Annotated in this window: 52 protein-coding genes and 4 pseudogenes (1 of these 56 running past the window's edge); 9 read left to right on the forward strand and 47 right to left on the reverse strand. The window is 40.7% G+C overall.

The genetic code is table 11. The features are described 5' to 3' along the window. The first annotated feature begins 690 nt into the window (after positions 1 to 690). Complete coding sequence (locus ACOT8F_RS14165) at positions 691 to 870, forward strand: DUF4368 domain-containing protein (RefSeq protein WP_421652586.1); 180 nt, start codon at positions 691 to 693, stop codon at positions 868 to 870. Between the two features lie 324 nt (positions 871 to 1194). Here ACOT8F_RS14165 and ACOT8F_RS14170 read toward each other — a convergent pair whose 3' ends face one another. From ACOT8F_RS14170 to ACOT8F_RS14185, 4 genes are all read right to left on the reverse strand, one after another. Continuing rightward, positions 1195 to 1632, reverse strand: coding sequence for a BrxA/BrxB family bacilliredoxin (locus ACOT8F_RS14170; RefSeq protein ID WP_421652587.1), 438 nt, complete (start codon positions 1630 to 1632; stop codon positions 1195 to 1197). Positions 1633 to 1722: 90 nt separating this feature from the next. Then, positions 1723 to 2736: a methylmalonyl Co-A mutase-associated GTPase MeaB gene (gene meaB / locus ACOT8F_RS14175; RefSeq protein WP_421652588.1), complete on the reverse strand. Its 1014-nt coding sequence runs from the start codon at positions 2734 to 2736 to the stop codon at positions 1723 to 1725. Then, a complete protein-coding gene (gene scpA, locus ACOT8F_RS14180) occupies positions 2733 to 4895 on the reverse strand; it encodes a methylmalonyl-CoA mutase (protein ID WP_421652589.1) in 2163 nt (720 codons plus the stop codon). The genes meaB and scpA overlap by 4 nt, the downstream gene beginning before the upstream one ends. After that, the gene (locus tag ACOT8F_RS14185; protein ID WP_421652590.1) at positions 4892 to 6802 is read right to left on the reverse strand and encodes a methylmalonyl-CoA mutase family protein; all 1911 of its coding nucleotides are present in this window, start codon (positions 6800 to 6802) and stop codon (positions 4892 to 4894) included. The genes scpA and ACOT8F_RS14185 overlap by 4 nt, the downstream gene beginning before the upstream one ends. A gap of 363 nt (positions 6803 to 7165) precedes the next feature. Between ACOT8F_RS14185 and ACOT8F_RS14190 the strand changes: the two genes are divergently transcribed. Further along, positions 7166 to 8062 (forward strand): diacylglycerol/lipid kinase family protein, encoded by an 897-nt coding sequence (locus ACOT8F_RS14190; protein ID WP_421652591.1) that lies wholly within the window; start codon positions 7166 to 7168, stop codon positions 8060 to 8062. 225 nt (positions 8063 to 8287) lie between these two features. On the opposite strand, the gene ACOT8F_RS14195 is transcribed toward ACOT8F_RS14190, so the two are convergent. The 8 genes and pseudogenes from ACOT8F_RS14195 to ACOT8F_RS14230 form a co-directional block, all read right to left on the reverse strand. After that, a complete protein-coding gene (locus ACOT8F_RS14195) occupies positions 8288 to 9595 on the reverse strand; it encodes a dihydrolipoamide acetyltransferase family protein (protein WP_421652592.1) in 1308 nt (435 codons plus the stop codon). 25 nt (positions 9596 to 9620) lie between these two features. Further along, positions 9621 to 10604: an alpha-ketoacid dehydrogenase subunit beta gene (locus ACOT8F_RS14200; protein ID WP_421652593.1), complete on the reverse strand. Its 984-nt coding sequence runs from the start codon at positions 10602 to 10604 to the stop codon at positions 9621 to 9623. 12 nt (positions 10605 to 10616) lie between these two features. After that, a complete protein-coding gene (locus ACOT8F_RS14205; RefSeq protein WP_421652594.1) occupies positions 10617 to 11609 on the reverse strand; it encodes a thiamine pyrophosphate-dependent dehydrogenase E1 component subunit alpha in 993 nt (330 codons plus the stop codon). An 81-nt stretch (positions 11610 to 11690) separates the two neighbouring features. After that, complete coding sequence (gene lpdA, locus ACOT8F_RS14210) at positions 11691 to 13112, reverse strand: dihydrolipoyl dehydrogenase (RefSeq protein ID WP_421652595.1); 1422 nt, start codon at positions 13110 to 13112, stop codon at positions 11691 to 11693. Positions 13113 to 13130: 18 nt separating this feature from the next. Next, the gene (gene buk / locus ACOT8F_RS14215) at positions 13131 to 14237 is read right to left on the reverse strand and encodes a butyrate kinase (RefSeq protein ID WP_421652596.1); all 1107 of its coding nucleotides are present in this window, start codon (positions 14235 to 14237) and stop codon (positions 13131 to 13133) included. A gap of 81 nt (positions 14238 to 14318) precedes the next feature. Further along, positions 14319 to 15419 carry a branched-chain amino acid dehydrogenase gene (bcd, locus tag ACOT8F_RS14220; RefSeq protein WP_421652723.1) on the reverse strand — a complete coding sequence of 367 codons (1101 nt, stop codon included), beginning with the start codon at positions 15417 to 15419 and terminating at the stop codon, positions 14319 to 14321. Positions 15420 to 15440: 21 nt separating this feature from the next. Next, positions 15441 to 15697: pseudogene (locus tag ACOT8F_RS14225) on the reverse strand (phosphate acyltransferase); the annotation flags it as partial. A 300-nt stretch (positions 15698 to 15997) separates the two neighbouring features. After that, positions 15998 to 18064 (reverse strand): sigma 54-interacting transcriptional regulator, encoded by a 2067-nt coding sequence (locus ACOT8F_RS14230; protein WP_421652597.1) that lies wholly within the window; start codon positions 18062 to 18064, stop codon positions 15998 to 16000. Positions 18065 to 18241: 177 nt separating this feature from the next. On the opposite strand from ACOT8F_RS14230, the gene ACOT8F_RS14235 reads away from it, so the two are divergent. Then, a complete protein-coding gene (locus ACOT8F_RS14235) occupies positions 18242 to 18499 on the forward strand; it encodes a DUF2627 domain-containing protein (RefSeq protein WP_421652598.1) in 258 nt (85 codons plus the stop codon). Between the two features lie 138 nt (positions 18500 to 18637). On the opposite strand, the gene ACOT8F_RS14240 is transcribed toward ACOT8F_RS14235, so the two are convergent. Together ACOT8F_RS14240 and ACOT8F_RS14245 are read right to left on the reverse strand one after the other, a co-directional pair. After that, entirely contained in the window at positions 18638 to 19381 is a 744-nt protein-coding gene (locus tag ACOT8F_RS14240; protein ID WP_421652599.1) for a glycerophosphodiester phosphodiesterase, read from the reverse strand. Positions 19382 to 19497: 116 nt separating this feature from the next. Continuing rightward, entirely contained in the window at positions 19498 to 22071 is a 2574-nt protein-coding gene (locus tag ACOT8F_RS14245; protein WP_489672230.1) for a bifunctional 2',3'-cyclic-nucleotide 2'-phosphodiesterase/3'-nucleotidase, read from the reverse strand. Positions 22072 to 22504: 433 nt separating this feature from the next. Here ACOT8F_RS14245 and ACOT8F_RS14250 point away from each other — a divergent pair. Further along, positions 22505 to 22759, forward strand: a pseudogene (locus tag ACOT8F_RS14250) (transposase); the annotation flags it as partial. 312 nt (positions 22760 to 23071) lie between these two features. Here the strand turns inward: ACOT8F_RS14250 and ACOT8F_RS14255 are convergent. Continuing rightward, the gene (locus ACOT8F_RS14255; protein ID WP_421652600.1) at positions 23072 to 23617 is read right to left on the reverse strand and encodes a DUF6241 domain-containing protein; all 546 of its coding nucleotides are present in this window, start codon (positions 23615 to 23617) and stop codon (positions 23072 to 23074) included. A gap of 134 nt (positions 23618 to 23751) precedes the next feature. On the opposite strand from ACOT8F_RS14255, the gene ACOT8F_RS14260 reads away from it, so the two are divergent. Beyond that, complete coding sequence (locus ACOT8F_RS14260) at positions 23752 to 23922, forward strand: hypothetical protein (protein WP_421652601.1); 171 nt, start codon at positions 23752 to 23754, stop codon at positions 23920 to 23922. A 111-nt stretch (positions 23923 to 24033) separates the two neighbouring features. Here ACOT8F_RS14260 and spo0A read toward each other — a convergent pair whose 3' ends face one another. The 27 genes from spo0A to ACOT8F_RS14395 form a co-directional block, all read right to left on the reverse strand. Beyond that, positions 24034 to 24825: a sporulation transcription factor Spo0A gene (gene spo0A, locus ACOT8F_RS14265; RefSeq protein ID WP_421652725.1), complete on the reverse strand. Its 792-nt coding sequence runs from the start codon at positions 24823 to 24825 to the stop codon at positions 24034 to 24036. Between the two features lie 352 nt (positions 24826 to 25177). After that, a complete protein-coding gene (gene spoIVB, locus ACOT8F_RS14270) occupies positions 25178 to 26464 on the reverse strand; it encodes a SpoIVB peptidase (protein ID WP_421652602.1) in 1287 nt (428 codons plus the stop codon). Between the two features lie 264 nt (positions 26465 to 26728). Then, positions 26729 to 28453: a DNA repair protein RecN gene (gene recN, locus ACOT8F_RS14275; protein ID WP_421652603.1), complete on the reverse strand. Its 1725-nt coding sequence runs from the start codon at positions 28451 to 28453 to the stop codon at positions 26729 to 26731. Between the two features lie 96 nt (positions 28454 to 28549). Continuing rightward, positions 28550 to 28999: a transcriptional regulator AhrC/ArgR gene (gene ahrC / locus ACOT8F_RS14280; protein WP_421652604.1), complete on the reverse strand. Its 450-nt coding sequence runs from the start codon at positions 28997 to 28999 to the stop codon at positions 28550 to 28552. Between the two features lie 664 nt (positions 29000 to 29663). Further along, the gene (locus ACOT8F_RS14285; RefSeq protein WP_421652605.1) at positions 29664 to 30509 is read right to left on the reverse strand and encodes a TlyA family RNA methyltransferase; all 846 of its coding nucleotides are present in this window, start codon (positions 30507 to 30509) and stop codon (positions 29664 to 29666) included. Between the two features lie 2 nt (positions 30510 to 30511). After that, positions 30512 to 32404 (reverse strand): 1-deoxy-D-xylulose-5-phosphate synthase, encoded by a 1893-nt coding sequence (dxs, locus tag ACOT8F_RS14290; protein WP_421652606.1) that lies wholly within the window; start codon positions 32402 to 32404, stop codon positions 30512 to 30514. 638 nt (positions 32405 to 33042) lie between these two features. Continuing rightward, positions 33043 to 33933 carry a polyprenyl synthetase family protein gene (locus ACOT8F_RS14295; protein WP_421652607.1) on the reverse strand — a complete coding sequence of 297 codons (891 nt, stop codon included), beginning with the start codon at positions 33931 to 33933 and terminating at the stop codon, positions 33043 to 33045. A gap of 1 nt (position 33934) precedes the next feature. Further along, complete coding sequence (locus tag ACOT8F_RS14300; RefSeq protein ID WP_421652608.1) at positions 33935 to 34174, reverse strand: exodeoxyribonuclease VII small subunit; 240 nt, start codon at positions 34172 to 34174, stop codon at positions 33935 to 33937. Further along, positions 34167 to 35516 carry an exodeoxyribonuclease VII large subunit gene (xseA, locus tag ACOT8F_RS14305; RefSeq protein WP_421652609.1) on the reverse strand — a complete coding sequence of 450 codons (1350 nt, stop codon included), beginning with the start codon at positions 35514 to 35516 and terminating at the stop codon, positions 34167 to 34169. The genes ACOT8F_RS14300 and xseA overlap by 8 nt, the downstream gene beginning before the upstream one ends. A gap of 21 nt (positions 35517 to 35537) precedes the next feature. After that, the gene (gene folD, locus ACOT8F_RS14310; protein ID WP_421652610.1) at positions 35538 to 36398 is read right to left on the reverse strand and encodes a bifunctional methylenetetrahydrofolate dehydrogenase/methenyltetrahydrofolate cyclohydrolase FolD; all 861 of its coding nucleotides are present in this window, start codon (positions 36396 to 36398) and stop codon (positions 35538 to 35540) included. A 20-nt stretch (positions 36399 to 36418) separates the two neighbouring features. Next, complete coding sequence (gene nusB, locus ACOT8F_RS14315) at positions 36419 to 36811, reverse strand: transcription antitermination factor NusB (protein WP_421652611.1); 393 nt, start codon at positions 36809 to 36811, stop codon at positions 36419 to 36421. Positions 36812 to 37271: 460 nt separating this feature from the next. Next, positions 37272 to 37679 carry an Asp23/Gls24 family envelope stress response protein gene (locus ACOT8F_RS14320; RefSeq protein ID WP_421652612.1) on the reverse strand — a complete coding sequence of 136 codons (408 nt, stop codon included), beginning with the start codon at positions 37677 to 37679 and terminating at the stop codon, positions 37272 to 37274. Positions 37680 to 37702: 23 nt separating this feature from the next. Further along, the gene (gene accC, locus ACOT8F_RS14325) at positions 37703 to 39055 is read right to left on the reverse strand and encodes an acetyl-CoA carboxylase biotin carboxylase subunit (RefSeq protein ID WP_421652613.1); all 1353 of its coding nucleotides are present in this window, start codon (positions 39053 to 39055) and stop codon (positions 37703 to 37705) included. Between the two features lie 12 nt (positions 39056 to 39067). Continuing rightward, the gene (gene accB, locus ACOT8F_RS14330; protein WP_421652614.1) at positions 39068 to 39565 is read right to left on the reverse strand and encodes an acetyl-CoA carboxylase biotin carboxyl carrier protein; all 498 of its coding nucleotides are present in this window, start codon (positions 39563 to 39565) and stop codon (positions 39068 to 39070) included. Positions 39566 to 39849: 284 nt separating this feature from the next. Further along, positions 39850 to 40446, reverse strand: a complete 597-nt coding sequence (locus ACOT8F_RS14335; protein ID WP_421652615.1) for a SpoIIIAH-like family protein — start codon at positions 40444 to 40446, stop codon at positions 39850 to 39852. 1 nt (position 40447) lies between these two features. Then, a complete protein-coding gene (gene spoIIIAG, locus ACOT8F_RS14340; protein ID WP_421652616.1) occupies positions 40448 to 41107 on the reverse strand; it encodes a stage III sporulation protein AG in 660 nt (219 codons plus the stop codon). After that, positions 41100 to 41735, reverse strand: a complete 636-nt coding sequence (gene spoIIIAF, locus ACOT8F_RS14345; protein ID WP_421652617.1) for a stage III sporulation protein AF — start codon at positions 41733 to 41735, stop codon at positions 41100 to 41102. The genes spoIIIAG and spoIIIAF overlap by 8 nt, the downstream gene beginning before the upstream one ends. 13 nt (positions 41736 to 41748) lie before the next feature. Continuing rightward, complete coding sequence (gene spoIIIAE / locus ACOT8F_RS14350; RefSeq protein WP_421652618.1) at positions 41749 to 42924, reverse strand: stage III sporulation protein AE; 1176 nt, start codon at positions 42922 to 42924, stop codon at positions 41749 to 41751. A 24-nt stretch (positions 42925 to 42948) separates the two neighbouring features. After that, positions 42949 to 43341 (reverse strand): stage III sporulation protein AD, encoded by a 393-nt coding sequence (gene spoIIIAD / locus ACOT8F_RS14355; RefSeq protein ID WP_421652726.1) that lies wholly within the window; start codon positions 43339 to 43341, stop codon positions 42949 to 42951. Between the two features lie 14 nt (positions 43342 to 43355). Continuing rightward, positions 43356 to 43562, reverse strand: coding sequence for a stage III sporulation protein AC (spoIIIAC, locus tag ACOT8F_RS14360; RefSeq protein WP_421652619.1), 207 nt, complete (start codon positions 43560 to 43562; stop codon positions 43356 to 43358). 110 nt (positions 43563 to 43672) lie between these two features. Continuing rightward, complete coding sequence (gene spoIIIAB / locus ACOT8F_RS14365; protein WP_421652620.1) at positions 43673 to 44188, reverse strand: stage III sporulation protein SpoIIIAB; 516 nt, start codon at positions 44186 to 44188, stop codon at positions 43673 to 43675. Then, positions 44185 to 45105 (reverse strand): stage III sporulation protein AA, encoded by a 921-nt coding sequence (spoIIIAA, locus tag ACOT8F_RS14370; RefSeq protein WP_421652621.1) that lies wholly within the window; start codon positions 45103 to 45105, stop codon positions 44185 to 44187. Before spoIIIAA ends, spoIIIAB begins: the two co-directional genes overlap by 4 nt. Before the next feature lie 67 nt (positions 45106 to 45172). Further along, positions 45173 to 45454 (reverse strand): YqhV family protein, encoded by a 282-nt coding sequence (locus ACOT8F_RS14375; RefSeq protein ID WP_421652622.1) that lies wholly within the window; start codon positions 45452 to 45454, stop codon positions 45173 to 45175. 495 nt (positions 45455 to 45949) lie between these two features. Then, entirely contained in the window at positions 45950 to 46507 is a 558-nt protein-coding gene (efp, locus tag ACOT8F_RS14380; protein ID WP_421652623.1) for an elongation factor P, read from the reverse strand. 133 nt (positions 46508 to 46640) lie between these two features. After that, a complete protein-coding gene (locus ACOT8F_RS14385) occupies positions 46641 to 47702 on the reverse strand; it encodes a M24 family metallopeptidase (RefSeq protein ID WP_421652624.1) in 1062 nt (353 codons plus the stop codon). After that, positions 47677 to 48144 carry a type II 3-dehydroquinate dehydratase gene (gene aroQ / locus ACOT8F_RS14390; RefSeq protein ID WP_421652625.1) on the reverse strand — a complete coding sequence of 156 codons (468 nt, stop codon included), beginning with the start codon at positions 48142 to 48144 and terminating at the stop codon, positions 47677 to 47679. The genes ACOT8F_RS14385 and aroQ overlap by 26 nt, the downstream gene beginning before the upstream one ends. A 296-nt stretch (positions 48145 to 48440) precedes the next feature. Then, the gene (locus tag ACOT8F_RS14395) at positions 48441 to 48992 is read right to left on the reverse strand and encodes a YqhR family membrane protein (protein ID WP_421652626.1); all 552 of its coding nucleotides are present in this window, start codon (positions 48990 to 48992) and stop codon (positions 48441 to 48443) included. Between the two features lie 358 nt (positions 48993 to 49350). Here ACOT8F_RS14395 and ACOT8F_RS14400 point away from each other — a divergent pair, with 358 nt between their 5' ends. Both ACOT8F_RS14400 and ACOT8F_RS14405 read left to right on the forward strand, forming a co-directional pair. Continuing rightward, entirely contained in the window at positions 49351 to 50292 is a 942-nt protein-coding gene (locus ACOT8F_RS14400; RefSeq protein ID WP_421652627.1) for a DUF1385 domain-containing protein, read from the forward strand. Between the two features lie 32 nt (positions 50293 to 50324). After that, positions 50325 to 50702 carry an SA1362 family protein gene (locus ACOT8F_RS14405; RefSeq protein ID WP_421652628.1) on the forward strand — a complete coding sequence of 126 codons (378 nt, stop codon included), beginning with the start codon at positions 50325 to 50327 and terminating at the stop codon, positions 50700 to 50702. 387 nt (positions 50703 to 51089) lie between these two features. Here the strand turns inward: ACOT8F_RS14405 and mntR are convergent, their stop codons facing one another. Further along, complete coding sequence (gene mntR, locus ACOT8F_RS14410) at positions 51090 to 51521, reverse strand: transcriptional regulator MntR (protein ID WP_421652629.1); 432 nt, start codon at positions 51519 to 51521, stop codon at positions 51090 to 51092. Between the two features lie 623 nt (positions 51522 to 52144). Between mntR and ACOT8F_RS14415 the strand changes: the two genes are divergently transcribed. After that, positions 52145 to 52630: a DUF2975 domain-containing protein gene (locus ACOT8F_RS14415; RefSeq protein WP_421652630.1), complete on the forward strand. Its 486-nt coding sequence runs from the start codon at positions 52145 to 52147 to the stop codon at positions 52628 to 52630. Between the two features lie 10 nt (positions 52631 to 52640). Next, a complete protein-coding gene (locus tag ACOT8F_RS14420; RefSeq protein ID WP_004434885.1) occupies positions 52641 to 52859 on the forward strand; it encodes a helix-turn-helix domain-containing protein in 219 nt (72 codons plus the stop codon). Between the two features lie 245 nt (positions 52860 to 53104). Here the strand turns inward: ACOT8F_RS14420 and ACOT8F_RS14425 are convergent. The 4 genes and pseudogenes from ACOT8F_RS14425 to ACOT8F_RS14440 all read right to left on the reverse strand — a co-directional run. After that, positions 53105 to 54877, reverse strand: a pseudogene (locus ACOT8F_RS14425) (vitamin B12-dependent ribonucleotide reductase); the annotation flags it as partial. Positions 54878 to 54949: 72 nt separating this feature from the next. Continuing rightward, positions 54950 to 55822: a helix-turn-helix domain-containing protein gene (locus ACOT8F_RS14430; RefSeq protein ID WP_421652631.1), complete on the reverse strand. Its 873-nt coding sequence runs from the start codon at positions 55820 to 55822 to the stop codon at positions 54950 to 54952. 224 nt (positions 55823 to 56046) lie between these two features. Further along, positions 56047 to 56835: pseudogene (locus ACOT8F_RS14435) on the reverse strand (ribonucleotide reductase N-terminal alpha domain-containing protein); the annotation flags it as partial. 450 nt (positions 56836 to 57285) lie between these two features. Further along, a protein-coding gene (locus tag ACOT8F_RS14440; RefSeq protein ID WP_421652632.1) for a lipoate--protein ligase family protein crosses the window boundary here: on the reverse strand, positions 57286 to 57671 show its 3' end. It continues 451 nt past the right edge of the window; only the last 386 of its 837 coding nucleotides appear in the window; its start codon lies beyond the right edge, outside the window — the gene reads right to left on this strand; it ends in the stop codon at positions 57286 to 57288.

A 57671-nucleotide genomic window follows, 5' to 3' on the forward strand; every position in this document is an offset into this window, starting at 1 on the left:
CAACATTGAGAGGTCTCAAAAAATTGTCCATGCAAGCGATGCTTACTTTTGCTGCCATGAACTTAAAGAAGATGGCAACTTGGACTTGGGAATCTGGAAAAATGGCATAAAAGTATCCAAGGAAGAGTTTGTAAAGCATTAAATTACTTAAAAATGAACAAAAAGGCATCCGGATAGAGACATCCGGATGCCTTTTGTCTACAAACTGAAAGAAACTGCAAATAGCAGTGCTTTTAATATTATTTTATAGGATTAAATTAGACGAAGCTTTCTTAAGCAATCGCATCCTTTAGCACAATAAAAAGCGAGCTTCTATTTTGCTGGTTTAGTTTAATAACAAATTCTAATAATTGAAAAGGTCTTTATCCAACTGGCAACCTCGCAAAAAAGCCTGTACAAATCAGGGTTATTAAAGAGAAAGAATTAACCAGCATAGTATTGAAAGAATTACAAGAGTTGTCCTTCTCAATAAACAAAGGTCAGTACCAAAAACAGCTAGAAAGTAAACTTAAGGCTACTTTGAAAAGTGATGAGAAAAAATTACTTTGAAGGAAATTGCTGATCTAGCTTCAAAAAAAGTTAGTTTAATTAACCTTCTTGCTGATGGACTGATCAATAAGGAAGAATACCAGGTAGTCACAACTGCTTATAATAAGAAAGCTGAAAGAACTTCAAAGAAGAAATATTGAGATGAAGCTTAATCAGAGTGAATCAGTAGGACACCTACAGAAATTAACGATTGAACTCAAAAAATTTGCGAGTTTTGAAGAACTCACTCCTGAAATGCTCCATCGCTTAATTAAAAGAATTGAAATTAGTGCAGAAGGTAGAGTAAAAATCTTTTATAGATTTTCACTCCCCGCTGCATAATTTTTTTAATTAGGCTGTTTTCGAAAAGATTGTTGCTATTCGTATAGTCTTAGAACACGCATAAAGATTAGCTTCGTGACATCTTTTCTTAAAATTCGCAAGTGTATCAATGCTCATTAATCACTTAAATGGATGAAAAAACAACAAAGTTTAAGAAAAGAGCCTTTAATTTTACGAGGAATAAAGTAATCCTGCAAATCAGTGATTTCGATGAAAGTTTTTTATACAAATATTTTCTCTCTGTTAGTTAACTCAGGATTGGAGGACCGATTTTTAAAAAGACACTTAAAAAACCCTCCATAAAGGAGGGCCTGCCATTATCCATTAAACTTCACTGCAGTTTTCTTCAAATGCATTCTGAAGATTCGTCACAACTGCGATCGGCTCGTGGCCTTCAATTTCATGACGCTCAACCATTTTAACAAGCTTACCGTCCTTCAATAAAGCAAAGGAAGGGGATGATGGCGGAAATCCAGTGAAATATTCTCTTGCTTTTGCAGTAGCTTCCTTGTCTTGCCCTGCAAAAACGGTTACAAGCTGGTCTGGACGCTTATCGTAATGAATGGCGTGGGCAGCAGCTGGCCTTGCTATTCCTCCAGCACATCCGCAAACGGAATTCACCATTACTAAAGTTGTACCTGGTTTATTTAAAGCTGCGTCAACATCATCAGCTGTTGTCAGCTCTGTATAGCCTGCTGCAGTTATTTCGCTGCGTGCCTGTCTTACCACATCATTCATAAAAAGGTTGAAATCTATATTCATGAAAACACCTCTCCTCTTTTCTTATCCTTCTATCTTACCAAGAGTTTACGCTATTGGGCAAACGGAGTGACTTTACAAAAATGATTACACTCAATTTTTTGAAAAAAACTCGTCTAAAAGCGATTGCACGTTAGCTGCCACGGCCACTTTTTCTTTTTTTAAATCCTCTTCAAAAGCACGAATCTTTTCCTTTATTCCTTTGCTGTTAAAAAAACGGAACATGAGCTGCTCCTTGATGCTTTCATAAAACCAGTCTTTCTGCTGTTCCATTCTTCTTTCTTCAAATCCGCCGCTTCCCAGTGTAATCTCTTTAAATTTTTCAATAATTCCCCAAATCTCTGAGATACCTTGTTCTTTTAAAGCAGAGGCTGTGACCGCTTCTGTCGTCCAGCCCTCTGTATAGGGCTTCAGAAAATGGAGGATCGTATTGTATTCCTGCATGGCTTTTTTGGCTTGCGCCACATTCTCTCCATCTGCTTTATTAACCACAACGAGATCAGGAAGCTCCATGATGCCCTTTTTCATCGTTTGCAGTTCATCACCCGCTCCTGTCAGGACAAGAAGAAGAAAAAAATCGACCATTCCCCTTACCATAAATTCTCCCTGGCCGACACCGACCGTTTCAACAAGAATAATATCGTAGCCTGCAGCCTCGCATAATAAAATCGTTTCTCTTGTTTTCCGGTTAACTCCACCAAGCACCCCGCTTGAAGGGGAGGGCCTGACAAACCCTCTTGGATTCCTTGCCATGCGCTCCATTCTCGTCTTGTCTCCAAGTATGCTCCCTTTAGAAACCTGACTGCTTGGATCTACCGCAAGAATAGCTACCTTATGTCCTTTATCACATAAAAGCGAGCCAAAAGCATCGATAAACGTGCTCTTTCCCGCACCAGGCACTCCGGTTATCCCAATTCGTAAAGACGGTTTTCTTTCAGGAGTAATCTTCTGAATAAGCGATTGAGCTGCATCAAAGTGCTGTGGGGCATTACTTTCAATCAGTGTAATTGCTTTAGACAGCATGACTCTGTTCCCTTCAAGTACTCCCTCGGCATATTCTTCCGGCGAAGGCCCGTCAAAACCAGCCTTTCTCTTTTTTCGGATCATTGATCCTGCACATCCTCATATCCAAGACGGTCATAAATCTTTTCAATCACTTTTGCTGCTGCAACAGGTATGACGGTGCCTGGCCCGAAAATCTCAGCAGCTCCACTTGAGAAAAGAAACTCATAGTCTTCAGGAGGAATCACGCCGCCGGCAATGACGAGAATATCTTCTCTGCCGTTTTTTTTCAATTCTTCAACAAGCTGAGGCAGAAGTGTCCTATGTCCTGCAGCAAGTGAACTCATCCCAATAACATGCACATCATTTTCTATTGCCTGCTGGGCAGTCTCAGAAGGTGTTTGAAACAGCGGTCCGATATCTACATCAAATCCTAAATCCGCAAAGGCTGTTGCAATTACCTTCGCTCCTCTGTCATGCCCATCCTGACCAAGCTTCGCAATGAGAATACGCGGTCTTCTTCCCTCATGCTCCTGAAATTCATCAGCCAGCTTGCGGACAGAGGAAATTTCCTGTTCATTTGTAAACTCAGAGCTGTAAACTCCGCTGATCGATCGAATGACAGCCTGATGTCTTTTGCTCACCTTTTCAATGGCAGAGGAAATCTCTCCAAGAGTAGCCCTGTTTCTCGCAGCATCAACTGCAAGCTCAAGGAGATTGCCTTTTCCGGTAGCTGCGCTTTCTGTCAGAGCGTCAAGCGAGCGTATGACGGCTTCCTGATCTCTGTTTTTTTTCAGTTCTTCCAGTCTTTTTATCTGCTTTCTTCTTACTTCGGTGTTATCAATATTTAAGACATCTAGAGCATCTTCCTTTGAAAGCCTGAACTTATTCACACCGATGATGCTCTCTGCCCCGGAATCAATTCTTGCCTGCCTTCTGGCTGCTGCTTCCTCAATCTTCATTTTAGGAAGCCCAGTTTCAATGGCCTTTGCCATTCCGCCGAGGCTCTCTACTTCATCAATCAGCTTTTTGGCGCGATCAATGAGTTCTTTTGTGAGCGTTTCAACGTAATAGGAGCCGCCCCATGGATCAATGACATTGGTAATACCTGTTTCAGCCTGAAGATGGAGCTGGGTATTACGGGCAATTCTTGCCGAAAAATCCGTAGGAAGGGCAATCGCTTCATCCAAAGCATTTGTGTGAAGCGACTGGGTGTGTCCCATCGCTGCCGCATGGGCTTCCATGCATGTTCTGATCACATTATTAAATGGATCCTGTGCTGTCAGGCTCCAGCCTGATGTTTGGGAATGGGTTCTAAGGGCAAGCGATTTCGGATTCTGCGGGTTAAACGGCCGGATCATTTCCGCCCACATGTAGCGTGCTGCTCTCATTTTCGCCACTTCCATAAAATAATTCATTCCAATTGCCCAAAAGAAAGACAGCCTTGGAGCAAACGAATCGATGTTCAGTCCTGCTTTCAAACCCGTTCGGACATATTCAAGCCCGTCTGCCAGCGTATAGGCAAGTTCAATATCAGCTGGCGCTCCTGCTTCCTGCATATGGTAGCCTGAAATACTGATGCTGTTAAACTTAGGCATGTTATTGGCAGTGTATTCAAAGATATCCCCGATGATCCGCATAGACATTTCCGGAGGGTAAATATAAGTGTTCCGAACCATATATTCTTTTAAAATATCATTCTGAATGGTTCCTGCGAGCTTTTCAGGCGGTACTCCCTGCTCTTCCGCTGTTACGATATAAAATGCCATAATCGGAAGAACTGCGCCGTTCATTGTCATCGATACACTCATTTCATCAAGCGGTATTCCGTCAAAAAGGATTTTCATATCAAGGATCGAGTCGATTGCTACTCCAGCCTTTCCTACATCTCCAATAACACGCTCGTGATCAGAATCATAGCCTCGGTGCGTGGGCAAATCAAAAGCCACAGAAAGTCCCTTCTGTCCCATTGCAAGATTTCTCCGATAGAAGGCATTACTCTCTTCAGCTGTAGAAAAACCGGCATACTGGCGGATGGTCCATGGCCTGTTCACATACATGGTTGCATACGGTCCTCTTAAATAATTCGGAAGCCCCGGAAAGGAGTTCAAAAAATCAGCTTGATCAAGATTAGATTCATTGTAAATATTTTTAATGAAAATACGTTCATTTGTTTCATATCCTAAAGAAGCATCAGCCTCTGTGTGCTCATTTATGTTACTCCCATTTACTAGAGAGGTTTGCGAAAGGTCGATTCTTGTCATTCTGTAACCCCCAATCGGTTATGAAGCTCCAAAAGAAATTCATAGATATTCATTCCATTGTAAAGAGTGCCTGCAACAGGATATTGTTCAAGAAATTCCGAGTTTTGGCGCCCTGCAATCCAGATGCTTCCTGATTTTCCAATGGCATGAAACAGCTGGTCATCAAGCTTTAAGTAGGCATCATTTGTTCCGCATAAAATAATCTGGGAAAATTCTCCAATTCCGTCAAGGTTCTCTGAAGAAAAAGCCGTCCAATCAAGCCCCCCCGATGAAAGGATGCCTGTTACATAGTCCTGTCTTGCTTTGTATTCTTTTAAAAGGCCGAAAGTGACCAAAGCAACCTTTGGGAAAGAACCGGTTCTTTCTTTAAAGGCTAGAGCATTCAGACGAAGTCCCTCAAACGTCTCTGATAGCCTGACTGGCTTCAGAGGCTTAATGCCCGATTGGATGTTTTCTCTCTTTTCAATAAGGGCAGTTTCACCTTTTTTATGAAGTGTCAGCTGCTCATGAAAGGGAGAAGATGGATGGAGCCTGCTCCTTGAAAAGGTGCTGTCCGCTTGAAGGAGCCGGTCTTCTTTATTGGCATACACGTTCGTTCCAATCATCTCAGTTTTCCGCGTATGGAAGTCTTCCACCCTTTTTTCAAGCACTGCTGATATGTCATCCTGGATATACCCTGATAGCATAGCTTCTTTAAAGCCGCCGAGCTCCTCAAGCTTTTGGATTTCCTTCCAGGCTTTTTGAGCAAGCTCCTCTGTAAGTGCTTCTATATACCAGGAGCCCCCGGCAGGATCGGTTACTTTGGATAAAAGGCTTTCATCACTCAGCAAATAATGCGTATTTCGTGCAATGCGATCAGATAAGGGATCATAAGTACCGTCAATTTCGTTAAACGGTGAGATATGTAAGCTGTCTGTACCTCCTGCAATGGCAGAAAATGCTTCAGTTGTTGACCGCAGCAAATTAACATGAAAATCAAGCTTTGATTTATTTAAACGCGAGGTTTCACTGTGGAGCGTAATCTTTTGCGCTTCCCTGTCTCCTCCAAAAGCCGAAGCAATGGTGCTCCATAAACGCCGTGCTGCTCTCAGCTTGGCTATCTCAGTAAAAAATTGTGCATCGGTATTGAAGCTGAAAGCCATTTTTTTCATATACTGATTCGCTGCATAGCCCTTTTCCTGCACTGTATTTAGCCATTCAATACTTTTAGAGAACGTATAGGCAAGCTCCTGAACGGCATTTGCGCCGGCTTCATGAAAATGCTCGCCTTTGAAATAAGCCGTTTTGACGAAGGGTGCCTTCCCTGCACTCCAGTCTGTATAGTCAAGAAGCCACTCGATTTCCTCTTCCGCTCCGCTTAACGTTTGCTCCCCATAAAGAACGCCTTCAAATGGATCAAACCCAGCTATCCCTTCAAGGGATACAGTCTCAGCTTCCTTTAACACGTCAAGGAATGCAGCAAAGACAGCTGACTTCGCTGGATCTGAACTAAAATCAAAGACGGCATGAAAGGATTCTGAGCACAAGCTTGCGTTAAAAGCTTCCTTCCAGTCCTCCACACTTTCAAGTGATGAGAACTCCTTCAGGAGCAGCGAGTTTTGTCCTCTTTTAAAGGCTTCATCAAGCTTTCGCTTTAAAGCATGAGGAGATTCACCACCATCTACACATTGACTGATTCTCCATCCAGCACTTTTTTTTGTTCCTCTCACATAAGGGAATTCACCGGGCAAAGCTTGATGCTCCGAATCCCCCTCTGAGTAAAGCGGTTTCAAAATAATTTTTTCGATGCTTTCCGTAAATAATGAATCAAAGGGTTTTGTTTTTAATGCCTTTTCTGCTTCCAATTGCCAATCTTTTTCTGTTATCCCTGTAAAAGAATTTCCTGCATTCTGATTTGTTTTCATCATTGCTTCCTAAACGGAAGCCCACCCCCTAAGAATACGTTTTCAGTAAACAGTAAGCCAAAAATTCAGAATTATTTATAACTAATTTTATTTTAGTACAAGAATCTATTTCCATCAATCAAATGAAAGAGCGTTTTTATTCCGTATTCATGTGGTATAAGTAGATAACGACTCATGACATTGAAGCTTTTAGAACCGGAAGCTAGATAAACTGGAATTTCATTTTTGCCTTGCTCATTGCTGCTTTACATATAGCTAGTTAAAAAAGGAATCAATTGATCCAATAAGAGTACCCTATTATCCATACCGCAATATTTACTAAATGATGCAAAAAAAGCTTAAACAGCCATTAAAAGGAGATATAGGATGGAAGATTTGAGGAAATCCTTATTAATTGTTAACGGAAAAGCTGGTCAAAAGGATTTAATGAAGTCGCTTGGAATGGTGGTTCCCATTTTGGCTGATGCTCATCCGAATCTTCATATTTTGCAGACAAGCAAACCGACAGATGCAAAGCAATTCTGCCAAATTCACGGTGAAGAGGCCGATGTCATTTATATACTCGGCGGAGACGGAACCGTTCATGAATGCATTAATGGCATTTCCCCGCTTTCCAGGCAGCCGAAGATCGGGATTTTGCCTGTAGGGACTTGCAATGATTTTGCCAGATCACTTCAGATTCCCTTGAATTTAAAAGGAGCTGCGGAAGCGTTAGTAAATGGAAAAGAATTAAAAACGGATGTCGTATCATTGAATGAAGATTATTTTTTGAATTTCTGGGGAATTGGCCTGATTACTGAAACTTCTAATAACATTGATGGGGCTCAAAAAGCTATTCTCGGGAAGATCAGTTATTTTTTGAGTGCTTTTCGCTCCATTCAGCAGATAGACCCCTTCTCCTTTAAACTTTCAATAGACGGAGAAGAAATGGAGGATAAAGCCGTTATGATTCTTGTGGCAAACGGAAAGTTTATCGGAACGAACGAACTCCCTTATCCAGGGATCAGCGTTCAAGATGGCAAGGCTGATGTGTTTATTTTAAAAACAACCAGCCTCTCCGTTATGAAGGATTTGCTGAATATGAAAGGTTCCTATAAATGGGATAATACAGAGAAAGATCTCCTTCACTTTCAAGGGAGCCAAATATCCATCACCACAGATTTACCAATGGAGGCTGATACGGACGGTGAAGTTTACAGCCAAACCCCTGCAGCCATTTCTGTTAAGAAAAATCATTTGCGAATGCTTGTCCCACAAAAATGAACTAAATTCAAAAGGCTCTTTTCTTAAACTTTATTATTCATGACCCAATATTTAGTATTCAAAACCATTTGTTTGGCAAGAACTTTAAGAAAAGATGCCACGAAGCTAGGCTAAATACGAGATACAAACTTGTACAAAATCAAACTTCCGTGCGAAAATAGGCTTTCAAAAAAGGTGCAGCAAGCGTTTTTCAACGCTGTCTGCACCCCTTTTTTATCTTTTCCATCAATAAACAGACGTATTTTCTTTTGAAATGTTCTCTAAAATTTCTTTTACCCTCGCCAGGAATCTTCCGCATACCAATCCGTCAAGAACTCTGTGATCCAATGATAGACATAGGTTCACCATATCCCTTACAGCGATCATGCCATTGTTCATGACAACGGGACGTTTGACGATCGATTCAACTTGAAGAATCGCTGCCTGAGGATAGTTGATAATGCCCATAGATTGAACAGAACCGAAGGATCCAGTGTTATTTACGGTAAATGTACCGCCCTTCATATCGTCTGAGCTCAATTTTCCTGAACGGACTTTGCCGGCTAGCTCCGTAATGTCGCGTCCAATTCCTTTAATTGTTTTTTCATCTGCATTTTTAATGACAGGGACATAAAGTGCATCTTCTGTCGCAACAGCGATTGAGATGTTAATGTCTTTTTTCTGAATGATTTTGTCGCCTGCCCACATGGAATTCATCTCTGGAAACTCCTTTAATGCTTGAGAAACGGCTTTTACAAAGAAAGCGAAGAAGGTAAGATTAAAGCCTTCTTTTTTCTTAAAATCATTTTTAATGGAATTGCGGTATTCAACAAGATTTGTCACATCCACCTCAACCATTGTCCAGGCGTGAGGCGCTTCATGCTTGCTTCTCAGCATATTGGCTGCAATGGCTTTTCGAATACCTGTAAGCGGAATTTCAATATCTCCAGGTGCAGCAGAAACAGCTGTTTCAGGCTGCTGTTTTTTAGGAGCTTGAACTTCTGGGGCTTGCGGAGCAGCTGTTTTTTCAGGCTCTTTCGAATTTACTGCTTCATCAGTTTTTGCTGGCTTTTGTCCGGCCTGCGGTGCATTTCCGCTCTCAATCAGCAATGTCAGATCTTTTCTGGTGATTCTGCCGCCTGCACCAGATCCCTTAACCTGATCCAGATCAATATTATTTTCCTGTGAGAGCCTAAGCACTGCAGGAGAGTAGCGTTTTTTATTGGATTGATCGCCCGTTTCTTTCGCTTCTTCTGAGGAAGTGCCAATTGGATCCTCCTTGGCAGGAGCTGCTTCAGCAGGTTCCGGAGCACCTTCAAGCTCCACCTTGCAAATGACTTCTCCTACTGCAAGCGTGTCGCCTTCTTCTGCTGTCAATTCTTTTATAACACCAGTATAGGATGACGGAACCTCTGCATTTACTTTATCTGTCATCACTTCTGCTATCGGATCATATTTGTTCACTTTGTCACCAGGGCTGACGAGCCATTTGCTGATCGTCCCTTCTGTAACACTTTCACCAAGCTTTGGCATGGTAATCTGTTCTACAGCCATTCTATTACCTCCTTATGAAACTTGATTAGTATTCAGCAAGCTTTCTCATGGCTTCTTCTACTTTATCCGGATTAATCATAAAATGCTTTTCCATCGTCGGAGCATATGGCATTGCAGGAACGTCAGGACCTGAGAGCCTCACGATTGGTGCATCAAGATCAAAAAGGCAGTTTTCTGCAATAATAGCAGACACTTCACCCATAATGCTTCCTTCTTTATTGTCTTCTGTTACCAGGAGGACTTTTCCCGTTTTAGATGCGGCTTCTATAATGGCTTCTTTGTCAAGCGGGTAAACGGTTCTCAAATCCAGGATATGAGCAGAAATACCATCCTGGGCAAGGCGTTCTGCTGCCTGAAGGGCAAAATGCACACTCAAGCCGTATGTAATAACCGTAATGTCTTCCCCTTCGCGTTTTACATCTGCTTTCCCGATAGGAAGAACATAATCGTCTGCCGGTACTTCTCCCTTAATTAATCGATAAGCCCGCTTGTGTTCAAAGAAAAGAACGGGATCGTTGTCTCTTATTGCTGCTTTCAAAAGTCCTTTTACATCATAAGGAGTTGAAGGCATAACAATTTTCAATCCAGGCGTATTAGCAAAAACAGCTTCTATTGACTGCGAGTGATAAAGAGCACCGTGAACTCCGCCGCCGTAAGGAGCACGAATGACGATCGGACAATTCCAGTCATTGTTGGAACGGTATCTTATTTTTGCTGCTTCAGAAAGAATCTGATTCACCGCTGGCATGATAAAGTCGGCAAATTGCATCTCTGCGATCGGTCTCATTCCGTACATCGCAGCTCCGATTCCAACACCTGCTATAGCCGATTCAGCAAGAGGCGTATCGATCACCCGCTCTTCTCCAAACTGGTCATATAAACCAACCGTTGCTTTAAATACTCCGCCTTTTTTTCCTACATCTTCTCCTAATATAAATACACGCTCATCGCGTTCCATTTCTTCACGAATTGCCATTGTTACTGCATCAATATAAGAAATAACAGCCATTATTCTTCCCCCTTACTCCGCATATACGTGCTTCATAGCTGATTCTGGCTCAGCATATGGAGCATTTTCTGCATAGTCAGTCGCTTCGTTGACTGTTTTCAAGATGTCATCAATTATCTCTTTTTCCTGATCTTCTGTCATAACGCCTGTTTCTTTCAAATAAGCGGAAAAGGTTGCGATTGGATCATTTTTTCTTGCCTCAGCAACTTCATCCTGTCCGCGGTAGCTTCGGTCATCATCATCGCTTGAATGAGGAGTCAGCCTGTAGGAAATCGTTTCAACGAGTGTCGGGCCTTCTCCTCTTCTTCCTCTGTCAGCTGCTTCTTTTACAACCTGATAGACTTCAAGAGGATCATTTCCGTCTACTGTATAACCAGGCATTCCGTATCCAATGGCACGGTCGGAAATTTTTTCGCACGCCACTTGTTTTTCATATGGCACGGAAATAGCATACTTATTGTTTTCACACATAAAAATGACTGGCAGCTTATGTACACCTGCAAAGTTTGCCCCTTCATGAAAATCTCCCTGATTCGAGGAGCCTTCACCAAACGTAACGAATGTCACAAGGTCCTTTTTCTCCATTCTTCCTGCAAGTGCAATCCCTACAGCATGGGGAACCTGAGTTGTAACAGGTGAAGATCCGGTAACGATCCGGTTCTTTTTCTGGCCGAAATGTCCAGGCATCTGGCGGCCGCCTGAATTCGGGTCTTCCGCTTTTGCAAATCCGGAAAGCATTAAATCTTTTGCCGTCATTCCAAATGCGAGCACAACGCCCATATCTCTGTAATAAGGAAGAACGTAATCTTTTTCCCTGTTGAGGGCGAAAGCAGCACCAACCTGTGCGGCCTCTTGCCCCTGGCAGGAAATAACAAACGGGATTTTCCCGGATCGGTTCAAGAGCCACATCCGTTCATCGATTTTTCGGGCCATAACCATTGTTTTGTACATTTCAAGTACGTCTCTGTCTTTTAGCCCTAATGCTTCATGACGATTTTCAGCCATAGCAAACCCTCCTGTACGAATTAGTCTTTCTGGATGAAGGCAAATATGAAGTGATTGGCCTCCATCACCAATATTGTAGAATTATGAGTGGATCGCATTGCCATCAACAGCAAGTGCCGCTTCTCCAATAGCTTCTGCCAGGGTAGGATGCGGATGAATGGTATGGGCAATCTCCCAAGGGGTTGCATCAAGAACCTTTGCAAGACCTGCCTCAGAGATCATATCCGTAACATGCGGCCCGATCATATGAACACCAAGCAAATCATCTGTATCGGCATCGGCAATAATTTTAACAAAACCATCTGATTCACCGAAAACAAGGGCTTTGCCGATTGCGCGGAAAGAAAATTTCCCTTTTTTTACATTAAATCCTTTTTCCTCTGCTTCTTTCTCTGTGAGCCCCACACTCGCTACCTCTGGCGTAGAATAAACACATTTGGAAATTTGAGTATAATCGATTGGCGCTGGATTTAAATTAGCTGCATGCTCGACTGCTTTAATCCCTTCGTGTGAAGCAACATGGGCCAGCTGGAGACCGCCATTAACATCACCAATAGCGTAAATATGGGATTCTTTCGTCTGGTATTGCTTGTTTACAGCAATAAACCCTTTTTCCAGCTGAATATCTGTGTTTTCAAGTCCAATTCCTTCAACATTTGCCTGACGTCCAACAGAAACGAGCATTTTTTCAGCAGTATAAGATTGATTCTCACCATTTTTTTCAGCGGAAATCGTGACTCCTTCTGTTTTATCAAGGCTTTCAGCCAGAACCTTTGCTCCAGTTATAATGCTGATTCCTTTCTTTTTAAGAAGTCTTTCCATCTCTTTCGAAATTTCATGATCTTCCGTCGGCAAAATTCGATCAGCATATTCTAAAACGGTTACCTGAACTCCAAAATCAGACAGCATTGAAGCCCATTCGATGCCAATAACTCCGCCGCCCACAATCAAGATGGAAGCTGGCAGTTCAGTCATTTTCAATGCTTCTTCAGAGGACATAACACATTCCCCGTCTATTTCAAGACCAGGAAGAGTACGAGGTCTTGATCCTGTAGCTATGATGACATTTTTAGGAATGAGCATCTCATTTTCGGTTCCGTCATTCATTTCTACAGAAATAGTTCCGGGCATCGGCGAAAAGATGGAAGGTCCAAGGATTCTTCCCGTTCCTTCATAGACACTGATTTTCCCCTGTTTCATCAGATGCTGCACACCTTTATGCAGCTGATCCACAATTTCCTGTTTCCGTTCTTGTACTTTTGTAAAGTTAAGCGTCACATCAGATGCCAAAACCCCATATTCCTCGGATTTTTTTGTCTGTGCAAAAACTTCAGCGCTCCTGAGCAAGGCTTTACTTGGAATACATCCTGCATGCAGGCACGTTCCTCCAAGCTTCCCTTTCTCAACGATGGCCGTTTTTAACCCGAGCTGAGAAGCTCTGATTGCGGCCACATACCCTCCGGTACCGCCGCCTAAAATAACCAGATCATATTCGGTAGCCATTTTTTAAGCTCCTTTCTACTAAAACACTTCGGTATTAATCTTTTTGTCTGGATATACCTTCGCCATTTCTTCTCCTCTTAGTACGCGCAGAGCCCCTTCTGTTAAAGCAAGAAGTTCGTCTTCTCCAGGAAAAACAATGATATCTGCGATCCAGTCCACATAGGATGAAATTTCTTTAACAAAATCTTTTCCGTGTGCTAAACCGCCGGTCAAAACAATCGCATCTACTTTTCCTTTAAGCACAGCACTTGCTGCTCCAATTTCTTTCCCAATTTGATAAGCCATAGCCTGGAGAACAAGACGCGCTTTTTCATCCCCTGAATCAGCCATTTGCTGAGCAGCCTGAGCGTTATTCGTGCCGAGATATCCGACAAGCCCTCCCTGTCCGGCAAGCTTTCTCATGACTTCTTCACGGAAATAGTCACCCGAAAAGCACATGGCAGCAAGATCTCCGCAAGGTACAGTTCCTGCACGCTCGGGACTGAACGGACCATCACCGTGCAGACCATTATTGACGTCAATGACTCTTCCTTTATGATGTACACCTACTGTAATGCCCCCGCCCATGTGGGTGATGATCAGATTCATTTCCTTGTAGGATTTTCCATGCTGTGCTGCTACTTTTCTGGCAGCCGCCTTTTGGTTCAGGGCATGAAAGATGCTTTTTCTTTCTATTGAAGGGATCCCTGAGATTCTCGCAATGGGCTCCATTTCATCAACAACTACAGGATCAACAATATAAGAAGGAATATTTAATCCAGATGCGATTTCGTAAGCAAGGATACCGCCAAGATTTGAGGCATGCTGGCCAGCATATCCCTTTCTTAGATCCTGGAGCATCTTTTCATTGATGATGTATGTGCCGCCCTCTATCGGCCGCAGCAAACCGCCTCTTCCGCACACAGCACTAATCTTTGAGATATTCATGCCTTCTTGATCCAGCGTCTCAAGTACGGCTTGTTTGCGAAATTCAAATTGATTAATCACACTGTTGAATGAACTGATTTCATCCGAATCATGCCTCAGAGTTTTTTCAAACACCAGCCGTTCATTATCAAACACACCAATCTTAGTGGATGTTGAACACGGGTTAATAACAAGTATCCGAAATTCTTTCTGGAACAATGTTAAACCTCCAAAATAGAGATGAACCGGAGCTGATCAGGCCAGCTCCATCCATCATCTTTTTAAAAATTGCTAATTACCTTACTTAGAACGGCGGCTAAGAATATGATGTCCATTTTGCAGGAATTGGCTGCGGGAATTGCGCATTCTTTCAATTCTTTCTTCTACAAGCCTATCAGCCGCTTTATAGGTCGGGATGCCATCTCGTTTAGCAATTTCGAACACACTCTCAATATTGCTGTATATGCCTTCTACTTTTTTCAATGCACGTTCGCGATTATAGCCGTAAAGCTCGTCAGCTACGTTAATAACTCCTCCAGCATTTATTACATAGTCAGGCGCATAAGCAATCCCCATTTCATAGATTGTATCTCCATGGCGAGTTTCTTTCAGCTGGTTATTTGCTGCTCCGGCAATTACTTTTGCTTTAAACTGCGGGATTGTATCATCATTGATCGTTGCACCAAGAGCACATGGCGCATAAATGTCACATTCCACACCGTAAATTTCGTTCGGCTCTACAGCTTTTGCTCCAAAGTCTTCTACTGCACGAGCAACTGCTTCTTTATTAATATCTGTTACAATAAGCTGTGCACCTTCTTCATGCAAATGTTTGCAAAGATTGTACGCAACATTTCCAACTCCTTGAACAGCAACCACTTTTCCTTCTAGGGAATCTGTACCAAAAGCTTGTTTTGCAGCAGCTTTCATTCCTCTGTATACACCATAAGCAGTTACAGGTGAAGGATTTCCTGAAGACCCGAATGCTGGAGAAATCCCTGTAACATAATCCGTTTCTTCATGAATTATATCCATATCTGCTACTGTCGTACCGACATCTTCAGCCGTTATGTAGCGGCCATTAAGCCCTTGAATATATCGTCCGAAAGCACGGAACATTTCTTCATTTTTATCCTTGCGCGGATCACCGATAATAACTGTTTTTCCTCCGCCAAGATTTAAACCGGCTGCAGCATTTTTATATGTCATGCCGCGTGAAAGACGAAGTGCATCCTCGATCGCTGCTTCTTCGTTTTTATACGTCCACATGCGGGTACCGCCAAGTGCCGGGCCGAGTGTTGTATCGTGAATGGCGATGATTGCTTTTAGTCCTGATTGTTTGTCCTGGCAAAAAACCACTTGTTCGTAATCGTACTGTTCCATATATTTGAAAATTTCCATGTTAAAATTCCTCCTAGATTGAATGTTATATAGCTTTCTTTCTGAAGAATCAGCACGGGTGTTGAGAACAACCGGTGCTTTAGCTCCTGCAATAATGGCTCCTGCTTTCGCCTTCGCGAAATAAATTAATGATTTATAAAGTACATTTCCAGCCTCTATTGAAAGACCAGTAAAATATCGGCTTGTCCAGCAGCAGGGCTTTCAATTCCTTTATGTCTGGCATCTGAGAGTGATACAGCATTACCCAAAGCAAGTGGACCATCAACCACACAATTTCTTTCAGCAGGCTATTAATTTTTTCTGTATCGCCAAAAAGCTGAAATTATGCCAATGAAGCCTCCAGTGCCTTTGCTGCAGCTTCAATTACTCCGTATCCTCTGCCGGTGCAGCTGCAACTGTCATTCTGCTCAAAGTTGAAGCTTTTTCGAGCAAAACATGCAGTTTCAATACGCTTTACTCCCTTTCGCTTCATTCATCAGGCCCAATAGAAGAATAAGCAAAAAGTGTGCCATCATAAAATTATTGAAAACGCTTCATTTCCAAAAAATAAATTTGCAAGATTCTGCAAAGCACGCAAATTACTGCATGCTATTTTTTGCAAGTCCGTATTTATCCATTTTATAATAAAGGTTGCGCAATGAAATCCCTAATGCTTTAGCGGTTTTTGTTCTGCTGTAGTGATATCGTTGCAAAGCATCTTTAATAATGGACTGTTCAAATTGTTCGATGGATTCTGCCAAGGTCTGTTCAGCCAAGCTAATTGGAGCAGAAACTTTCTTTGGCGGATTAGACTCCCCCTCTAGGTGCGGCAAATGATGGGAATCAATAACAGATTCTTGATAGGGAATAAAAATCATTGCTCTCCCGAGAACATTTTCAAGCTCTCTCACATTCCCTGGCCAGCTATGCTGCATAAGCATTTGGGCTGCTGATTGACTTAAACCCTCAATGCTTTTTCCATAATCCTGGTTAATCTTTCGGATTAAATGTGTGCTTAAGGCAGGAATATCTTCTTTTCGCTGCCTGAGCGGCGGGATGGAGATAGGGTAGCGGTTCAGTCTGTAGTAAAGATCCTCCCTGAACCTTCCTTCTGCCATTGCTTTTTCTATGTTCAGATTAGTAGCTGTTATTACTCTAACATTAATATGTATGGGATTTGATCCGCCAACTCTGACAATTTCTTTTTCTTGCAAAACGCGAAGAAGCTTCGCCTGCATACTGGCAGACAATTCTCCTACTTCATCCAAAAAAATGCTGCCGTTATTCGCTTCTTCAAAATAACCTATTTTGCCGCCTCGTTTTGCTCCTGTAAAGGCTCCTTCATCATAGCCAAAAAGCTCACTCTCGAGTAGGTGTTCAGAAATAGCAGCGCAATTCACGCGTATAAATTTATTATATTTCCGGTCACTTGCATTGTGTATGGCATGGGCAAACAATTCTTTTCCTGTTCCAGATTCTCCCCTCAGCAATACGGTTGCAGGTGTTTTAGCACCAAGCTTAGCCTGTTCAATAGCCACCTGCATCTCTTCGCTGGAACCGATAATATCTTCAAAAGAATATTTGGCTTCAAGCGTCCGGATAATCTGCCTTGCGCGGTTCAATTCTGTTGTGAGTGTCTGTATTTCAGATACATCATGAATCACACCCACACTGCCTTTTAAAACACCATCAACAATCATTGGGGCTACATTAACCAGGACATCTTTTTTGTTCGGGCCAACTTTCATCCTGGCTCCCCTTACCGGCCGTCTCGTCTGAAGCACCTGCAAGTGCATGCTTTCTCCTTCAGAAATATCTGTCGTTGCAGGCTTTCCTATCACCTGGTTTTCCGAAAGGCCTGTCATGCGGGTATAAGCAGGATTTATAAGAATTCCCCTGCCTTCTTCGTCCACGACAGAAATCGCTTCATCTGAAGATTGAATAATTCCTTCAAGGAGAGTTTGGATTTCTTTCAAATTTGTTAATTCTTCCGCGAGAGCAACAACATCCGTGATATCTTTAAAGAGAGAGAGAGCACCGATTAAAAATCCTGTTTCATCCATGATTGGAATCCTGGTAGTGATAATCTTTTTACCGTTCTCCAATATCTGCTCCTGATTGTATTCAGGTTCTCGTTTTTGGAGAATTTTCGGCAGCATGCTTGAAGGAATGACATCCATTATATCTTTCCCCATCACCTCATGGCGGCTGCATCCGGTAATCAGTTCAGCCATTCGGTTAAAAAGAATGATTTTTTCATTTGCATCAATGACAATCATGCCGTCGTTCGTTGAATCAAAAATGGTATCGTGTTTATTTGTTTCCTCTCGAAGCCTTGCAATAAGCGCTTCCTTTTCATCAATTAGCTGTGACATAATAAAAGCAACAGTTCCAGGGACAACAACTGTTTTTCTGCTTCTTTTTTTGAGAAGCTCCTGTAGCACTTCATCACTGCCCGTTGCTTCCATTACGATATTAATCTGTTCGGAAAGAAGCGGTTTCCAATCCAGACTTGTTAGAATACCAAGCTTTCTGGCATATCGCATGCCAGGAGCGTCATTATCAAGGTCGACCACAGCCACTACATCCAGCACTTTTGTTTCTACCAGCATCTTAAGGAGGGCTGTCCCGCCTTTTCCTGCACCAACTAACATGGCTTTTTGCATGGCACGCCTCCTTGTAGTGAAAAATTCTTCATTAATGCAGCAAGAGAACTGCAACTTCTTGCACATCCATATCATATCATCAAATGTTCGAGGAACAAATCTTTTTAGCTGAAAACTTGACAAAAGAAATTTTTCTGAAAAAATAGTTATTACAAGCCGCACAAAGGAGAATCGTAAATGGTCCGAATTCTTGCATTATGCATTATGCTCATACCCGGGCTTTTGGCTGCATGGGGAATCAAATTGATGAGAGATATGTTATTTGGAATTTTAAATGCCCCTTTTCCTTACTTATGGATGCAATTTATTGGCGGGTTGGTTTTCTTTGTTGGAGGGCTCTCTTTTGTTGGAGGATTTGTTTTTTATCGCGATCGAAAAAGAAGCAAAGTACAGCAGCGTTTTCAAAAAAACAGCAAACGAAAATTAAGCTCATAAGAAAATCGAAAGAGCCAACAGCTTCTTACGGCAACATTCTTAAAGCTGGTCTTTTTTAGCGAAGAGAATTCAGTTCGGGGTAAAGCTCTGAGGATGGGACAAACTTTCATATTTCACCTTATATTAAAACCCGCTCTTTTAACGAGCGGGTTTCTGTTTTTTTCGGAGGAGAAAGGCTTTTTCAGGAAAATCTGTAATAATCGCAGAGCAGCCGCTCTCAAAGAATTGGAGCATTGCTTCCTCATCATTTACAGTAAATGGCCTTACTGAAATGCCAGACTGCTCTGAAAGCTGAATGATGTCGATTTTAGCAGCATGAAGAACAGGGTGAATCGATCTCGCTCCCAATTTTTTGGCATATTCATATGGCTGATATAATCCTTCCATATAAAGGACAGCCGTCTCGATTTGAGGATTCATTTTCATGCATTTCATCAAGCTGTAATGATTAAAAGATGAAAGAATAACACGCTGTTCCAGCTGGAATTGAGTAATCATTTCAATGACCTTTTCTTCAAGTCCAGGATAGTCTTCAATGTCATTTTTCAGCTCAATGTTCAATATAAACAGCATTTTAGAGGCTGCTGCAAAGCTTAATACCTCTTCAAGCGAAGGGATCGCTTGACCCTCAGTAATTTCAGGAAAATCCTTTGCAGCATTATAGGTTTTTAATTCTTCATAGGTAAGATCCCTCACATATCCAGTACCATCCGTTGTCCGATCAATTTGCTCATCGTGAATGACTACCGGAATGCCATCCTTTGTTAGATGTACATCAAGTTCGATTCCATCGGCTCCTGCTCTGATGGCTTCTTCAAACGATATCATCGTATTTTCAGGGTGGGTGCCTGCTGCACCCCGATGTCCAAATATTTTCGTCATGCTTACACCTGCTTTCCTAAAATGGTTTCTCTTTTCACTATACCCTTATAAGCTGCTCTTAAAATGGCTGGTCTGATAAAATATCAAGCACCGCAGGAAACCTGCGGTGCTGCTCATTAATTTTTGCTGTAGTGAAGAGAAGAACCGCCATGAATGCTGTATCCTCCGCCAACCATTAGCATATTATCTTTCACACCGTACACACGATACATATTACCTTTTTTCAGCATTTTCATTTCCTTGCCATTCATCCACAAAGCTGTGTCTGCTGTAAGCTTTGCAAATCCTTCGTAATATACAGCGTTACGGTTTTTACTGACGTAGTAGCCGCCGCCTACCAGATAATGATCCTGATCCATTCCGAATACATGAACGCTTTCGCCTTTTTTGATTGTACGGGTTACTTTTCCTTCTGCATTATACAATGGCATCGCTTCTTTAATCAAAATGCGTCCTGTGTATTCCACTGTGCTGCTGTCGCGTTTCACATAGTAACTTCCGCCAACATTGTACATGTGTTCATCTGAACCGAAAATTTTCAATGCTTCTCCAGGCTTCGCTGATCGGAACAAGCTTGTCGTACCGTCTTCTTTCATTTTCATGATATTAACAGGTTTTTTTATAATGATTCTGCCTACTGAGTACTTCTGAACAGCCATTTTTGTATCTTCTGCCGGCTTTTCCAATTTGATGCTGTATTTAGAAAAACCATTTTCGGATTCGCTGTTATAGCTGATAGACTTGCTAGCTGAAGCAAATTCCTTGGCTGCAGATGAAGACTCAAATGTAATTTTGGCATTAGCGGCATTCCCGGCTAGTGACCAGTTTTGATCTGCGCTTGGATTAATTGTTTTGTTTTCTTCCATGTATCCAAGAAGTGCCTGACGGTTTTCATCTGGGGCTTTATATACAATATTGCTGCCATTTAGTCCAGGGAAATACCCTCCGCCAGAGGCACGATAGTTATTTGTTGCAACAAGAAAATCCTGATTTGGATCAATTGCTTTACCGTTATATTTCAGGTTAACAATTCTGCTCGCATTCGCATTCACGACTTTGCCGTCTTTATCATATTTCGCTGGCTGCGTCACATCGATTTGATAGGTAACACCGTCAATCACATCGTAATTGTAGGATGGGAAATCCAAATTCAATAAAGACTGCTCTTCCGATTTAGCAGGATCAATCTGATTAAATGCACCTGCTGACATTTCAAGCCAGTTTTTCACATCAGAACCTTTTAATTTTACTACTTGAAGAGTGTTGTCATACAAGTATAGATCCCCAATATTTTTAATCGCTAGCTTTCCTGAAGAAATGTTCGTGTAATAATCAGCTCCCATTCTTCCTCCTGCTTTAAATGGTGCTGCTGCTGATAAGATTGGAAGGTTTGCATATTCAGTGCCTTTTAGTTTATCTTTTGCAAACCATCTTTGAGCGTCATTTACAATCTGAATAGAAGGATCGTCCTGCTCAAGGGCGAAATAGCTGTTGATTGGCGCAGTTGTTTGTCCAACTTCTTTGCGGATAAAATCAAGAGTCCCTTCGTGCTCGGACTTTACCGCATCAATGATCGGCTGATAGCGTTCTGCAAGAGATTTTTTGGCAGCTGCATCATATATCGGCGAGGCTGTGGATTGTGAATTAGTAATTTTCCATTTGCCGTCTGCTTTGGAAAGATCCATATCAATAACTCCAAGATGAGAGCCCCAGTTTTTCGGCATTACTACTGGTATATTATTGATTGTCCCTTTTTTCGTATCAATGTTTGCTACATTATTAAAACGGGCATCACCTGGGAAAATATTATGCTGGTGACCAGAAACGATCGCATCTATGCCTGGAACCTTCATGGCAAGATCATAAACAGCATTTTCAGCACCTGCATCATGTTCCACTGTATCAATTCCTGTGTGAGCAAGAACAACAACAAGATCTGCCCCATCTGCTCTCATCTTAGGAACAAATGTTTTAGCTGTCTCCACAATATCTTTTGTAATAACTTTCCCTTCAAGGTTTCCTTTATCCCAAGTGGTAATCTGTGGTGTTACAAGACCCAGATAGCCAATTTTTATTGTTTGATCTTGCCCGTTCTCATCTTTAACTACTTTTTCTTTAATTTGATAGGGAATGAAGTAATTTTTATCGTTGCTAGGATCCTTATCTTTATCATCTGTATAAACGTTGGCGTTTACATATGGGAAATTCGCATCGTTATAAGCCTCTTTCAAAAAATCCAATCCATAATTGAATTCATGGTTTCCAAGTGTAGCCATATCATAATTCAGTAGATTCATAGCTTTAAAAACAGGATGAACGTCTCCAGCTTTAAGCGGTTTTACTTTCACCATGTACTCAGCCATAGGGTTCCCTTGAATAAGGTCTCCATTGTCAACTAGAATAGAGTTTTTTGCTTCACTTCTCATTTTTTGAATCAAAGTTGCTGTTCTCGCTAAACCAAATTTTTCGGTCGCGCTGTCTCCATAGTAATCATAGTCCATAATATGGTCATGGATATCAGAGGTTTCCATTAAACGCAATTTTACTAGCGGAGATGTTTCAGCATGCGCTGATGAGGAACTGGCAAAAGGAATTGCAAAAGGAATTGCAAAAGCACTTGCAGCTACAGCCATAGCCATTGAAATTTTTAAAAGCCGGCGTTTCATTGCTCTCCTGATTCTTCTTTTCATTTTTTTCTTCCTTTCCCTACATCATAGTCTATTAATGATTGCTCTATTATCTTAATGGCTTCGTGTAAATCACAGACGCAAAAATCGTAATTTTTTCGTAAATTTTGTAAAAATACCCATTTAGACCTATTAAGGTTTTCTCTTTCCATCTTCCGAACTAAAAAAACCCCTGCAAAAAGTTGAGGCCACTGAAAAGTCTTTAAAGAATGCCTTTGTTAAATTGGCCGGTTGATTTCCACTCCAGGATGCTTCGCTTTCCGCGGGGCGTGCGGTGAGCCTCCTCGGCGCTAATGCGCCTGCGGGGTCTCACCTGTCCCGCTGATCCCGCAGGAGTCTCGCACCTTCAGTTTCAATCAACCTAGTGCTATTAAACCCAAATCCAATGATGCCAATACAACAGTCGATCAAGCTAAGTCCAATATGGTTCTCTTTGGCGAAAAGCAAGACTTATTCAGTTACCATAAAATCAACTGAGCACAGCCAACTGGTTGAGTTGCAGTAAAGCGAGTACTTTAAGGAGAAGTCTAGGGAGCACTAAAAGATTGAAACGAGGAATAGTGAATTAAAACACAGACACGGGTATGATGCAGCCATATCCTCGGGTCTGATTTGCATGGAAATGCAAGGAGCCATAGCCATATTTACCGTCAATCTAAAAAGAATACTGAAGCTGGTGGGGGAAAAATAGGGTAAAAAAGAGAATTGATGAAAAAAGCCGTACTTATTCCAAATATATAGAATAAATAAGGCTTTTTTGTATTTAGGGCTACCAGGAAATCAAAAAATCGGCAGATTTTCAGTGGCCTCAAAAAGTTGCAGGGGTTGTTTCATATTCTATTGCGTATCAGCTTGCTTTCTTAACCGGTCGCTTTTTCTCCCCCTTTGCTTCTAAAAACCATGAGTACAGGCAAAAAACTTAATGAGTTCTCCTGCATTTTTAAATTGTTAGAAAAAACACCTTCTTTTAAGATCAGAAGATGTTTTTCGCGGAATATTCCCTTTAAAGCTCGCCGGACTTTTCAAGCTCTATTGTTATTTTGTCTCCAAAATTATTCAAGCAAAAAGTCTGCTCCTCTAAATGATCCAATTTTCCGTATGCCTTGCCAACTGTGCCGCCTTGCAGTTTCCAAAAGTAATTATGATCTTCCACCACATTTTGAAAGTTGCCGCTTTTCCATCTTTCAGCAATGGCAAGGAGATTCTTTTTATCTTTGAATTCGCTGTTCTTTAAGATCTCGTATATTTTTGAAATCGTATCTTTCTTCATGACAATGGCGCCCCATTTTGGATCTGCTTTTACTTTTTGATGAGTCATTTTATGCATCACTTCAACTACTTGAATTTCACTTGAATTTGGGTCAATTCCAAGATTATCAGCAGAAATTTTAGAGGAATGATTAGATTTGTTTTCCTGGGGGGCAGACTTTGCAGCTGAAGCTTCCGTTTTTACAGCTGGCTGCGGGAAATTCATACTTGCTATATAGACTCCAGCAGCCAGTATTCCTGCTCCTCCTAATGCTAAAATACTATAGAGCCTTTTATTCATCTCCATTTCCTCCAATCTTCCTTCTGTTATGAATTGAAAATTCGTTCATTTATTGTATTACACTAAAAATGGCATCCCCTATTTTTTTGTTATTTAGTATAATTAAGGAAATGATTATTAAAAAGGGGCTGCTTATGAAAAAATATGTAAAATGTGCTGCTGCAGGAATTCTCTTGGCTGCATCTCTCGGATTTGCTGCAGGGGAAATACTGAATAAAGTCACTGTTACTGACTCGAAAATTGAACAGGCCAAACATAAACTCATCAATCAAAAACAACAAGAGGAAAGAACGTTTGTTCGATGAAAAAGGCAACGGGTGGGTCAAGATCAAATAAGGGAAGTAAAAAGACCAACGAAAAAAACATTCATTGGTCTTTACAACTTATAGCGTATAACGGGCATGATGCCCTTTTTTTCAGCTTGCTTTATGTTCCAGGCGAAGCTTATCTGCAACCATGGCAATGAATTCGCTATTGGTCGGTTTCGCTTTTGTCATGCTGACAGTATAGCCGAACAGGGATGAAATAGATTCAATGTTTCCTCTGCTCCAAGCCACCTCAATCGCATGCCGGATCGCCCGCTCTACTCTGCTTGCTGTTGTATTAAATTTCTTAGCAATGTCCGGATATAAAACTTTGGTAATGGAGCCAAGCAGTTCAATGTCGTTATAGACCATGGAGATGGCTTCACGCAGATACAAATATCCTTTAATGTGTGCAGGTACGCCTATTTCGTGGATAATGCTTGTAATATTGGCATCGAGGTTTCTCCCTCTGTTATCGGAACTGGATTTAATAATGGAATTAGAAGAACGGTTTAAGATAGGAGCAGCATTTCCGCTTACCTGACGAATATGGCTCGCAAGGTTTTCCATATCAAAAGGTTTCAGGATGAAATAGGCAGCTCCTAAATCTACAGCTTTTTTCGTCACGTCCTCTTGGCCGAATGCTGTCAGCATGATGACATTTGGCTGTTTGCTTTTGTTCATTCCTCTTAGTTTTTCAAGGACTGCCAGTCCATCCAGGTGAGGCATAATGATGTCCAGCACAAGCACATCCGGATCCCTTTCTTCCAGCATATGAAGACATTCCTGACCATTATAAGCAACACCGATGACTTCCATATCATTTTGACTTGAAATGTATTCCTCCAATAAACCAACCAATTCCCTATTATCATCCACTATGCACACTTTAATTTTTTGCACCATGTTTCCTCCTCAGTCTTCATTTACCAAAATGACTTGCCATTTTTCTAAATAAAGAATTCGACACTGCAGCAAATTTTCCTTTAATTTTCGGAAAAATCCAAAAAATAGATATATATGAATTATTCAATCAATTTACAATTGATTTCGACTGGATCCATTACTTGACACTTCTAACGTTTCTTGAGTTTGTCGAAAAATCTTTCTATCGTTATTGTACATAAATTAGATTAAAATGGAAAGATGTTTTGGAATTTATTTCTTAACTATTAAAAGACAAAATCTTTTCTTTTATGTCGGATTTTACATTATAATGGCGAATGACAAAAAAAGACTGCCGAAATTCCGGCAGTCAGCTTGCTTTTTGATTACTATGATAGAGATCAATTCCTGCTTCATTCAGCATCCATTCAATATGGACTCCATATCCAGACGTTGGATCGTTAACAAATACATGTGTTACGGCTCCAATCAGTTTACCGTTTTGAATAATCGGGCTTCCGCTCATCCCTTGAACAATTCCGCCTGTTTTCTTCAAAAGCGCTGGATCTGTTATTTTAATGACCATTCCTTTAGTTGCAGGGAACTTTTGAGGTATGGTACTTACAATTTCAACGTCAAATTCTTCAACCTTGTCATTTTCAACTACGGTTAAAATCTTTGCCGGCCCTTTTTTCACTTCATTGGACAAAGCCACCGGCATGGCCAAATCAGAAAATCCGCCGCCCATATCCTGCTTCAGTTGTCCAAATATACCGAAAGGCGTATTCTTTTTAATATTTCCAATCACTTCATGGTCGCTTGAAAATCTGGCGAGTTTTTCGCCCGGGCTTCCATTGCTCCCCTTTTCTATAGAGGTAACGGTTGAACGCATGATTTGTCCATCGTCTACCACAATTGGTTTCTTCGTATCCATGTCTGATATAACATGTCCTAAAGCACCGTATTTTTTGGAATTCGGTTCAAAAAAAGTCATTGTTCCGATTCCTGCCGCAGAATCCCTAATATAAAGACCGATGCGGTAAGCATGATCATTTGTATCTTTTAAGGGATATAGTGTGGTCTGCAATTCCTTTGCATCTCGATCAAGTACTAGCTTAAGCGGCTCTCCCGTTTTGCCGGAGTTTTGAATAAACGGCGTTACATCGCTCATTTTTTCAATTTGTTTCCCATTGATTCTTTTAATGATATCGCCTACCTGGACTCCTGCAATTTCTCCAGGAGATTTCTTCCCGTCAGCTGTTTTAATCTGGTGATGCCCGACAACGAGAACACCCATCGTATTGAGCTTAACCCCGATTGACTGGCCGCCTGGAATAACTTTAAGATCAGGAAGAACTTTTACATCTGCCCTCTTTACAGGGAATCCTGCGAAGTCATAAACAAGCTCTGCTTCACCGCTATGTTTCCCGTTAATCAAAAGCTGGTTTTTGGATTGCTGTATAGAAAATGCTTCACTTGCTTTTTCTTTAACTGCCTTGATTGGCAGGGACGCTTCCACGGTTGTCTGCTGGTTTGCAAATACTGTTATCTGTTTGGGTAATTGAACGTATTCTTTAACAGGTTTTATAAATCCTATACTAACTAAAGATACAAGGAGAATTACACCAATTATCTTTCTTATCTTTTCAAGGTACACCTTTTCACTCTCCTCGCTCCTAACCCCACACCATTCACATGGCTACATCCTTTAATTTTGCCTGATTGAGGGTTCTTTATAACATGGAGAAAGAGAAATAATTGATTAATATCTGACTGTATTGGACATTCTATTCCATGGAAAAACATTATTATACAAATGAATAAAAAACATGTGCTTTAAGCCAGCTAATGAAAGGTAACAAAAAATTATGCTTGTACAAAAAAACTGCCGGCAAGGGCAGCTTGAAAAAATTAGTTTATGTTATTCACTTTTCGCAGCATGAGCAAGTGACAGAAGTTCCTTTGCATGCTCCTTCGTCAGATTCGTCACTTCTACCCCTGCAATCATCCTGCCGATTTCTTTAATTTTCTCCTCTTCTTCGAGGGGTTTTACACTTGTTTTTGTCCGCCCTTTTGATGTAACTTTCGAAATAAACAAATGTGTATCTGCCATTGCTGCCACCTGAGGCAAATGAGTGATGCAAAGTACCTGAGATCCGATGGATACGCGAAAGATTTTTTCAGCGATTGCCTGGGCTACTCTTCCGCTTACACCAGTATCAACTTCATCGAAAATAATAGAGGTTACACCCTGATGTTTGGAGAAGATGCTTTTCATGGCAAGCATAATCCTTGAGAGCTCCCCTCCTGAAGCCGTTTTTGAAAGGGGTTTTAATGGCTCTCCGGGGTTTGTTGACAAGTAAAATTCAACAAGATCAGCACCATCGCTTTGAAATTTAACAGGCATACCGTCAATCTCCGGATCTTCGTTTTGACCCTGTCTTCGATCAAACTGAACTTCAAATACGGTTTTATCCATATAAAGTTCTTTCAGTTCCCGCTGTATTTCATTCTTCAGTTTTTTGGCACTTTGTTTCCTGACTGCCGTCAAATTAGCTGCTTCCACCTTTAAATCTTCAGAAATCGAGCTTAATTCCTTTCTCAGGTTATGCACATGGCTGTCCCGATTTTGAAGAGTGTCGATTTCATCCTGTATTTTGGCGGCGTAGGTCAGGATTTCTTCAACAGACTGGCCATATTTTCTTTTTAAGTGGTTGATCTCATTAAGCCTGCCTTCAATAAAATTAAGCCTTTCCGGATCAAACTCCAGCGCATCCAACTCATTCCGAAGCTGAAAGGATAAGTCTTCAAGCAGGTAGTAGCTGTTTGAAATGGTCGCAGACATTTCTTTTAAGGAATCATTGATATCCGATACATCCTCAAGACTGCCCATTCCAAGAGAAACCCAATCCAATCCTTTTTGTTCACCGTTTAAGGCATTATAGGCATTTTGAAGAGCTTCAAAAACCTTCTCGAAATTCGAAATCTCCCTTTTCTCTTCCTGAAGCTTTTCATCTTCCATCGGCTCCAGATTCGCAGATTCAATTTCCTGCAGCTGGAATTGAATCAAATCCAGCCTATGGGCAATTTCCTGTTCATTTTCAGAAAGACCTTTAATTTTACGCTTCATTTCTGCAAATTTCCCGTAAAGATCTTTATAAGCCGCATGAGCTGATGCAGTCTTTCCTCCTCCATACTGATCAAGCAGCTGAAGGTGATTTTCTTCCTGCATTAATTCCTGATTGTCATGCTGCCCATGAATATCTATCAGCATGCGGCCAACTTCTCTGAGAATGGCAATCGTAACTAGCTTCCCGTTAACTCTGCATATGCTTTTACCGTTTGCTGATATATCCCTTCTCAAAACAATCATGCCGTCGCTTGCCTCAATTCCGAATTCTTCACATTTGGCATAACACGGATGGTTGTCGTCGTCCAAGAGAAAAAGGCCTTCAAGCTCTGCCCGAGCCTCTCCATAACGCACAAACTCTGAAGAGCCTCTTCCTCCTGCCAAAAGGTGAATGGCATCTATGATGATCGATTTTCCGGCTCCTGTTTCACCTGTTAAAACCGTTAATCCCTTTTCAAATGAGATGGTTATGGATTCAATAATGGCAAAGTTTTTAATCGATAATTCCGCTAGCAAACAGAACCACACCTCTGCTTTTTTTTAGGCCCTTTTTACAACAAATGTCTAAAAATTTTATAAAAATGAGCCTTAAATCTTTTTTGTATTTCTATCTTATAGCATATCTAAAAACCGGTTGGAAATCACGTTTGTATCCCCCGGAGTACGGCAAATAATTAAAATGGTATCATCTCCGCAAATTGTGCCGAGAATTTCATCCCAATCCAGATTATCTATGAGAGCACCAATAGCATTCGCATTTCCGGGGAGTGTTTTCATAACGATCATATGCCCGGCACTGTCAATTTTCACAAACGCTTCAATTAAAGAGCGCTTTAATTTCGCAAGCGGGTTAAACCGCTGATCAGCTGGCAGGCTGTATTTATATCGGCCGTCCATCATTGGGACTTTTACGAGATGAAGTTCTTTTATGTCCCTCGACACAGTTGCTTGTGTCACATTATAACCGCCGCTCTTCAGGCTATCCACAAGTTCATCTTGTGTCTCAATTTCATTATGAGTAATAATCTCACGAATTTTTATGTGTCTTTGCCCTTTATTCATAAAGCACCCCTTATACTCCGAACATTTTTTGTATAGGCTCTTTTCTTAAACTTTGTTGTTTTTTCATCTTTATAAATGAATTTCTATACTGTATACATCTGCGAATGATTAAGAAAAGATGCCACGAAGCTAATCTTCATCGTATTTTAAATAATTGGCTCTGCTAAACTTGGCTGCTGATTGCAGCAAGCAGGCACTCAAGCCTTAGCTGGCTTACCTTAGAGCCTCCTCGTCGCTTTGCACCTGCGGGGTGTCTCCCTTGACACGCTTTTCTAAGCAGGAGTCTCAGTACCCGCTCCAATCAACATGGTGTAAAAATCAACATAAATCTTTAACTGAGCCAAATAATTACGAATAGCAACAATCTTTGCGAAAACAACTTTTGTATATTTATCAATTACATGTTATATGAAAGAGAGACAAATGTATATGTTTTCTCAAGCAAAACTTCTTCTAAGGCTCTTTTCTTAAATACTGTTTTTAGATAGAGGAAATCTGCATCAGTCTGTCCCGCTGATAAAGGATGAGAAGCGCTGATATCTTAGCTTGGTCCGCCGATAAATCAGGGTACTGCTCCGATATCTTTGCTTGGTCCGCCGATAATGTAAGGAAAAGAATCTTAAAAATAGTATGTATCATTAGAAAAGGAATGAATTGGTGAGATTCATTCCTTTTCCTGTAAATTCTTATGTTTTAACGTTTCATGAGCTTCAGAAACGACTGTTTCGATCGTATTCTCTGGAAGATTGAGTCCCTCAGGTTGATCTTCTGCTGATTTTAAATGCAGCAAGAATTCAATGTTCCCATCTCCGCCTGTAATAGGGGAAAAGGATAAATCCATACAATGAAACCCTTCTTTGCATGCAAAGGCTGTTATTTTCTCTAAAACAGCATTATGCACTTTGGCATCTCTTACAATTCCTTTTTTCCCGACCTGCTCCCGCCCGGCTTCAAACTGAGGCTTTACTAGCGCAAGGCAGTCCCCTCCAGGAATTAAAATCGTTTTTAAAACAGGAAGAATTAACTTCAATGAAATAAAGGAAACATCAATGGTTGCAAACTCAGGAAGACCTTCCTGAAAATCCGCCGGTGTCGAATAACGGAAATTGGTCCGTTCCATTTCAATCACCCGCTCGTCCTGTCTAAGCTTCCATGCAAGCTGATTGTACCCAACATCAACTGCATAGGATTTCACTGCTCCATTTTGCAGGGCACAGTCCGTGAACCCGCCTGTAGAAGATCCAATATCAATCATGATTTTTCCTTCGACAGAAACATCAAATATCTGAAGGGCCTTCTCAAGCTTCAAACCTCCCCTGCTTACATATGGGAGTACATTGCCTTTCACAGTTAAAGGGATGTCTCTTGCATGCTTTTCTCCAGGCTTGTCCAGTCTTTCCTCTTTCGAGTATACAAGACCGGCCATCACCGCTCTTTTGGCTTTTTCTCTTGTTTCTATTAGTCCTCTTTCTACTAAGAGAACATCTAAACGTTCTTTTTTAGTGCTCATTCCTACGCCCTTTTTTCTTTTAGTGGTATCATCTTTTTCAATTTTTCCGCAGCATTAGCCGCTGTCAGGCCAATTTCCTCCAGTAAACTGGACACACTGCCGTGTTCAATAAATTGATCTGGAATCCCGAGACGCTCAATCACCGCATTATGATAATGATTTTCATGGGCAAATTCCAGTACAGCACTCCCAAATCCACCTTGAAGGATTGCTTCTTCGATTGTCATAACTGGCAGATTTTCCGCAAAAATACCTTTTAGCATTTTCTCGTCAAGCGGCTTAATAAAGCGGGCATTAACTACCCGAATTGATATATTTTGTTCAGCCAGACGCTTCGCAGCCTCTTTTGCCATTTCAATGGTTGTGCCGAATGTTAAGATAACACCGTCACGGCCCTCCTGAAGCACTTCCCAAGTCCCAATCGGGATTTCAGTCAGTTCCGCATCCATTTTTACTCCGATCCCATTGCCGCGGGGGAACCTCATTGCAATTGGTCCCCCGTTGTATTGAATGGCTGTGTTTACCATATGCTGTCCTTCGTTCTCATCCTTTGGCATCATAAGCACCATATTCGGCAAATGTCTTAAAAATGCAATGTCGAACACACCCTGATGCGTTTCACCATCTGCTCCGACTAGTCCTGCTCTGTCTATCCCAAAGAACACATTCAGATTTTGCCTGCATACATCATGAACAACTTGATCATAAGCTCTTTGAAGAAAAGTAGAATAAATCGCCAAGAACGGTTTCATGTCCTGTGTCGCAAGTCCGGCAGCCATTGTTACGGCATGCTGTTCAGCAATACCAACATCGTACATGCGTTCAGGAAATTCACTGGCAAAGCCTTCAAGTTTCGAACCAACTGGCATAGCTGGGGTTATCGCTACAATCCGCTTATCTTCTCTTGCAATTCTTCTGACTGTTTCACTTACAAGCGAGCTCCAGGATGGAGCTGTTGCTTTAGGTTTAACAAAATCACCGGTATCTATTTTGTAAGGGCCTGTTCCATGCCATGTGCCGATTTTATCGGTTTCAGCAGGGGTATAGCCTTTTCCTTTTTTCGTTATAACATGCAGAAGGACTGGTCCTTTTGTTTTTTTGGCATATCGAAGGTTTTCAAGCAGATTGTCATAATTGTGCCCATCAATCGGCCCAAGATAAGTAAAGCCAAGTTCTTCGAAAAACACGCCGGAAACAAGCAAATACTTTAAACTGTCCTTTACTCTTTCTGCAGTAGAAGCCAGCGCGCCGCCAACCGCAGGGATTTTTTTCAGCAGAAGTTCGAGCTCATCCTTTACCCATCGGTATTTGCCTGCTGTACGAAGACGGCCGAGCACATTATGAAGAGCACCCACATTAGGTGCAATGGACATTTCATTATCATTTAAAACTACGAGCATATCCTTTTGTTCGTGGCCAATATGATTCAGTGCTTCAAGAGCCATACCGCCAGTCAATGCCCCGTCACCAATGATTGGAACAATCGTCTCTTTTGTTCCTTTAAGATCTCTTGCAACAACCATACCCATTGCAGCAGACAGTGAAGTGGAGCTATGGCCTGTTTCCCAGACATCATGCTCACTTTCATTGCGTTTTGGAAACCCGCACAACCCTTTGTATTGTCTTAGGGTATCAAAATCGCATGCTCTGCCTGTCAATATTTTATGGACGTAGGATTGATGTCCGACATCCCAGATAAATTTATCTTTCGGGCTGTCAAATACTTTATGCAAAGCGACGGTTAATTCTACTACTCCAAGATTCGGTCCTATATGCCCGCCGGTTGCAGAGAGCTTCTCGATTAAAAACTGCCGGATATCAGAACTTAATTTTTCAAGTTCGTTATTGGATAGTTTTTTTAGGAACTTAGGATTTTTAATCGATAACAGATCCAAGTGGATCACTCGCTTTCACTATTTGATTATTTCTAATTCATATCGTTAGGCTATTTTATTAAATTCAGATGATTTTATCTCTTTTATAATAAATATTTTTGTTATAAGGACCTCTTCAAACTGCTCAACATGCTGTTTAAAAGCAATATTTTTGTTATAGCCTATATTTGTAAACTTAAACCATTTCTTGATTACCCGCTTAATCAGTTTTCTAAAAAAACAGGCATATTACAAGAAAAAATTTTATAAATGTTTCTTATCGAATTAGCTTGTCCCATTATATCAATGAATGCCTTTTTTGCAACTTAAAACTTGCAAAAAAGCCGCTAGCACATAAGTGATAACGGCTGCCTTTTCATTTAACTATTGCGAAACCTACCCTTATTAGTATGGCTTATTAAACTTGGCTGCTGATTGCAGCAAGCAGGCACTCAAGCTTTAGCAGGCTTACCTTAAAGCCTCCTTGACGCTTTCCTCCTGCTTAGGTGGGGTCTCCCTTGACACGCTTTTCTAAGCAGGAGTCTCGCACCTTCCGCTTGTATCAACAAGGTAAAAATCAACATTAAGCTTTACCTGTGCCATTAGTATAGGCCAATTATATCATAAGGCGTAGGGGGTGCTCAATTTCCAATTCTGTTTCAATGATCTCTTACTGCAATCAGCTCCAGCAGTTCTTCAAGCATTGTATTTCTTAAAGCAATTGCTTGCAGAGCTTCTCTGCCGGCTTCTAAATGTTCTGTGAGTTTTTTCTTTGCACCATCAATCGTGAGCAGCGCCGGATATGTCGCTTTATGATTAGCTGAATCAGAACCAACAGGCTTTCCGATTTTATCAACTGTTCCTTCGATATCGAGAATATCATCCTTAATTTGGAAAGCGATTCCCATATGATATCCGAATTCATCAAGCTTGCTCATTTCTTCAGGTGAGGCATCTGCTAATATAGCACCTGCTTTAATGCTGTATGCCAAAAGCTTTGCTGTCTTATTTTTATGAATGTAAACAAGTTCTTCAATGGAAAGCTCTTTGTTTTCACCTTCCATGTCTGCTGCCTGTCCGCCTACCATGCCTTCTGCTCCTGCTGCTTTAACAAGTTCTTTAATTAATGATAGCTTCATTACAGGGGTTACTAATGGATCAGGATGGGAGGCGATGACATCAAAGCTTTCAGTAAGCAAGCCGTCTCCAGCTAGTACAGCCATTGCTTCACCGAACACTTTATGATTGGTTGGCTTGCCTCTCCTTAAATCATCATCATCCATGCAAGGAAGATCATCATGAATAAGGGAATAAGTATGGATCATTTCAATAGCACAGCCGATGGAAATTCCTGGATTTTCACTTTTCCCGAAGGAATGAAGGGTAGCCAAAAGAAGAATGGGGCGAAGACGTTTGCCGCCAGCCTGCAGAGAATAGAGCATTGACTCTTTCAGCTTTTTTGGAGCATCAAGCTTTTGTATAAAAAGAGGGAGCTGTTCTTCAATTTGCGCTTTTCGTGAAGATAGGTAGGCATTTAATTCACTAAGCAAGTTACTCTTCCTCCTGAATTTCAAATGGTTCCAGTTCTCCGCCTTCACGAAGAATATAATCCATTTGCTGTTCAACCTTCTGCAATTTGTCATGGCACAATTTTGACAGCTTCATACCCTTTTGGAAAAAATCGATTGCCTGCTCTAAAGGGACGTCCCCTTCTTCAAGGTTGTCCACAATACCTTCAAGCTGTATGATGGCTTCTTCAAAGGTTAATTCCTCTTGCTTATTTTCACTCATTTTTATTTCTCTCCTTATCCCTGACTTCAGCACTGAAATACCCATCCCGAAGCTTCACTTTTACCTGGTCGCCTTCTGAAATCTGTTTGAGTTCCTTAATTAACCGATCTCCCTTATAAACAAGACTGTAGCCCCTTTCCATAATTGAAAGAGGATTTAATGCATTCAGTTTAGAAAGGAGATGCTGAAAATTTGTCTGTTTTTGGTTCAAAGAAATAGCCATTTCCCGCTGAAGCTTCTTATGAATTTGCAATAGCTGAGATGCACTTCGTTTTATTTGGGCTTCCGGATGAACTTGTTTTAGCCTGTTTTGGGCTTGTAAATACCGATCCTTTTTCTTCTCCGCAGCCCGAATGGTTTCTTTTCGAAGCCTCTCAACGAGAAGATCCAGCTGCTGTTCCTTTTGTTCATAAAGCTGCTTAGGATAACGGAATGCATACGATTTTCGCAGATTTTGCAATCGATCTTTTTGATGCGTGAGTTTCTCTTGCATGGCTCTCATTAAACGGGTCTGTCTTACAGAAATTCTTTCTGTCAGTTCTGCAAAATGAGGAACAGCCAGTTCTGCTGCGGCAGTTGGAGTTGGCGCTCTCAGATCTGCAATGAAATCCGCGATGGTAAAATCCGTTTCATGCCCTACAGCAGAAATCACCGGGATTTCAGAATTAAAAATAGCTTTTGCGACGATTTCTTCGTTAAAGGCCCACAGCTCTTCAATGGAACCCCCGCCGCGGCCGACGATTAACACATCAATATTTTCTAGCTTATTTGCTTTTTGAATTGCTTCAGCAACCGATCTCCCAGCCTGGACACCTTGTACCAGCGCTGGAATTAAGATCACTTTTGCGAGCGGAAACCGCCTGTTAATAGTCGTTATAATATCTCTGATCGCCGCACCAGTCGGAGAAGTTATTACCCCGACCTGCAATGGGAATTTAGGAATGGGCTTTTTATACTTTCCATCGAAAAAGCCCTCCTGCTCAAGCTTCTTTTTCAATTCTTCGTAAGCAAGATAGAGGCTGCCAATACCGTCAGGCTGCATTTCCTTCGTATAGATCTGGTACTGTCCACTCGATTCATATACACTGATCTCGCCTCTAAGAAGTACCTTCATTCCGTTTTCAGGCCTGAACTTTAATGATTTATTCTGGCTTGCGAACATGACTCCCAAAATTCTTGCGTCTTCATCCTTCAGTGTAAAATAAATGTGGCCGCGGCTATGTATTTTCACATTGGAAAGTTCGCCTTTCACCCAAATATTCTGCAAATGGGGATCAACATCAAATTTCCGCTTGATGTATTTTGTCAATGCACGGACCGTGACATATTTCACTTCACTCAACCTTGAAAACCCCGTTTCTGCTCAAGCTTTTGCTTTTACAATGCTTTTTGCTGCTTTAACTGTATTGTCAGCAAGCATTGTAATGGTCATCGGTCCTACACCGCCTGGTACAGGAGTTAGATAACCTGCAATTTCTTTTGCTTCTTCAAACATGACATCCCCGGTTAATTTTCCGCTCTCAAGCCTGTTCATCCCAACATCAATCACAGCGGCTCCCTCTTTTATATCGCTGCCCTTAATCAAATTTGCTCTTCCTATGGCAACAATCAAAATATCAGCTTGCTTTGTTATTTCAGATAAATTGGATGTTTTGGAATGACAGCAAGTGACAGTCGCATTTTCTTTTAAAAGAAGCTGCGCAACCGGTTTACCGACAATATTGCTTCTGCCGACAACGACTGCATGCTTTCCTGCCATTTGAATACCTTCGATTTTCAGCATTTCAATGATCCCTGCAGGTGTACAGGAAACAAGGCTGTCTTGGCCCGTTACTAATTTACCGACATTAATCGGGTGAAATCCATCTACATCTTTTTCAGGTATAATCCGGTCGATTACTGCTGTTTCATTAATATGGCTGGGAAGCGGCAGCTGCACCAAAATGCCGTGAAAATGATTATTCCTGTTGTATTGATCTATGGTATTCAGCAGAAATTCTTCGCTTATTGTTTCAGAAAAATGCTCCAATTTAAAATGAAGTCCGATTTCTTCTGCTGCCTTTTGCTTGCCTTTTATGTAAGAAAGTGAAGCAGGGCTGTCTCCAACAAGAATTATAGCAAGACCAGGATGAATTCCTTCTTCTTTTAACGCCTTTACTTCAAGAGCTAACTCAGAACGCTTTTGTCTGGATATTTCTTTTCCGCTTATAATCTTTGCTGTCATTGCCCTTTTCCTCCCTATAATCAGTTTTCCATTGTTTTTTTAATGCTTGAGAGCACACCGTTAACAAACTTGCTTGCCTGATCATCACCATAAGCTTTCGCCATTTCAATGGCTTCGTCAATAGAGACGTTCAAAGGTATATCATCTTCAAATTGCAATTCATAAACGGCCAGACGAAGAATAGCACGATCGACATTAGCCAGTCGCTCAAGTGTCCAATTTACGAGGTGGGGTTTAATCATTTCATCAATTTGTGTTAAGTGCTCCAATGTTCCAAAAACGAGTTTTTCGGTAAAACCGTCTGGAGTTTCTTCTTCAAACACATGCTTAATCGCTTCTACCGGTTCAATCTCACTTACATCAATCTGGAAAAGAGCTTGCAGCGCCTTTTCTCTTGCCGTTCTTCTATTCATTCGTTTTCTCCTTTATATCCATTTCTGTCAGTTTTCCAGCTGTTTTCTTTAACATGATATAAAAATAGCTGAAAAGATTTTATTAAGAAGATCATAACACAATTTTGTTCCTGATTCATCCGATTAATACGCTAAATAGATCTATTACCGAATAAAAATCGAATGGTAATGCTTCATTATTCGTTATTTTCTAATAAAAGAGTTTTTATCTATCTTTTAGGCTCTTTTGTTAAGGCACTTTTCTTAAACTTTGTTGCTTCCAACTCTAAATTTCAGCTGCAGGATCCTTGATTTGGCAGGAACTTTAAGAAAATGATGCCCCGAAGCCAATCTTAATGCGTTTTCTTCAATACTTACGAATAGCAACAATCTTTGCAAAAACAGCCATTTTTTAAAAAGTTTGACGCTTTGAATGGTTTGCCCTGCAAAAAAATAAGCCGCACTAGGCGGCTGAATTTCATTACATTTCCTGATCTATTTCTACCTCAGGGATTTTTGTTTCAAATTGAATGGCAACAACATGGACGTTTATTTCTTTTATTTCAAGAGCTGTCATCGTCAGCAGCGCCTGGCGGATATTATCCTGAATTCCTTGTGCCACAGTTGGAATGGACACACCAAAGTTCATGGCACAATAGATGTCAATAAAAATCCCATCTTCAGAGAGGTCTACTTTAACCCCCTTGCCATGATTCTTTTTTCCAAGACGTTCAACCACACCGGATGCGAAATTCCCTATCATGCTTGATACGCCATCAACCTCTGAAGCGGCTATACCCGCAATAACTTCGATAACTTCAGGGGCAATTTCCACTTTTCCAAGAGTACTATCTTCTTGATTCATTTCCAAAATTTTATTTTCTTTCAAGGCTTTGCACCTCCGTTAAGAATTTATGATTCCATAATTGGATACAATTCCAGAAACTTGGTATTAAATTCACCGCTTTTAAACGCTTCGTGCTCCAAAAGTCTTAAGTGAAAAGGAATCGTTGTATGAACTCCTTCAATCACAAATTCGCTTAGTGCCCGTTTCATTCGGGAGATAGCTTCTTCTCTTGTTGCACCATACGTAATCAGCTTGGCTATCATTGAATCATAATATGGCGGAATTGTATAGCCCGGATAAGCAGCGGAATCTACACGCACCCCGAGCCCGCCCGGCGGAAGATACATTTCTATCTTACCGGCAGATGGCATAAAGTTTTTGGAAGGATTTTCAGCATTTATACGGCATTCAATAGCCCATCCGTTAAATGTAACCTCTTCTTGGGAGACACTTAAATGTTCTCCTGAAGCGACACGGATCTGCTCTTTAATAAGGTCCATTCCTGTTACCATTTCTGTAACTGGATGCTCTACCTGAATCCGGGTATTCATTTCCATAAAGTAATACGACTGTCTCGTATAATCAAAAATGAATTCCACGGTTCCAGCCCCGGTGTAGTGGACTGCTTCAGCTGCCTTTACAGCAGCATCACCCATTTTTTCTCTTGTTTCAGGTGTAATGGCAGGTGAAGGAGTTTCTTCCAGAAGCTTTTGCAAGCGTCTTTGAATAGAACAATCCCTTTCACCAAGATGTATCGTATTTCCGTGGGAATCAGCAAGAACCTGTATTTCTACATGGCGGAAATCCTCGATATACTTTTCAATATATACCCCAGGATTTCCAAAAGCCGTTGCAGCTTCCTGCTGGGTAATTCGGATTCCCTTTTCAAGTTCTTCCTGGTTTCTGGCGACGCGTATTCCTTTTCCGCCTCCGCCTGCAGTAGCTTTAATAATGACTGGATATTCGATCTCTTCAGCAAGCTTCAAGGCTTCCTGAACATCCTTTATGATTCCGTTAGAACCAGGAACAATCGGAACACCTGCTTGTTTCATTGTTTCTCTTGCTACATCCTTTGTCCCCATTTTAGAAATGGCTTCAGGACTTGGTCCAACAAAAATAATGTTGCACTCTCTGCAGAGCTCTGCAAAATCAGCATTTTCCGCAAGAAATCCATATCCTGGATGAATGGCGTCACTGCCAGTCAGATTCGCCACGCTGATGATATTCGTGAAGTTTAAGTAGCTGTCTTTCGATGCAGTAGGTCCTATGCAATAAGCTTCGTCTGCCAGCTGCACATGCAGGGCTTCCCTATCTGCTTCTGAAAAAACAGCTACCGTTTCAATTCCAAGCTCCTTGCATGCTCGAATAATTCTAACGGCGATTTCTCCTCTGTTTGCAATGAGTAGCTTCCTGATCAATAGACTCGCTCCTTATTCCGGCTTAACTAGAAATAGCGGCTGGCCATATTCAACCAGCTGACCGTTTTCAACTAAAACCTCTACAATTTCACCTTTGACTTCTGCTTCGATTTCATTAAATAATTTCATTGCTTCTACAATACATACAACCGAATCTTCTTTTACTTTAGATCCTCTGCTTACATATACATCTGTATCGGGTGAAGAGGAAGCATAAAATGTTCCAACCATAGGTGATGTGATTTTAACCGTATTTTCTTTCTCTGAGGGCTCTTCTTTCGCCTCATGCTGTTTTTCTGATTCTTTTGGAGCTGCAGGTGCAGCCTGCGGATGTGCTGATTGTACTATTGTTTCAGCTGGCTTTTGAGTTAACAGGTTTGCCTGTGCTGCTGAAAGATCAGCACCTTTTTTTAATGAAAGCTTAGATCCTTCATTTTCGTATGTGAATTCGTCAATGGAAGATTGGTCAATCAGTTTGATTAATTCGCGAATCTCCTGGATTTTCAACATGACTTGCACCCCTTAAGTAATGATGTTACAAGATGATAGCTGGCATATTCATCTAGCATTTGCTTTATGTACAACATATTCATCTTACGATAGTTTGCTTGCTGAATTCAACAATTATGTAAAAGTGGAAATATGGCTTGGACTATCTTTTAGTTATTATAAAGTAAATCCAAGGAAAATAAAATGGATGGCCTCAGCCATTTTATTTTCCGTCAAAAAGCCCGCTGTCAAAATGCAGCAGGCTTTCTTTCTATGTTAGTCATGAGGGTATTTCCTAATGCGGCTTATTTAGCAGGCTCGAATGTAACAGCTACATTGTCCATATTATCAATCTCATTTTTAACAAGCATTAAGATATCATTAGCTGCTTGTGCAGATTGTTTTTTTGCTTTTACAGTGATGTTCACTTTTCCATTTTCTATTCTTACTAGAGCATCATCATAGTTTTTAGATTTAATAAGCGTTTCCAAAAGAGCTTCTTTATTCGCTGTATCGGACATTTCTTTCATTTGGTCATAAGCGTTGTTCTTTTCTTCCGTTGTAGCATTATTGCTTGCTACAATACTGCTTAACTCTTCTTTTCTTTCATTTCTGGCATCTTCCATTTCCATTCTGATCGAAGTAAACAAATCATCATCTTGAACTGTTGAAACAGTAGAGCCGTCCTTAGCCGTTTCGGTGCTGGATGAATTCTTATCCTTCTCTTTTGCAGTCTGTCCGTTCTCTTTGGCGCCTGCCGCTTCTTTTTGTACTCCCTGCTTGCCTTCTGTGACGGCTGCTTCATTTTTTGAGCCATCAGGCGAGGTAATATAATATACTGATAATACAACAACCAAACTTAGCATTGTTAATAGCCAAACTGTTTGTTTCTTAAGCATCATTTCAGGAATCCCCCTTTATTTTCTTCGGCAAAACTGCAACTCTGTGGCTTGGTACTCCAAGGGCTCTTGTCACAGCTTCAATAATCGTTTGCTTTATTTGAACGTTGTTCGCTCCTTTTGCGACAACGAGTACACCCCTAATTTCCGGTTTTTTTTCCTGTAGGACAATTGGTGATTCCTTGTCCCCTGATTTTACAATCACTGTCTGTTCTTCAGAGGATTGATCCTCCACATTCCGCTTGCCGCCTTCTTTGTCAGTTTCATCTGTTGTCTGATCCTGGGATGTCCGATTTTTTTCTAATATTTTCATGGAAGACGCATCGACATTTACGAGGACTGTGACATCGTCTACTCCTGCAATATTATCGAGCGCCTCCTTGAGCTGGTTCTCATATTCTTTTTCATAGTTTTTGATCAAACCGCTATCGCTGTTCTGGTCTTGTTTAAAAACTTCTTTTTCATTAGTAACAGGATTTAAAGCAGGAGCAGCCGCATCTTTTGATTGCCCTCCGAGAAACAGATTTCCTGCAAGCATGCATACAAGCCCGATCCCAAGCACTAAAAGAAAATATTGATATTTAGACCTGTTTTTATGAACTTTATCTCCAGGTTTTCCAATCAGTTCCATCAACTGATCCTTCCAGGTTTTCTTTTCACCCATGGTCTGTGAATGCGCCTCCTTCCATATGGACCGTTATCTTCTTCTCATCAAGCTGCCATTTCTTGGCGAGGAAACGGATGATCTCTTGGATTTTCCTGTCATCTGCCGTTTCCCTTTTTTTCCGCTCTTGCTGAGTATTGATGTCTATTCTCTGAATGGCTGCGACTGCATTGTCTTTAGCCGGCTGCTTCACTATTACTTCAATTCTTTGAAGATCCTTTTGTGATTGAATCTTCCGGATGCCATTTGAAACAGCAAGATTGATATTTTTTATTTCTGTTCCATATGCCTTCACCAGGTCTTTATCTGCCAGTGCTTTCATTTGGACAGCCATTTGTTCTAAAATATATGCACGCTCAGAGGCTTGTATTTCTTTTTTTTGCAATTCTATTGAATTTTTTAACTCACCGTTATGAAACGTGTTTTTAAACTGGAAATTTTGGATTACCTGATTAATATCCTGTGAGAACAGCTGAAATACAGGATTCAGTATGACAGCAATTAAGAGAAGTCCTATGACAATCTTTGTATATTTCTGCATGGATGAATTTGGAAGGAGAAGATCAATGACGATGGCTAGCAGGATAAATAGAATGATGTTCGTAATCCACCCAGTTAAAAATGCCATTCTTATCCCCCCTTTACCTCACCATCATCGTCAGATTCCCTGCTGCTATGATGACTGTCAGGCAGAGGAAAAACATGAGCGAGACGATGGCGAGCGCTGCGAAAATATAGATGACGCTTTTACTGATGATATCGAGACAGGCGATAACTGGTCCTCCGCCGATTGGCTGGAGGATGGCTGCTGCAAACTTGTAAATGAATGCGAGCGAGAGAACTTTGATAGCAGGAAAGGCTGCAATACATAAAAGAATCGCTACCCCGATAATCCCTACGGTATTCTTCAGCAAAACGGAAGCATTGATCACTGTATCTGCTGCATCTGTAAACATTCTTCCGAGGACCGGGACGAAGTTTCCTGTAATAAATTTAGCCGTCCTGATTGTAACACCGTCCGTTACGGCTGCTGACGCTCCCTGAACAGATATAACTCCAAGAAAAACGGTTAAAAACGTGCCTAGCAATCCTATCCCTGCATTTCTCAGGAGCTGTGCGAGCTGGGTTACCTTATATTGATCTGTCAGCGTGCTTACGATGCTCAGCAGTGCTGATAAAAACAGAAGTGGAAGAACAAGATGCTGAATGAGGAAACCGCTTGTATTCATGAGGAATAAGATAACTGGATGAAAGAAGGCTGCTGATATAAGACCTCCTGAAGATGCCATTAAAGCGAGCAGAAGAGGAATAAGAGCCAGAATGAAGTTTGACATCGATTGTATGGCGTCATTTGTATATTGAATGGCGACATGAAAGCTGTTTAGAGCAAGAATAATCAGCACCAGATAAACAATAGAATAAGCAACCTTGCTCACTGTACTTTGCTGAAAGGCGCTCTGAAGCAGCTGAAGAAGCATACTGAAAATGGTGAGAAGAATGAGTGTTCCAAGAAGTTTTCCATTTGCAATCAGTTCATAAAACAGATATTTGGCAAAAGCTTTAAACCACTCTGTGGGAGAAAATTGTTTGTCACCGCTAATATAATCAACGAGGCTCCCCTTTTGGCTCTCAGGCAGGTATCCGCCATATTTTGTAAGAATGTCATTCCAATATTGTTTAATTTCGCCTATTTGGAGCTTGTCCGCCTGCTGTTTAACAAGCTCTTCCTGTTTTACCGTTTCGTTTGCAGCAGCTTGTACACTTGTCGGAATAACTAAAAAAACCAATACTAAAAGAACCACTCTAAAGATTCTCATGATCCCTCCCCCTTTGCAAAGGCGTTAAAAAGATGGAATTAAGTGAATAACGGTTTCGATAATGACCGTTAATATAGGAATTGCCATGGCAAGAATTAATATTTTGCCCCCAAGCTCTATTTTAGAAGCGATGGCACCCTGCCCTGCATCTTTTGTAATCTGTGCGCCGAACTCAGCAATATAGGCAATCCCTATGATTTTCAATATGGTTTCAACATACATTACGTTCACATTTGCATTTACGGCAATTTTCTCGATCATTCGAACAATTTGATACACCTGGTCTATTAAATATAAAAAAATGACACACCCTGTGAAAACAACAATCATAAAGGCAAAAGAGGGTTTTTGTTCTTTAACAATCAGCGAAAGAAACGTAGCAACAAGTCCAATTCCTACTATTTGAAGAATCTCAATCTTCGAGCCCCCCTTTACCCTTGAAACAAGAAGACTGCTTTTATCTTTTTGAAGAGATCATCAACAATGGTTGCCACCATGAACAAAATATAAATAAATCCAAGAAGTGTTACCCACTGGGCATATTCCTTTTTTCCCATCTGATCCAGTATGGTATGAAGAAAAGCCACCACTATTCCTATGCCGGCTATTTGAAAAATAGCATTAATGTCCACACCCATTGCTGATTCCTCCCGCTTATTAAATCAAAGCTTTTTTCAAAATTAGTTTTTGTCTTTACTGCCATTTTGCTCATCTAGCGCTGACAAACCATTAAACTTTATGGAATAAGCTACATTAATAAAATGACGATCAGCAAGCCTGATAGAAACCCTAGACTTTTGATCATTTTTTCATACCGCGCCTGCCTGTCCTCCGCATCACTTTCTTCTCTTTCCAGGTGGGTGAGCGCGAGACGAATGTGTTTTTGCTGAGAGATAAGATCATGTTTCCCAAGTGTCTCCCCGAATTGTTTCAGAACTTGGAGCTCTCCTTTTTTAATGGAAGAAAAAGAAGCCAGATCATCAAGGCTTGAATCCCAAGCTGCTTTTACGCTTGTATGGCCTTTGGATAATCGCTCTGAAAATTTTTCAAAAAACAAGGAAAGCGGTTTAGGTATTTGTTTTCCAATATCATATGCTGCTGCCGCCAATGGCTTATGTGAAAACATGATTTCTGCTTCTAATGACTGTAAAGCGGATTTCAGCTGCCGCAGCAATTTTGTACGATCTGAAAACCTTCTGGCAAACTCAAATCCGGTAAAGGTACTTGCTGCGATAATAAGAACGGCTCCGATAAGCTTTATCATGAAAAGGATCCTGCCTTTTCCAAAATTTCTTTTCTTTCCTCATTAAGAATCCGATGGACAAATCCAGGCTGCTGCTGCCTCTTCAGTTCAATATACCGATCAAATACTTTTGATTTAATTAAGGGGTGGATGGACGGCCTGTTCAAAAGATCATCTGCCTGAAACCCGTGAACCGTTACAAATAGCTGAACGCCTGCATGAACGGCTTCCATGATGGCTTCCGTATCTTCCTTGCGTCCGATTTCATCAACAATCAAAACATCAGGACTCATTGAACGGATGAGCATCATCATGCCTTCTGCTTTTGGACAGCCATCCAAAACGTCAACCCTCGTCCCGAAATCATGCTGAGGAATCCCATTGACACATCCTGCTATCTCAGACCGTTCGTCTACTATTCCAGCTTTTTTCGGCTGAATAGAATGAAAGCCTTGCGTAATAATCCTTGCAAAATCACGCAGGAGAGTTGTTTTTCCAGTTTGAGGAGGTCCAATTATCAAGGTGTTCAGCCATCTTTTCTGATAAACATGCGGAATTAACGGTTCTGCGGTTCCAATTTTTTGCCTGGCAACCCTGAAATTAAAGGATGTGACATCGCGGATAAGCTTGACCATCCCGTTTGATGTAATCACTTTTCCTGCAAGCCCTACCCGGTGTCCTCCCCTTATCGTGATATAGCCTCTTTTCAGTTCCTCCTCCATGGCATAGATGGAGTATCCGCTGATCTCGTTCAAAATATATTGGCCATCTTCTATCGTTGATGAGTAATCAAGGTAAAACGGCTGACCAGAGATAACCAGTTCAACTGGGCGGAAGGTTCGGATGCGGATCTCTTCCAGCTTGTCCATATAGCTTCTTTTAAGATTTTCGATTTTTTCCCTAATTTGCCGGGGAAGCATTTCCAGGATCTCTCTCATCTGTGGCGCCTCCATTCTATCTCCTCTAAAAATGTATGCCGGCTTGGACACAATATGACTTTACATACTACTTATAAATGCCGAATAGTATAAAGCCAACACCTAGGGCAATAAACAAAAGCTTTCCGTACGATATTTGATCGGCGAGCTGAAAAACGCCAATTGTCATAGTGGTTACTAAAACAATAGGACCGACAATAGCTAAAATCGAATTAATAGCGACAGCTTTTTTCACATCATTAAAAATCAGCATGCAGATCGCTGCAGTCAGTTCAATAGATGCTGATAAGAAACGGAGCCCTGCCATTGCGAGTACAGTTTGATCAAAGGAAGAGAATAGTTTTTTCATTTTTCACCTCTAGAAAGATAGCATTTTGTACAAGATATGCGGGAACAATCCGTTTCATTAACAGTCTTTATTGAAAAGTACAGCCCATGATAAGTCGCTGCAGGTCAATAATCACTCGTGAAGTGAGCAAACTTCGGAATTCCAATAAAATGGTATAATGGTAAAAAAGGGTGATAAATGAGATGTTAGGCAATGCTTTTCAAACATTCAGTTCTGTACTTGCCTTGTTGCTTTTTGTACTAGTCCCTTGCGCAGTATTGTTTAAAATATCAAGAAGAAAAGAATCCCTTCAACTAGCTGCACGCCTTTTGACGATATGATATCAGGAGTGAAATCTGGAAAAGAAAGCATCTCGATTGAGACAAGTGGGGAAGATGATAAACACCGTGATAAATATGGAGAGCTTTTGAAAAAAATTGAGCAGCCTATTTTGGATAAACAGCAAAAGGACTGGCCCCCACTCGGGGAACCAGTCCTTTTTTAAATCGTTATTTATTATCCTCTGGAAATATAAGAACCATCAGTAGTGTTGATGATCAGTGTATCTCCTTCGTTAACGAAGAAAGGCACTTGTACAGACAAACCTGTTTCAACAACGGCTGGTTTTGTTCCGCCGGAAGCTGTATCACCTTTAATACCCGGCTCTGTTTCTGTTACTTTTAATTCAACAGTGTTTGGAAGTTCTACTCCAAGAGTTTCTGTTTGGAACATCATGATATGTACTTCCATATTTTCTTTCAGGAATTTCAATTCATATTCAATAGATGCAGTTGGAAGTTCAATTTGGTCGTAAGACTCTGTATCCATGAATACATGCATGTCACCATTTGCATATAGATATTGCATTTTGCGCGTTTCAATTTGCGCTTTTGCAACTTTTTCGCCTGCACGGAATGTTTTTTCCTGAATGGCTCCTGTACGGAGATTACGAAGCTTTGAACGGACGAATGCCGCTCCCTTACCCGGTTTAACATGCTGGAAATCAATAACGCGCCAAATTCCGTTATCCACTTCAATCGTTAGTCCTGTACGAAAATCATTTACTGAAATCATTTATTGTTCCTCCTAGCTTTTCCATAACGCGCATCTGCAAATCGAAGCGCTAATGATATTGCCTTTTTTCTGAACAGTTTATTAATAAATGTATAAGACATTCTTTACCTAAACCAATTCTTCAGGCTTGTCATTATAGTATAATGAGTTCTTTTGATGAAGATGTCAATGCTTCATTACCGGTTTCGGTAATAACTGTATCATCTTCAATTCTTACTCCGCCAATTCCGGACAGGTAAATGCCAGGCTCAACCGTAACTACCATACCAGGCTCAAGCTTTGTATCCGAACGCATAGAAAGAGCCGGTCCTTCATGCACTTCAAGTCCAAGGCCATGCCCTGTAGAATGGCCAAAATATTCTCCATAGCCTTTTTCTGTAATGTAATCACGGGTAAGAGCATCAGCTTCTTTTCCTGTCATGCCTGGTTTTATCCCATTCATTGCTCTCAGCTGTGATTCCAGCACAACGGCATAAATCTCTTTCAGCTGTTCGCTTGGCTCGCCTACAGCAAATGTACGAGTGATATCTGAACAATATCCTTTGTAATAAGCTCCAAAATCGAGGGTGACAAAATCACCTTTTTCAATTTGTTTATCGCTTGCTGTTCCGTGCGGCAGCGCAGATCTGTATCCTGATGCCACAATAATATCAAAAGAAGAGGAAGCAGCACCGTTTTTTCTCATAAAAAATTCAAGTTCATTGGCAATATCAATTTCTCTTAAGCCGATTCTAACATAATCCAGAATATGAGTAAAAGTCGCGTCTGCAATGTCTGCAGCTTCCTTTAATATCTTAATCTCTGCTTCTGACTTAATCAAGCGCAGCTTTTCAATGGCGCCTGATACCGGAACAAGCTCAATACCGGGAAGAGCTTCTTTGTATTCCTTATAGGTTGAATAAGTCATAAGATCCTGTTCAAAGCCCAGCTTCGTGATTCCCATTTTTTGAACATGATCTGCTGCTTCTTTGTTAATAGGGCCCTTGTGCTGCAGTACTTCAAACTCCTCCACTTGCTTTGAAGCTTGTTCCGTATACCGAAAGTCTGTTAAAAAAACAGCCTTATCAGATGAAACAATTCCAAGTCCTGATGAGCCGGTGAAGCCGGTAGCATATCTTCTGTTATATTCTCCAGTGATCAATAGGCCGTCTACACCAAGTGTCTTGAATTCATTTTGTATTTTTTCTACCTTCAAATTCTTCTCCCCCTTGTTTTTCCATTAAGGCAAGCAATGCCAGCCTGTAACCTGCGAATCCCAATCCTACAATTTGCCCTGCAGCAACAGGAGCTGTAACAGAAACATGCCTGAATTCTTCTCTTCTGTGAACATTTGAAATGTGAACCTCAATGACAGGCACAGTTACACTTGCAATAGCGTCCCTTATGGCATAGCTGTAATGGGTAAAAGCCCCAGGATTCAGAACAATACCGGCATATTGGCCTTCTGCTTCCTGAATTGCTTCAATTAAATCCCCTTCATGATTGGACTGAAAGCAGGTGATCTCAATGCCTGTTTCTTCCCCGAAAAGCAAGATCTCATTTTCAAGATCAAGCAGGGAAGCGCTCCCATATACCCCCGGTTCACGCTTGCCGAGCATATTCAAATTGGGGCCGTTTACGATTAAGTATGAATTCATCAGCTACTCTCCCAGTTAAATCTATATGTATTTTGGCTAGGCTCTTTTCTTAAACTTTGCTGTTTTTCCTTTAAAAGAATTGAGAGCAGAAATACAACTGCGAATTTTAAGAAAAGATGCCACGAAGCTAATCTTTATGCGTTTTTAAGTCCATACGATTAGCAGCAATCTATGCGAAAACAGGCTTTGGTTAAAACCACTCTTTCACACATGTAAACTGAACATTATCAACTGTAAAACTATCCCATGCGGATACACAGTATACAGAATATTCTACCATACAATGCCTAAATCCTCTATTGGTTTGATGATTTAGCAGCCTGCTTTGTGCCAAGTTCATTTTCTTCAAAAGAAATGGAATAACCGATGAATACACCATAAAGAATATAAAGGCAAAGGGTAGTCACGATCGTATCCTGTGTAAATTCAGCAGCTCCTTTTATTACTGGGAAAAAGGCAGCAAACGCATAAAATACAAGAATCCAAAGAACAATCCCATATCCAACCCCGCCCCACATAGATTTCACTCTTTTAAAAAAGACGTAATAGAGCAATGCTGTAAAAATAGAAATAATCCCAATAAGAAAAATACTCAGGAGGATCCCTTGATAACCATCTTTCCAGCCTGCAGAAATAAATGGCTGCAAGATGAGAGTTGGCCCGATTTCTGCAAAATGAAAGGCAGATGCAATCCATCCCATAAAACTCCATAAAATCCCGCCGGTAAACCCGGTCACCATTATTCTCTCAAAAAAGGATCTTCTTCTCTCTTTTTTGCTTAGTTCAGGTTCATTTAAATCAAATGTATTTTTTTCATGCTTCTTCCGTTTTTCCGGGATATTTTTCATAACATTCACCTCGTATTTAGATTGCCCATCGGACCGTTTCTCATAACGAAAAACCATCTGTTTTTTCAGGCCTTTTCATGTGTAAGAATAAAGCAGACGGGTATACTATCATTATTAAAGACATTTATTTCAAATTGCTTGCATTCACCTGAAAGTCTGGTCTCTTTTCTTATCATTTTTTTATGGTTAAATGAAAAAGAAAAAAACTTTAAGAAAAGAGCACTAAATATTGTAACTTCTTCCTAGAGGTTTAACGTCATTTTAGGTAGAATAGAATAAACAAAGAGGTGCTCATCTTCACTATGTCATTGTTCATTCTAGTACCTCGAGTTTAAGACTTCAGATAGGTTGGTGTTACATGTCTAAAACAAATAAACCTGCTTATGGCGGGCAGGCTGTGGTAGAAGGCGTCATGTTTGGAGGAAAAAACCATTACGTGACAGCGATCAGAAGAAAAGACCGTACGCTGGAATTTTTCAAGCTTCCCAGAAAAACCAATGAAAAACTTGGAACGCTTAAAAAAATTCCTTTTGTAAGAGGTATTGTAGCCATTTTAGAAGCAAGTGCAAATGGTACAAAGCATCTTAATTTTTCCAGTGAACGATATGATGTAGATCCTTCAAATGACCATAAAATTGAAGAGAAGAACGGCCAGTCCAAAATGTCTATGATTTTTGGAGTTGCTCTGATGGGTGTTCTGACTTTCCTATTTGGGAAGTTCATTTTCACCTTGGTTCCTCTGTTTCTTGCGGAACTGACAAGACCCATTTTTTCAACCGATTTTTCTCAAATAATGGTTGAAGGTCTCTTCAAACTTATCTTTTTGCTGGCATATATATATTTTATCTCCTTAACTCCAATGATCAGGAGAGTATTTCAATATCACGGAGCTGAACATAAAGTCATTAATTGTTATGAAGGCGGATTGCCGCTGACTGTTGAAAATGTACAGAAACAGTCTAGGCTCCATTACAGATGCGGCAGCAGTTTTATATTGTTCACAGTGATTGTAGGTGTTTTTGTTTATATGCTGGTTCCAACCGACCCGCTCTGGGTCAGGGTCATTAATCGAATTGCTCTGATTCCTGTCGTACTGGGAATCGCTTTTGAAGTTCTTCAGTTTACAAATAGTTTGAGAAATGTTCCTGTCTTGCGTTTTCTTGGCTACCCTGGTCTTTGGCTGCAGCTTCTAACAACAAAGGACCCTGAAAATGATCAGGTGGAAGTAGCTATAGCCAGTTTTTCAGAATTACTAAGAATGGAAGAAGAAACAAGACTGGAAACAGAGCAGATCGTATAATCTTGGTGAAATTGAAGGGGAGGCGCGGACTCATGAAACGCAGATTTAATCCTTTTTTCTTGGTTATTTCAGCTCTTGGAGTGATCGGACTCATATACAGCTTCACTAGTGATCCCGCTGGCTTCTTCCGTCAGCTGGCTGTGATTCTTATTGTGGGTGCTGTTATCTATTTTGTTTTCAGGTATTTTATGAGAAAACAATCAGGGACAGAATATTCCTCATATCAGAAGGCAGTTAAAAAATCGAAAAAAAGAGGACATGATAAAGCTTCACATAGTCCTCAATCAAAAAATAATGTATCGCCGATCAGAAGACAAAGCAGTCCTTTTTCCGGCCGAAAGAAAAAACCTTCTCACCTGACAGTGATTGAAGGAAAAAAAGGTAAAAAGAAAAACAGAGCTCTTTTTTAAGAACGCTGTTTTGCATAGATTGTGTTTCGGCTCCTATGGAAAACAGTCTTAAAAAACTCTGTTAATATGTCCATTTCCTCAAAAATTCCTGAGTCCGTTCCCTGCCTAGCTCGATAAGAGCTAGCTTTTTTTCTGCCGTCAATTCAAATTCTGCGGTAACCATATAATAACCGGCAAAAAGACAATATCCTTCTCGTGCTTAGTTAGGTTATGGCGTGTATCGTGTGCATCCTTTATTGTTTCAAACAAGGCTGTATACATTTCAAACGCATTTCTTTCAGCTTTTTCGGTCTATGCTCCTCATTACGGGTATTTCTGCAGATATATAGCAAATAAAAAAAGACAGGAACAGCATCCCTATCTTTAAGTAATTAATATATATATAAGTTAAACTTGCTCTTCCTGTTCATTGTTCTTTTGAACAGTCCGCAAGGCTTCCACTCGTTCATCAGCTTCATCAAAATACTGAACGAGATCACCAATTCGATCAATGGCATTCCAGCTTAAATGGTGCTCGATTCCCTCAACATCATGATAAATGCGGGCCTCTTCCACCCCGATGATGCGCATGAACTGTTCGAGCAAATCATGACGGTAAACAAGCCGTTTGCCGATTTTTTTTCCTTTTGGTGTTAAAATAAGTCCTCGGTATTTTTCATATATCAAATATTCGTCTTTATCAAGCTTCTGAACCATTTTTGTCACTGAGGAGGGATGCACGTCCAGAGCTAAAGCAATATCCGAGACGCGTGCGTAACCTTTTTCTTCGATGAGTATGTATATTTGTTCAATGTAATCTTCCATGCTCGGTGTTGGCATGCCGGTTCCTCCAATGCTTTACCAATCTTTCACGCTCTTACGCTAACAAATCATTACAAGTGTACAATAGTTTATTGGCTATATCAAGGCAAGGTTTACATAAAATTAATAAAGTACTTTCGTTTTTTTAACGGGTTCTCTTTTGGGGAGCAAAAATCAATTTCACAATACATTTTTAACTTGAATTCATGCCTGAATTCGCGTTTTTTCTTTCCTTGAAATTACTACACTCTTTGATTATTTTATTAAAATTCAAACAGGATTTCGCACACCAATTCGATGGAAATAATTATTGTACAGTGTGAATTTTACTGTGAATTATCATGTGATTTTTACTGTGAATTATGAATGAGGAACAGATATGGAGTTTTTTAAACCCAATAAAACCCAAAGTAGTGGAAATTCGCAGAAGAAACATTTGGAAGTTTTGTAGAACAAGTTGTAAATTTAACATTTTAAAGTAAGAGCATTTCTTTGCAATGAGAAATTCTTTTTATTTTTGTCAAAATTAAAAGGATATTTCAATAACAATAATAATATGATAAAAAACAATACAAATTTATTGAAAAACGATAAACAATATGCTAAAATCATGTTGTCATTAAATAAGTGAGGTGTTTTAAATGAGTGCTAAACGAGGCTCAACCACTTTCTTAAAGGGAACTATTTTTCTGGCTGGAATCGCAGTGCTTGCTTTATGTATTTTTTTAGTGCCCCATATGGCGAATTTCACAGCAAAAATGTATCCAAATATTGCCCCAATGAAATATCTCGTTTTCATCGTGATGTATGGAGCGGCTGTGCCTTTTTACTTTGCTCTCTATCAGGCTTTCAACCTTTTACGGTACATTGACGAGAACACAGCGTTCTCGGAATTATCTGTAAAGGCGTTAAAGAACATAAAGTTCTGTGCGATTACAATCAGTGGTTTGTATGTATTAGGTTTGCCACTCTTTCGTTTTATAGCGAAGAAAGTTGACCCTCCTATTGGATTAATGGGACTCATCATCATTTTTGCTTCGTTGGTTATCGCCGTTTTTGCTGCTATCCTCCAACGGCTTCTACAAGAAGCGATTAACTTAAAATCAGAAAATGATTTGACGGTCTGAGGTGGAGGATATGGCAATTATTATTAATATTGATGTGATGTTAGCAAAACGAAAAATGAGCGTAACGGAGCTTTCGGAGAGGGTTGGAATTACTATGGCGAATCTTTCCATTCTGAAAAATGGGAAAGCGAAAGCGGTTCGTTTTTCAACATTAGAAGCGATATGTAAGACTTTGGATTGTCAGCCAGGTGATATTTTGGAGTACAAAAGCGACGAGGACACTCAATAAAAACAGACAAGAATTTAAGGGATAGCCATTAAGCTATCCCTTCTTTGCGTTTATTGATGTTATTTACTCAGAGAATTCCATTGAGAATTGCAGTGATATTAGTGACAAAAAATATGATGTGATTTGCAATGTTTGCACCTCAAAAGGGAACCCGTTATCGTTTTTTTAATGCTTTTTTATTTTTCACTTTAGCCCTCTCATTAAAAAAATGGAAGCTGGAGTAATCCTAGCTCCCATTTTCATTTTTACAGTCCGCATTTAAGCTGAGCACCGCAGCTTGTACATGTATTGCATCCGCCAAGATCCTCGACAGTACCTTCACGGCAGACAGGACATGTATTGCCAACCTCATTTCCTATTGTCACATCTGTTGAGCCAAGTGCGTTGATGGTATCAACCAGGACAACCTTGCCTTTTTCTTTCGGCTCTTCAGGCTGTTCTTCTTCATCAAAGCTGTTTTCTTCTGCTTTTAAGGTTAGAACCTGCGAATCACGGCTTCCATCAACATACACCGTTCCGCCTTTAGCTCCGCCTTTGTAAAGACGCTCATAAACGCCTTCTACCTGTTCAACAGTATAGCCTTTAGGCGCATTGACTGTCTTACTGATGGAACTGTCAATCCAGCGCTGAATCACACATTGAACGTCCGCATGCGCGTCAGGAGCAAGCTCCATGGCAGATACAAACCAGCTTGGCAGATTGTTCGCATCTGCTTCTGGATGACGATCCAAATATTCTTGCACAATATCTGCTTTTACTTCGATAAATTTGCCCAAACGGCCGCTTCTGAAATAAGAGAACGAGAAGTAAGGCTCAAGTCCTGTTGAAACGCCAACCATTGTACCTGTGCTGCCTGTAGGGGCAACAGTCAGCAAATGGGAATTACGGATTCCGTACTTCACGATATCTTCACGGATATCCTCCGGCATTTTTTTCATGTAGCCTGTATGAATGAATGCATTGCGCAGCTTAGCCGTTTCTTCTTCTGCTGAACCCTCAAGGAAAGGAAAGCTGCCTTTTTCCTTAGCCAATTCAACTGATGCCCGATAAGCTGTTGCAGCGATTGTTTCAAATACTTTGTCAACAAGCTCATTTCCTTCTTCAGAGCCGTATTTTGTTTCACAATAGATCAGAAGATCATGAAGACCCATGACGCCTAGACCTACACGGCGTTCTCCAAGAGCCTGCTTTTTGTTTTCTGCAAGGAAGTAAGGAGTCGCATCAATGACATTATCCTGCATCCTCACGCCAACTTCTACCGTTTTTCTCAATTTTTCAAAGTTTACTGTTTTTGTCTCTTTGTCTGCCATTTCAGCAAGATTGACAGCTGCAAGGTTGCAGACACTGAATGGGGCCAGGGGCTGTTCACCACATGGATTTGTAGCTACTACCTTTTGACCATATGCCTTTGCATTTGTCATATCATTGGCATTATCAACAAAGAAAATGCCGGGTTCTGCTGAGTACGTTGCACAAATGTTAACAAGATTCCAAAGCTCTTTTGCTTTGATTTTGCGGTAGGTGCGCACTTTGTAGCCCATTGCTTCCCATTCGCGCACGTCTCCGACTTTATGCCATTCTTCATTGTAAGCTCTCATTTCTTCTTCGTTGTAGCTCTCAACATCAGGGAAACGAAGTTCATAATCTGCATCATTCTCCACAGCAGCCATGAAATCATTTGTAAGACAAACTGAAATATTCGCACCAGTCAGGAATTCAGGGTTATGGACGCTGTAATTTCCGCCGGCCTTCAGCTTCATCTCAGCTTCTTTAATCGTTTTCTCGCTGAATCCGCCTGTACCAGGTATGCTCTTGTAATTCACAATTCCTTGATACATGTCCTGTTCTTGAGCAGAAAGAGGAATGAATTTGAGCTTTTCCTGTGCTGCTCTTCTGATTCCTTCATCTCCTGTATTTTCAAGCAGGAATCTCAGGATACGCGGATTTTGCATTTTAGAAATAATAAAGTCCACGATATCAGGATGCCAGTCGGAAAGCATAATCATTTGTGCTCCACGCTAATTGTTACACCTCGCTATGAGGGGGGTGGTCATTTCTGCCACCCTCTCATGCTTTCACATGAGAGCAGACTATATCATCAAAGAAGAAAACAAATTATATTTACGATTAAGTTTTATATCTCCATATTTATAAAGCTCTTTACCAAGTAGAGTTAACTCTTTTATGCTACTTAAATATAAATCTGAACAACCATTTTTATGTGTTAATGAATTGACCTTTTTAGCGAACCCCTTGGTTTTAAAAAATGTCAATATTTCTAGAAGCATGGTCCGATTACCAGTAAAGCCCATTCTAGCCTTTTGATAGTTTTTTCTTTGATAAACCCTTATATGTCCATCAGCATCAAAGAATCCCCTAAGAAAAGCCCATTGAAGTTCTTCATTATTAAAGGTAATCCATTTTTCTGAACCACTCTTTCTTGGCCCAACACCTAATGAAATCAAATCATTACACATTTTTGTGGAATTGATGACTAAAGAATACTTATTTTGTTCGTTCGGAGAATTTCTCTTTCTGAACTTAATAACATCTTCCATCTTTATTTCTCTACCAATATCATATAGCAGCTGTTTATCCTCTTCTGCCAATGTTAGAACTAATCTTTTAGATTTTTTACGATCAAAAATTGTTCCATCACCTGTAATATATCCAATCAAATATGCTTGATTTGGTGTTTGGATGTGTTCGAAATAGTTTTCATCATATTGATAAATCTTATTTCTTAGCTTTCCAGCTTCTCCAGGTGTTCTTGGTTTAAAAAATCTGAGGTCATCATTCCACCTTTTTATTGTCCCTCGATTTATATTTAACTTCTTTGCGATTTCTACTTGGCTATACCCTCTATCATGAAGAGATGTGATCGTTTTAATCAATTCTTCTTTGTCTCGTGCCTGATAACCACGTTGCCGTTTGTTATCATCTACTTTTTCCTTAGCTTCCATAATATTGTCCACCTTTTAAAAAATTGTAAGACCTTATAAGAAACTTTAGGAAATTTTAATAGTCGTTGAACCTTCATCTTCGTTTCCAAAGATGCTTGGCTGCTGATTGCCCAATCCTTCTTCTTTTCGAACCATCACGCTTGCAGTTGCCAGCTACGTTGTGGTGAAGAGGGCTCTAAGGGTGTTCCAGCAATTCACGAGATTTTAATCCCGCCATGGTATTAACGGGAACCGCCTTGCTCAACAAGGTGGGTAAGCTTCGCAATATCATCAAGCCATGAAACGGATCCTGATGACTTTCCGTTTACACCTCTTGCCAGTGTATTTCTCGGACGAAGTGTTGAACCGTTTGTTCCGACTCCGCCGCCGCGGCTCATGATTTCCATTACCTGCTTGCGGTGCTCTGAAATTCCTTCTCTGGAATCCTGTACAAAAGGCATCACATAGCAGTTAAAGTAGGTTACGTCTGTTCCAGCGCCTGCTCCGTATAACACCCGGCCTGCAGGAATAAAGTTCAGGTTTACCAGCTCGCTGTAAAACTTTTCGAACCATTCTTTTCTTTTTTCTTCTGTTTTTTCAACAGATGCCAATCCAAAAGCATTTCGTTTCGCAATCTGCTCATAATAAATTTCAAGCGGTTTTTCAATAACATCCAATGATCGTTTAATGATTCGGGATTCTGCTTCCTCTGGCTTGTCCAGCGAATGAAGGTATTCTTCGTCAACTAGTACTTGAGCCGTTTTATCATTCCAATCAATGTCAATTAAATATCCAAGTCCTCTTGCAGGAAATTTAGGATCTTCTTTAATCGTCAATACAACAAAATCGCCTTTTGAAAGGGTTACCTTTTCCGTATCTTTAAACGTATAACGGTCAAGCATAACCAGTCTTGAAACCCCTTTATGGGTAATATTCATATCTTCGGTAATGGGGTGAACCTGGGGAAACAAAGAAATGTCTTTGTTTAATTTGTTTACATCGACCTGCATTTTTTCTACAGATGAAACAGGCATCCTAACAACTCCTTATCTATATGTACTTAGTAAAATACCATACTTCCGCTTGTGTAATCAACATATAGTATATAAAAACTTAAATTTCATACTATATATTGATCATGGTTCACTTGTTCCCTCTTTTGTCAAATTGAAAACTTATTAAAAAAGAAAGAAAAGCGAAGATAATGGAAGGGACTTTCTTATTAGATGCAGAAAAAGAAGAATTTTGTCACTTGCATATTTTTTCCGCATCTCGAAAACTGATAAATAAAGGAAATAGATGAAATTCCTGCTATATCCTAAAAAATTTTTTCTAGTATCTATGATAGAACATTCGTTCCTATATAAGCAATGGTTTCATTTCCCATACACCTGGTTCAATAGGGTATTAGTTGCGCGAGGCAAGGAAAAGATGCTTAGATAAATTCTTTTAGGTCAAAAAAAGAAAAGCGACGCGTGGGCCGCTTATCGTTTAAAATTCCACGCATCGCTTTCATATTTAGTTTTTGCAATATGGTTTACATAGACTAATTCATCCTCTGTTAACTCATAAGCTTCAAGATTAATGTTCAGCCCTTTTTCAAAGCCTCTGCGGAACGCTTCCTTTGCTTCGTCCATCGAAACAGGTGCTTCCCTTAAGGCATTGGCAGCTACAGCTTTATTTTTAAAATTCCGCTGCATCCGTTCCCTGACACGGTCACTTGGATAATTAAATAAATCAAACAGCTTATCCTCGTCCAAATCCAAAAGAATCGAGCCGTGCTGCAGAATAACACCCTTCTGCCGTGTTTGGGCACTGCCTGCAACCTTTCGTCCTTCAACAACAAGCTCATACCAGGAAGGAGCATCAA

Origin of the sequence: Chryseobacillus diguaensis (genome assembly GCF_049220665.1) — a bacterium.
GTDB lineage: Bacteria > Bacillota > Bacilli > Bacillales > Bacillaceae > Metabacillus_B.

What these genes read in the sequence shown, in the direction of transcription:
- ACOT8F_RS14335 (WP_421652615.1), bottom strand. Translation starts at nt 40,446, where the DNA reads ATGATGCTTAAGAAACAAACAGTTTGGCTATTAACAATGCTAAGTTTG.
- ACOT8F_RS14245 (WP_489672230.1), bottom strand. Translation starts at nt 22,071, where the DNA reads ATGAAAAGAAGAATCAGGAGAGCAATGAAACGCCGGCTTTTAAAAATT.
- spoIIIAC (WP_421652619.1), bottom strand. Translation starts at nt 43,562, where the DNA reads ATGGGTGTGGACATTAATGCTATTTTTCAAATAGCCGGCATAGGAATA.
- scpA (WP_421652589.1), bottom strand. Translation starts at nt 4,895, where the DNA reads ATGACAAGAATCGACCTTTCGCAAACCTCTCTAGTAAATGGGAGTAAC.
- mntR (WP_421652629.1), bottom strand. Translation starts at nt 51,521, where the DNA reads ATGCCAACACCGAGCATGGAAGATTACATTGAACAAATATACATACTC.
- folD (WP_421652610.1), bottom strand. Translation starts at nt 36,398, where the DNA reads ATGACAGCAAAGATTATAAGCGGAAAAGAAATATCCAGACAAAAGCGT.
- ahrC (WP_421652604.1), bottom strand. Translation starts at nt 28,999, where the DNA reads ATGAATAAAGGGCAAAGACACATAAAAATTCGTGAGATTATTACTCAT.
- ACOT8F_RS14165 (WP_421652586.1), top strand. Translation starts at nt 691, where the DNA reads ATGAAGCTTAATCAGAGTGAATCAGTAGGACACCTACAGAAATTAACG.
- ACOT8F_RS14405 (WP_421652628.1), top strand. Translation starts at nt 50,325, where the DNA reads ATGAAACGCAGATTTAATCCTTTTTTCTTGGTTATTTCAGCTCTTGGA.
- ACOT8F_RS14420 (WP_004434885.1), top strand. Translation starts at nt 52,641, where the DNA reads ATGGCAATTATTATTAATATTGATGTGATGTTAGCAAAACGAAAAATG.
- ACOT8F_RS14300 (WP_421652608.1), bottom strand. Translation starts at nt 34,174, where the DNA reads ATGAGTGAAAATAAGCAAGAGGAATTAACCTTTGAAGAAGCCATCATA.
- ACOT8F_RS14230 (WP_421652597.1), bottom strand. Translation starts at nt 18,064, where the DNA reads ATGCAAAAAGCCATGTTAGTTGGTGCAGGAAAAGGCGGGACAGCCCTC.
- aroQ (WP_421652625.1), bottom strand. Translation starts at nt 48,144, where the DNA reads ATGAATTCATACTTAATCGTAAACGGCCCCAATTTGAATATGCTCGGC.
- ACOT8F_RS14260 (WP_421652601.1), top strand. Translation starts at nt 23,752, where the DNA reads ATGAAAAAATATGTAAAATGTGCTGCTGCAGGAATTCTCTTGGCTGCA.
- spoIIIAG (WP_421652616.1), bottom strand. Translation starts at nt 41,107, where the DNA reads ATGGGTGAAAAGAAAACCTGGAAGGATCAGTTGATGGAACTGATTGGA.
- accB (WP_421652614.1), bottom strand. Translation starts at nt 39,565, where the DNA reads ATGTTGAAAATCCAGGAGATTCGCGAATTAATCAAACTGATTGACCAA.
- ACOT8F_RS14205 (WP_421652594.1), bottom strand. Translation starts at nt 11,609, where the DNA reads ATGGCTGAAAATCGTCATGAAGCATTAGGGCTAAAAGACAGAGACGTA.
- ACOT8F_RS14190 (WP_421652591.1), top strand. Translation starts at nt 7,166, where the DNA reads ATGGAAGATTTGAGGAAATCCTTATTAATTGTTAACGGAAAAGCTGGT.
- bcd (WP_421652723.1), bottom strand. Translation starts at nt 15,419, where the DNA reads ATGGAAATTTTCAAATATATGGAACAGTACGATTACGAACAAGTGGTT.
- lpdA (WP_421652595.1), bottom strand. Translation starts at nt 13,112, where the DNA reads ATGGCTACCGAATATGATCTGGTTATTTTAGGCGGCGGTACCGGAGGG.
- ACOT8F_RS14185 (WP_421652590.1), bottom strand. Translation starts at nt 6,802, where the DNA reads ATGATGAAAACAAATCAGAATGCAGGAAATTCTTTTACAGGGATAACA.
- spoIIIAF (WP_421652617.1), bottom strand. Translation starts at nt 41,735, where the DNA reads ATGGCATTTTTAACTGGGTGGATTACGAACATCATTCTATTTATCCTG.
- ACOT8F_RS14375 (WP_421652622.1), bottom strand. Translation starts at nt 45,454, where the DNA reads ATGAAAAAACTATTCTCTTCCTTTGATCAAACTGTACTCGCAATGGCA.
- ACOT8F_RS14195 (WP_421652592.1), bottom strand. Translation starts at nt 9,595, where the DNA reads ATGGCTGTAGAACAGATTACCATGCCAAAGCTTGGTGAAAGTGTTACA.
- ACOT8F_RS14395 (WP_421652626.1), bottom strand. Translation starts at nt 48,992, where the DNA reads ATGAAAAATATCCCGGAAAAACGGAAGAAGCATGAAAAAAATACATTT.
- spoIIIAA (WP_421652621.1), bottom strand. Translation starts at nt 45,105, where the DNA reads ATGAGAGAGATCCTGGAAATGCTTCCCCGGCAAATTAGGGAAAAAATC.
- spoIIIAE (WP_421652618.1), bottom strand. Translation starts at nt 42,924, where the DNA reads ATGAGAATCTTTAGAGTGGTTCTTTTAGTATTGGTTTTTTTAGTTATT.
- efp (WP_421652623.1), bottom strand. Translation starts at nt 46,507, where the DNA reads ATGATTTCAGTAAATGATTTTCGTACAGGACTAACGATTGAAGTGGAT.
- ACOT8F_RS14200 (WP_421652593.1), bottom strand. Translation starts at nt 10,604, where the DNA reads ATGGCTGTTATTTCTTATATTGATGCAGTAACAATGGCAATTCGTGAA.
- meaB (WP_421652588.1), bottom strand. Translation starts at nt 2,736, where the DNA reads ATGATCCGAAAAAAGAGAAAGGCTGGTTTTGACGGGCCTTCGCCGGAA.
- ACOT8F_RS14235 (WP_421652598.1), top strand. Translation starts at nt 18,242, where the DNA reads ATGGTCCGAATTCTTGCATTATGCATTATGCTCATACCCGGGCTTTTG.
- ACOT8F_RS14400 (WP_421652627.1), top strand. Translation starts at nt 49,351, where the DNA reads ATGTCTAAAACAAATAAACCTGCTTATGGCGGGCAGGCTGTGGTAGAA.
- ACOT8F_RS14415 (WP_421652630.1), top strand. Translation starts at nt 52,145, where the DNA reads ATGAGTGCTAAACGAGGCTCAACCACTTTCTTAAAGGGAACTATTTTT.
- ACOT8F_RS14170 (WP_421652587.1), bottom strand. Translation starts at nt 1,632, where the DNA reads ATGAATATAGATTTCAACCTTTTTATGAATGATGTGGTAAGACAGGCA.
- ACOT8F_RS14430 (WP_421652631.1), bottom strand. Translation starts at nt 55,822, where the DNA reads ATGGAAGCTAAGGAAAAAGTAGATGATAACAAACGGCAACGTGGTTAT.
- ACOT8F_RS14285 (WP_421652605.1), bottom strand. Translation starts at nt 30,509, where the DNA reads ATGAGCACTAAAAAAGAACGTTTAGATGTTCTCTTAGTAGAAAGAGGA.
- ACOT8F_RS14240 (WP_421652599.1), bottom strand. Translation starts at nt 19,381, where the DNA reads ATGACGAAAATATTTGGACATCGGGGTGCAGCAGGCACCCACCCTGAA.
- nusB (WP_421652611.1), bottom strand. Translation starts at nt 36,811, where the DNA reads ATGAATAGAAGAACGGCAAGAGAAAAGGCGCTGCAAGCTCTTTTCCAG.
- spoIIIAB (WP_421652620.1), bottom strand. Translation starts at nt 44,188, where the DNA reads ATGATAAAGCTTATCGGAGCCGTTCTTATTATCGCAGCAAGTACCTTT.
- ACOT8F_RS14255 (WP_421652600.1), bottom strand. Translation starts at nt 23,617, where the DNA reads ATGAATAAAAGGCTCTATAGTATTTTAGCATTAGGAGGAGCAGGAATA.